This is a genomic window from Variovorax paradoxus (assembly GCA_016806145.1).
Taxonomy (GTDB): domain Bacteria; phylum Pseudomonadota; class Gammaproteobacteria; order Burkholderiales; family Burkholderiaceae_C; genus Variovorax.
In genome coordinates, this window is sequence record CP063168.1 from 57,672 (window position 1) to 115,342 (window position 57,671).

Genomic DNA, 57,671 nt, shown 5'->3' on the forward strand with positions numbered 1-57,671 from the left:
GCGAGCTGTCAAAGGTCGAGCAGGTCGTGACCGAACCGAGCCGAGAGGACTGGAGGCGTGCGCACCAGGAGCGATCACGCAAGGGGACTGATGCGCTGCACCAATGGCTAACCGCCGAGCGGCAGAAGGTGTTTGAGGGATCGGCTACAGCCAAGGCCATTGGCTACAGCTTGAAGCACTGGCGTGCGCTCACGCGCTACATCGACGACGGCGATTTCCCGGGCGACAACAATCCGGCGGAGAACCAGATCCGGCGCGATTGCGCTCGGGCGCACGAGCTGGCTGTTTGGCGGTAGCTGCGAGCTGGCTAGCGCGCCGCGGCCGACATGAGCCTGGTGCAGCGAGCCTGAACGGCCATGAGCCACACGCGGACCGCAAGGACGCCCTCTAGCGTTTGCCGACGCAACCCGCAAATCGAATTTCAGAACTGCCGCCGCATCATTGGGCGCAAGCGGCGGCTCGCTGAGCTCTTCCTGCAGGCGCTTGACTATACGATTTTCAGTGATGGCGCCCGCCGCCAGATAGCAATGAAATCACGACTGCCGTTGATGGCGCGCGAGTAGAGCCATGACGGCGTGAGCTTCTCATGCGGGATGGCCCAGATGGGCTTGTTCGCATGGACCTGCTCGTTGCCAACGAAAACATATTCGCCGCAGGATGCAATGAGCCTTTTTTCGTCCACGCCGAACATATTCCCTCCGGCGTCCGGCCGGTCCGCATCGAACAGATGCGTCACCCAGCACGCGATGACAACGTTTGGCCTGTACCTCTGCACGGCCGCTAAAGCGTCCAGCTTCTCGACATGCTCCCCGTAGGGCACGGTCGGTTGCCCAAGCCGCCGGTAATGGGCCTTGACCGCCGCGTCTTCTTGCTGGCGGTTGTCTGTAGCAGGAAGGAGAGGGCTCCTGCAAGAGCGCCGTGCCCCGCGCTGATCTCGATGGCCGTCTTGCCCTGAATATGGGTACGAAGGAAATCACACAACTCTTCGGTAGGGAAGCTGTACAGGCCATGACGCACGCCGAACACAAGCCGTTCTTGCGCCGTAGTGCCTTCAAGAACTCGAGCGGGGACCACACGAAGCCGCCCGTGGCTATCCAGCAGCAGGCTCAATATGTCCCGCACGCTTGCGGCATCGGTCAAATACACATCCATGGGGCTCATTGCTACCGATCGACAAAACCGGCATGCCGCGGTTACGACGATGAATTCCCCGCCGCATCGACGGGGTGGCAGGCAGCGCTGCCACCTGCCGTCAAGATGTGCTCTCCGCGCGCTTACGGTGCGGTGCAGGAAGATCTTGTGCAGCCCCACGGCCGAACAGGGCCACCCTTGGTTGGTGCATGGACGCTAGCCGTTCCGGGTACCGGCGTCAAAACACCAAGATCGCATTCATATTGAGATTGAGAGCGCTGGATCGCTTGGGCGAGAACGTAGGGTTGTCCGTATAGATCAGTGCGGATTGGACGTAAACCCCTCTGCTCACTCGATAAGCGTAGGAGACCGAGAAGCTTGTGGATGCCTTTGCCGCACTCTGGCCCGCCGCTACAGCAGTGTCTCTTGCCCACGTGCTGTACTTGTTCTTGGAAATTCCGAAAGCTAGCAAATCATAAGGGCGCGATTCAAAAGGCGCCAAGCTATAGATCGAGCCTCCGAAGGAGTCGGGCAGGTAATTGACGTTTCCTCTTCCCTTGTTGAGGTACGCGTTGACGTACCATCCCTTGTAGGGAAGATTCGAATCTGGCTGCGTCAATTGAACATCGCCGACAAGATAAGACCCATAGTTGTTGCTTTTCTTCGTCGGGTCATCCAGTCTCGTGTATTCCGAGTTGTTGTATGCGACACCCGCACGCACCCAGACTTTTCGTTGTTCGGGTGCTGCTTCGATTCGATAGCCAACCTCGTTGATGAAGATGGACTTTGCATCTTTCGTTCTGAATTTGAGGCCCGATCTATTCTCTTCCGAGTCGGCAAAAAGGCCATCCGGGCTGATGCTTCGGGCCACTCCAAAGTGGTTGTACCAACGTTTATCCTGGGAGTAGAACCGGACGTCGAAGGCTGGAGACGGCTTGAATCCAAGGGCTCCGACTTGAGCAAGAAGTCCGCTGCTCGGGCCCAGTGTCGATGCGGCAATATTGTTTCCCAACAAAGTGCCGTAGAACTGACCCGCCAGGCTAAAGTAGCCAATCTGGAGTATCAGCCTATCATTCATCATTGGAATTCGCGCGGAAAGCTGACTCAAGAATGCTTCCCGAATTCCGTCTCCTCGAAAACTGCTGTACGCAAAGGACCCGCCCAGGGTAAGCAGGGATCCCGCAGGAAGTCCGTGCCGTTCTAGGTCGTGCGTGAGCAGGAGGCTGCCAGTGCTTGTGGAAGAGGGTTTTTGCCCGCTGTAGACCTGCGTGCCGCGGTTGCGATTCCTCAGATCGTAGGTAAGGCCAGTGGTCAGGATCGCCTGTGCGTTCCACCCCTTGTCGTACATGGTCTGGCGAAGACCACCCAGTTCTGGAGAAATGGACTCGCAGTTGGACGGAAATGGCGATTCAGACCCTTTGTGGTTAAACCGATCATATTTCAGGCACGCGGGTAGCTCAGGCGTCGCTCCATTGTTGTTCGCGACCTCCTCGCCAGCACTTGCGCTTTGCGCGAATAGAAAAACGTGCATCAGCGAAAAAGCGGCAATGCGCAGGCCCGAAGATGGGGTTAAATCGCAGAGGATCGCTCTCTTCGTTGAGTTGTGTGTTATTTTGCCCTGCCTTTTCGATTGAGAAGGTAGCTGCGGGAAGACGTTTTTCATCCGATTGCCTCTTTATTCTGAAATGAATTTGGGTGTGTATTGAACAGAGCGCCCTTGAATAGGGAGGTTGATCTGTATGCGCAGTCGAGGCACCACGTATATCCTCGCGCCGTTGGAGCGAGGACCATCGCCTCTGACCTTCCGCTTCAGCCGCCGTTACGAACAGATGGGTTCTCAGATCAGAGGGCTGGCACAGCCGCCGTCACGACGATCTCTACCTTGAGTGCGGGCATTGCTAAGCGAGCCTCCACAGTTGCGCGCGGCGGTGCATTGCCGGCAGGTACCCAGTCGTCCCACGCCGCGTTCATCGCCGCAAAGTCGGCAATGTCGGCTAGGAAGATCTCAGCCCTCAGGATTTGGGTCTTGTCCGTGCCTGCCCGAGCAAGCAGCGCATCGATCTCTTCAAGGACCTGAGTGGTCTGGCCCCGCGCGTCCGCAGACACGTCGATGGGAATCTGACCGGCAAGGTAGGCGACGCCGTTGTGGAGGGCGATCTGGGAGATACGGGGGCCGACGTCGAAGCGTTGGAGGGTGGTCATAGTCAGTCTCGTAAAGAAATGAAGGTCGAATCTCTAAAGTGCTCACGGCGTAGCCTGCCTTGCCCGTGCGGACCGGCGCCTCGGATGCGGGTATCCGTGTTGGGCTGGCTACTCGCGCCAGATCTGCTCGGCGACTCGTAGCCAGTTGCCTCCGAACACGGCTGCTATCTCGACGTCGTTCATCCCTCGCATGCCGAGTTCTGCCGCCAAGGTCGGGAGTTCCTGGGGCGCCATCATCTTCAGATCGGATGCGTAGCCGAGGTGCGGTGGAAACTTGTCTGGATTCGCGGCAAGGAGATCGTCGATCTCGCGACGGTCGTGAATGAAGTCCAGCCCGATGCCAACGTGTTGAACGCCGACCAGTTCGGCCACGTGCATCACGTGTCGCGCCAGGTTGGCCGGCGAGGCATCGTTGTTTCCGAGAAACGTGCCGATGCCATTGATACCGATGACGCCGCCGCGTGCAGCGCAGGCGCGGATCAGCTCGTCGGGAATGTTGCGCGGGTGGTCGTGCAGCGCCCGCGGGTTGGAATGCGAGAAGATCAACGGAGCGGGCGATGCGTCGATCGCCTCGCGTGCGGTGCGGTAGCCCGTGTGCGAGCAGCAGGCGATCATGCCGACGCGCGCCATTTCCTCCAGCATCGCGCGTCCGAAGGGGGTTAGACCGGTGTCCTCGTCCTGGCATCCGCCGCCCGCTCGATTGTTCTGGTTATATGCCAACAGCATCCAGCACACTCCTAGCTCCCGGTAGAGCCCGATCAGGCTGAGCTGATCGCCGATGGCGTTTGCACCCTCGATATCGAAGCCAACAGCAAGTTGTCCGGCATCCTTGGCTGCGTGGATGTCGGCGACCGTTCGGATCAACCGGTACTGTGCAGGGCGCGCAGCCAGCCATGCGCGGAACGTGGCAAGCATACGCATGTGTGCCTCGATCGAGTCGTCGCCGAAGCCGACGTTGAGCATCACCACGTCTGTGCCGCTATGGTGGTGCCATTCGAGCTGGTCCATGAAGCTAACGTCCTGCGGGCGCACGGGCATGCACACATGGTTGTCCCATACCAGCATCGTGGAAATGGGCGGGGGTGCCTCTTGAACAAGAGTTGTCATCTCAGTCCCGTCGCTCGAAGTGCAGGTGCCGCGTGCGCAGCGTGTCTAGGATGAAGCCCGTCACCTGGCCATCCTTGTGCTCCACGTTGAGGACTCCGCGCAACGACAGCGCCATGATGGTCGAAGCCAGGCCGAAGACTTCGGGACTAAAGGCTTCGAGTGACATCGTCGAGACCGCATGCGCGCCGTACACATGCAGACGCAGGTCCTTGCCATCAAAGCGGATCTCGGCATCCGCGCCGAGGTCGTCGGCACGGTAGCGCCCGACCAGTGCGGCGCCCGCTTCCGTCAAGGATGGGGCGTCCGCCGACAGACGCTGGAATGTCGACGCGTTGCCTGCTTCGCTGAACTCAAGCGACGCTGGTGCCTCCTGCAAGTCCATCAACTGTGAAATGGGAAGGTTCAACGGGCCGACGGCGATCTCCTGGAAACCGATGCGCAGCGCGTCGCCGCCGTCCGTCAGCGGCATTGCCTGACTGTTCAGGAAGGCCAAGCACAACTTGCCGCCCACGTCGCCGAATCCGATGACGTGGCCAGTGCGCTTCGAGTGGTAGCGTGAACCCACCAGTGGAAGAAATCGTTGCGTTGAGACCTTCTCTGCGCGCGTGCCGAGCACGTCGCCGAGCATGACATCCACGACCTTGTTGGCGAGCTCGATGGGGTTCGCTGCCGCGCCATTGGTCATGATGACGATGTCGAGTGCATGACTGGGTACCGTCAACATCTGCGAAGCACCGCCGATCACGCCGCCGGCATGGTGGATCACGTCGAGGCCGCGGTACTCGTGCAGCATCAGCCCAAGGGCGTAAGGGTTGATGGTGCCGTTGTTTAGCCTCGAGAGCGTCGTCATCTGCGTCCACGTGGCGTCGCTGCCGACCGTCTTCGGGCCGCGCAGATGGACGAGCCAGCGCAACATGTCGTCAATCGTCGAGATCATCGCGCCTTCTCCAAGCACCTCCTCGCTGGGGAAGATGCCGCGCTTCCAGCCGCCGCCTGGCTGCGGCAGATGCAGCGTCGCCATGCCACGGTGGATCTCCATGTCGCTCGGTACCGAGGCGGTGTCCACCATGCGCAGTGGCATAAAGATGCGCTCGTGCAGGAACTGCTCGAAGGGCATGCCACTCACCCGCGCGATCACATGCGACAGGAGGTGGTATCCGCTGTTGCAGTAGAGGCTTGACTCGCCCGGCGCGAAGTTCACCGCAGTCTGGCGCAGCAACGCCTTGAGCGCACCGCCTTCTGGCCGGATCGCCATGCCGTCGGCAATGAAGCCCAGGTCGAGATAGCAGCGGTAGCCGCCGGTGTGCGACATCAATTGTCGCAGGCTAGGCTCTGCCTCGAGCGTTGGTAGCTCGGGGATGTAGCGTCGCACGCTTGCATCGGGATCGACCTTCCCCTCCTCGGCGAGTAGCAGCAGGGCCAGGCAGGTAAAGTGCTTGCTGGTGGACCCGATGCGCATGCGCGTCCAAGGCGTGTTGGCGACACCCAGTTCTACGCTTGCCAGCCCGAAACCGCGACGATAGAGCGTTTTGCCGTGCTGCGCGACGCCCACAACCAGGCCCGGCGCATCGCTGCGGTTGAACGCCTGAAACAAATCATCCAGTGCAGCGACGCTGGCCTCGACTGTGGCGGCCGAGGATATTGATTCGCTCATGCGAAATCGCGGGAGCGCACGAAACGGGCGGCGGTTGCCACGTCGACAGCTGCGGCATGGAAGACGCTGAGCCGTCGCAGCCCGTATCTCGTGAGTTCATCCGGGTGTGTAAAGCTGCAAAGGTTCATGAGGGTCCTTGGGGGCGGTCGCCGATCTCTTACAAGTGCGCCGCATAGTAGCAATAATATTTCCCCAACAGAAAAAAAAGTTCCATTTCGGATAGGTGTTGCCCATATTGCATTTTATTTGGAATGATGGAAGGCGCCTGCTACAGTGCGCGCCATGAACATGACTGCTCCCATCCCTGGCAACCGCAGCAACAACCCGGGTGCAACGATCCGCGCCTTGCGCCGCAGTGCGGACATGACACTTGCCGAACTAAGCACAAAGACGGGCTTGGCCGCCTCGACCCTTTCGAAGTTGGAGGCTGGGCACATATCTCCATCGTTCGACAAGCTCGCGGCAATCAGCCGTGGGCTGGGCGTCGACATGGCTGAGTTGCTAGGCAATCCGGTTCAGCCTGCCGCCCCGGTTCCCAGCGGGAGCGGGGGCCGTCGGGTGATGTTGCGCGCTGGTGAGGGCAAACGGGTGGAAACCCGGTGCTACAGCCAGACCTATCTCGCCACGGAGTTGCTGCACAAAAAGATGACGCCGATGATCGTGGAAGTGCGCGCACGCACGATGGACGAGTTCCGCGCGGAGTTTGGCGATTTCATCCGCCATCCGGGCGAGGAGTTCGTATACATCATCGAGGGCGAGGTGGAGTTTTGCACCGATCTCTATGAGCCGATGCTTCTGCGCGCGGGTGACACGCTTTACTTCGACAGCGAAATGGGTCATGCCTATCTCAAGGCGAGTGACTCACCCTGTCGCATCGTAGCGGCGGCTTCACCTCGTGGGAGCGCTGATCCGATGGTCGAGGCCTTTGTCTTGGCTTCGGAAAAGCGGGCTGCGGCTGGCTAGAGAAGCATCTGAACTAAACACAGCGGGGGGTGCTTGCCGCGAGCAGCTGATCCCTGATGGAAAAAATATTTCCATTAAGGCAAGTTTATTTCGTATAGTCCGTTCATCGCAATCGATGGATGGCTGTCATGAGTCAGGTCAAGCAAGTTGATTTCCTGGGGGATGGGCCCCATTGCCGCAGCGTTGGTAGCGGCTCTCTTGGCCTCCTGGGGCCCGGTGCTGCTTTTCAGGGCCGAGGAGCATCCCGGCGCCGACTCCATCGTCGGCTCGGCGGTCCTCATTCAGGAGCGCCTATGGCTTTTCATCGCCATTGCCTACCTGAACTCCGATTCGGGCTTGCCAAAGGAAGGCTGGGTGGGTTCGTCCGCGGGTGGTGGGCCGCAGCACTGCCGCGCCCAGGTCTCGACCGCCATCGACTCGCAGGTTCTTGCGGATGTCCGCCTCTGGCTGGGGCGCTGGACGGCCTCGGTTCACAAGGACTGAATCATGCGTGAAAAGCTGGGATATCCAAGCCTCGGGCGGGCGCGCTATGCCCAATACGTTCTTGGGGCGATCGCGCTGCTTTCGACAATGGATATTGGGATCGTTGCGCTTCTGCTGGAGCCGATCAAACATGATCTAGCTCTCACAGACGTGCAAGCGGGTATCGCGAATTCCACGAGCTACGCGGCGGCTTACGGTCTCTTGAGCTTGCCAATGGGCTTGCTGGTTGACCGGATGAATCGGGTCAGACTGGTGTTCGTGGCCATGCTAATCTGGTGCGTCTCGCTGGGGCTTGCAGCATCGGCGACGGGGTTCTGGACCTTGGCACTGGCCAAGGCCACCATGGGCACCGCCACGGCCGTATTGCTTCCTGCGGCTCTTTCGCTCTTCGGGGACTATTTCGCCCCCGATCGACGCGCCTCCGCGACAGCAACTTATCCGCTTGGCCAGATATTGGGCTCGGCAGCGGCGGTACTGATCGGTGGATTGGGCTTCGATGCGCTCAGCAGGATCCATGCTGCGGATTCGCACGCGCTGGGTGGTATGACGCCTTGGCGTGCCGTCTTCGCGCTAGCGGCGATCATGGCGACGCCGATCATGGGATTGATCCTCTTCATGCGCGAGCCAAAACGTATGGAGGTCCGCGAACAGGGCAGGGCCACTTGGCATGAGCTCTGGGCTTACCGGGATTTTCTCTGTCCGTTATTGATCAGCGTGGTGTTCCTGAGCGGTTTGTCCAGCAGTGTGGCGACTTGGGGGGCGCCTGCCCTTATGCGCCTGTATGGTCAGCAGCCGGGCGATTTTGCAGGTTGGTTTGCCGCCGTGACACTCGGCGCCGGCATCGTGGGAGTGACAGCTTCTGGACGTCTGGTGGATTGGGCGCGGCGCAATGGCGACTACTCGGCCGTCATGCTGCCTGCAGCCGTCGCTGCATTGGTATGCGCGCCAGCTTCCACCATGGCGCTCGCTTCCAACGTCAAACTGTTCGCGGTTGGAATGACCATCTTTCAATTGGCGGCTGCGGTAGCTATCGTCGTACCGGTGATCGCCATCAACTTTCGTATTCCTAATGAACTCCGCGGGCGAACGTTCGGCCTTTACGTCATTGCCGCAGCGATCGGCGGCAGCTTGGCCGCACCAACCGTCGCGACGCTGAGCAAGTTTCTAGGCGGCGAAGCTATGTTGGGTCGTGCTATGGCTGGCGTAGGTGTGCCACTCGCCCTGCTTGCGGCCCTTTGCCTGGCAATGACGCTCCGCTCTAGCCGAAAGGGTCCCGCCCAGGCGGTTTCTGCGATGTCGTAACAGAGCTTGGTGTCTGCGACCGCAAGAGAGGCTGCTAGCTCCATTGTGGACAGCGCAAGTAGCAGGCAACGAATTACCCATGCCTGGCTCGAGAGGCCCGACGGGCGCTGCAGCGGTGTGGCGCCGGCAGCGCCTTCCAGGTAAGGAGCCAATAGTGAGCGCCCTCGAACGGAGCAAAACAGGGGCGACAGACACCCGAAAAGTCGCGTCGGAAAGATAATTGCCAGATCGGAATATTTATTTCATATAGTCCAAGTATTGCAATCGATGGGATAGTGATGAGTCAAGTCAGAGAAGTAGATTTCATTGTGATTGGCGCTGGCATCGCAGGGGCCTCGGCGGCCGCTCATCTGGCCGCACAGGGAGCGGTGCTACTGGTGGAGGCCGAGGACCATCCCGGCTATCACTCCACTGGCCGTTCGGCGGCACTCATTTCGGAGACCTACGGTAGCGCAGCCGTGCGGCGTCTCACCAGTGCCAGCCGCAGCTTCCTATTCGAGCCACCTGCCGGGTTTGCGGCGAACCCGTTGGTGACCCCGCGGGAGACGCTGTATTTCGGCACGGTCGACCAATTGGATTTGCTGGAGCGCTTTCGCCAGGATCCCGATGTTGCGGGCAGAACGGTGATGCTGTCGGCCTCGCAGGCGCACGAGCGCGTGCCCGCGTTTCGCGGCGACTACCTGGGCGGGGCGGTGCTGGAAACCGGTTCGGCCGATATCGACGTCGACGCGCTGCATCAAGGTTTTCTGCGCCAGGCACGCGCTCAGGGCGCGGAGATGTTGACGGGCGCAAGGATCGAAGAACTTTCTCACGTCGACGGTCGCTGGCAGCTTATTACGCGACAGGGGCGTTTCAGCGCGCCGGTGGTCGTCAATGCCGCAGGCGCATGGGGCGATGAAGTGGCGCGCAGTGCCGGCGTCGCACCGCTTGGCTTGCAACCCAAGCGCCGCACCGCTGCGCTCATCGAGGTGCCGGGCGGTCTGGATGCCGCGCGCTGGCCTGCGGCCATCGCGATCGACGAAAGCTTCTATTTCAAGCCGGATGCCGGCCTGCTGCTGATCTCACCGGCGGATGAGACCGATTCACCACCCTGCGACGCGCAGCCGGAGGAGCTCGACGTGGCCATTGCCGTGGACCGGTTCGAACAGGCAACGAGCGCACAGGTTCGCCGGGTCTCACACAGTTGGGCAGGGCTGCGCGTCTTCAGTCAGGACCGCACGCCGGTGGCGGGCTTCGATTCCGTCGCGGAAGGCTTCTTCTGGCTGGTCGGGCAAGGTGGCTACGGCATTCAAACCGCTGTGGCGCTTGGCCGATTGACCGCAACGCTTTGCGCCAGCGGCAAGCTGCCGTCAGATCTCATAGACATCGGACTGGAAGAGCAAATGCTTTCGCCCGCCCGCTTCAGCACCGCCCGCTGAATTCCAGGATCCACCAGGCTGTTCAGACTGCGGCTCTGATACTCGCGAATCGACCGCTCCTCAACCCGCTCTGGACACTGATTGCAAACGACTTGAAAGGACATTGAAATGAGCACCGATTTCGCCGCCGTTATCGCAGACATCACGGGAAGTGGAGAAGTGACTGGCGCATCCTTCGCCCTATGGGATGGCGGTCAGATGCACCAAGCTGTTGGCGGCCTGCGCAACAGCGTGACCGGTGATCCGGTAACGCTCGACACGCTGATGCACATCGGGTCCATCACCAAGGTGCTGAACGCTACCCTTTTCATGCAGTTGGTCGATGATGGGCTGATTGAGCTCGACGATCTCGTGAGCAAGCATCTGCCCGAATTGCGACTGGGCGAGCCGGAAGCTCTTTCTAAGATTACCTGCCGGATGCTCATCAACCACACCAATGGCATCGACTATGACTGCCCAGCCTACCGAGGTTTCGACGAACAGCGCATCGACGATGCGATCGAGGATTGCGCGTCCAAGCAGCAGCTTCACCCGCCGGGCGAAGCGACGGCCTATTCGAATATCGGCACGGTCATCGCCGGCCACATCGCACAGAAGCTTCGGGGCGAGGGCTGGTACAGTCTGATCAAGTCGCGCGTTTTCGAGCCGCTCGGTCTTCATCATTCGTTGGCCGACATTACCGAACTTCCGCGGTTCCGCGTCAGCGTTGGTGATCAGGTCAATGAAGAGGGCAAGCTCGTTCAGAGCACCAAGCCGTTCCTGCCGTTGAGCTTTGCCCCGGCTGGGGCCACGGTCATGATGACGGCGACCGATCTCGTGACGTTCGCTCGCGCATTGATCAACGGCGGCGTTGGTCCCAACGGGGTTCGTATCCTGTCGGAAGCTAGCGCATCTCTCATGGCCGAGGAGACGACTGGGTTCATCTCCCCTCACACGTGGCGCGTGGGCCTGGGCTGGATGATACTGTCTGGGGGCGTGCTTTTTCACGGTGGGGGCGGCCCCGGCGTCTGTTCCTCGCTCTACGCCCATCCTGAAAGTGGTAAGGCGTTCGCTCTTCTCACCAACTGTTCGAAGTATGGAGTCTTCGATACCCGGCTCATTGATCCGATCCTTGAGGGCTGGGGTTCGACGGTGGAACCTCTGGCACCGGTCGAAGGGGAGGTGGAACTCGCGCCTTACGAGGGAAGTTTCGAGAACCAGCTTTTTCGGTTCGATATCTATCGCGAAGGCAGCGAGCTGCTGGCCAGGATGGTTGCGAGGCAAGACGTCTATGAAGTCGACAACGCACAGGCGCCGGTCTTCCAGCTGAAGCGTGTTGGCGACCACCTCTTCCAGATGAAGCTCAACGGTGTGGCGCATCCGTTTCCCATGGCCTTTGTCAACCCTGACGCAACGGGGAAGATGCAGCGTCTGGGATCGATGGTTCGAATCTTCAACCGCGTGTCCTGAGGCGGCGAGTGCAGGGCGATTTTCGTGATCATCGGCTTTACATCGAAGCCGAGCGGCTGACAAACGCATGGTTGCGACCTGGCAGCGGAGAGGCATCCAGCCTGATCCAACTGTCGGCGAGCCCTGACGGCTCCAGAGCCGCCGCCGCCGCTGTGGTTTGCGAGGCACTCGAAGGGCTACCGTCGACTCGGATCGCGCTGATCGAACTCGACTCCGGTGCCATCGAGATTGTCACGTATGGTCCGCACTCGGACAGTTGCCCTCAGTGGTCGCCCGATGGCCGCTCTATCGCATTCCTGTCGGATCGAGAGCAGGCGCATGTGAACAGGTTGCGCATCCTCGATGTGGGGAGCCGCACTGATCGTGCCTGCCCGGAGGTCGACGGTTTCGTCGAATCGGCGCAATGGTCTGCCGACGGCAGGTTTGTACTGCTGTGTGTTGCCGGCTTCGGATCCGATCTTGCTGGGGCGCAGGGCGCTGTCGCGCTTAACCAACATCGTGAGGACCAAACACAAGCCGACTGGGCGCCTGTGGTCGAAGGCGCGCCAGAGGCGTCACCCTGGCGCAGCGCATGGATCTATGACGTCGCGGCGGAGCGTATGCGTCGAATCACTTGGCCTGGCGTCAATGTCTGGCAGGCGAGTTGGGCCGGTCCCGACCACATCGTCGCGCTCTGCTCAGATCAGCCGGAAGAAACTTGGTGGTATTCGGCCGACGTTCGCCTGGTAGGGGTCGTAGACGGTCACGTCCAAACCTTGTTCAAGCCCAAGGACCAGCTCAATTGCGTTGTTGCGGCGCCGTCTGGCCGTACGGTCGCAGTGATCGAGGCTGTCTGCAGCGACCGAAACCTCGTTGCCGGTGATCTGCGACTGATCGACGTCGCGAGCGCATCGGTCACGCGGCCAGCGACGCTCGGTGCCGATGTCACTCAGCTGATCTGGCGTGACGAGGACACCCTGCTTCTCGGTGCTTCTCAAGGACCCGACCATGTCGTCGGTCTGTACGAGCGACGTACTGGCGCGGTACGCGAGTTGTGGCGCGACAGCCTGCGCCAGCCGTGCGGCTCGATTTTTCCGGAGATAGCGCCGCTCGGGCGCAAGCACGAGGATTTTCTGTTTCTCGTCGAATCCTTCTTCGATGCGCCAATGTTGATTGCCTTCGAAGATGGTAGCGAACGCTCGATCCGCGACTTCGGAACGCCCGAACTCGATACGCTCGTCAAGGCGCTCGAGGTTGGCGCGCAAGACTTCGTCTGGACGGCGCCTGACGGGCTGGCACTGCACGGCTGGCTACTCACTCCCAGGGGCGTCGGGCCTCATCCCCTCGTCATGCAGGTCCACGGCGGTCCTGTCTGGCATGTCCGTCCCCAATATCTGGGTCGCTCGGCGCTCCAGCAGCTCGCCCTCGCAGCGGGATATGCACTGTTCCTTCCAAATCCGCGCGGATCCAGCGGGCGCGGTCAGAACTTCGCTCGTCTAGTGTTCGGCGACATGGGAGGAGCCGATACCTACGACTATCTGTCGGCCCTCGATGCGCTCGAATCTCAGGGCGTGATCGATCCCGAGAGGATTGGCGTCATGGGCAACAGCTATGGCGGGTACATCACATCCTGGCTCATCACCCAAGACCAGCGCTTCGCCGCGGCCGTGCCGATGGCACCGGTCACCCACTGGGTCAGCCAGCACTTGACCTGCAACGTGCCAACTTTCTGCCAACTCTTTCTCAGAGACAAGCTTGATGACCCGCAAGGCCAGTACTTCACGCGCAGCCCGATCCACTACGCCGAGCGCGTGAGAACGCCGACGTTGCACATCTGCGGCGCGCTTGACAAGATCACTCCCGCTGGCCAAGCGCTGGAGTTTCATCGAGCGTTGCAACTGGGCGCCACTGTGGAGAGCGTGCTGCTTACTTACCCGAAGGAAGGCCATGGCATCCGTCACATGCCGGCAATTTTCGACTTTACTGCGCGGGTCGTGTCCTGGTTCCAAAAGCACATGCCGGGGAATTCGAACCGGCCGAACGACCTGGATACTTTCTAGAACGCAGCCGGCTGCCGATGGCGAATGATCCAGTTGCAGAGGATCTATGCCGCTCCGTGGGATCTTTGTTCGGACAATATGACCGATGGGCCGCTCGGTGAAGGCCTGAGGGCGATCGCTTCTTTCCAAGTCCCACCCCCGTCAGGGCGCGATCCGTATGTGGTCCGTTGGAAGTAGCGCTCTCGTAGTGTCGAGCCAATCGGATCAAACTTGCGACGCAACTGAAAATCGTCCGACCTCATCTCCTTGGTAAGCGCATTCTCATAACCCTTTCGACGGGGCGGCTCAGACGTCCACGACATGGCGCAATAGGCCGAAGGCCGCGCCAGTTCGTGCCATCGCCCGGATCGATGGTTGCAGTGCGATGCTTGATAAGCACGACGACACTCACCACGTCGTTGAGGTACTTGTCCTCAAAGGCCACCTTCTCACTACATCGAGATCGATGCGGCTGGCTTCCGGCGTAGATGGCGGGGCGGGTTATGACGCCAATGGTAGATGAGCATTGGCTGTCATCAATCCGAATATTGTCTCAGTCACGAGCGAGTCGTGACCGAGCGTGGTTCGCCACAATTTTTCTCAGAGCTTCGGAATCAATGCCTGGTCGCCACGGCTGACCCATCAGGGATGCAATGTTCCCGCCGACCAGGCATCGCAGGATTTCGAGAACTATGTTTGGTGACACCGCTTGCATATGCCGTGCGCCGCCCACCTTCAGATTCTCTAGAACGACGTATCCGTCGCAACAGATGGAGATGCACCACTCGCAAGCGTGTGTTACTGAGACACAAGGTGGGTCGGACGTGAGGGAAGCTTGTTCCAATTCTTGCAGCAAGGAGAGGAAGTCTGCGCTGGATTTCCCTATGCTGGAGCCACCATCGAGGTGAGTGAGGCGATATCTGGGTGTTGACGGATTCGAGTAGCTCGGTAGCGACCGCGGAGGGAGTGCCTTTCCGCCATGCAAGGAAGGTAGGTGAAGTGGTTCGGCGGTCATTTCAGATTAATGAAAACTTCACGCCACCGGTCGACCTTCTGCAATCTACGTCGTACCTGATACGCCGCCTCTCGCGCATCTTGACGCGAGATTCGTGGCAGCACGGGGCAGCACGGGGCAGCACGAGGCAGCACGGGGTAGCACGAGGCAGCACGGGGTAGCAGGCACGACACCATGCAGCTTGAGTGGTTCACTTTCGCCGTGCGTCCGAGATCGCAAGGGAGATCGCCGAGATCAGAAAGTAGAACGCACCGAAGGCGGCATAAGGGGCAACATCAGCAATGGAGGGTGACTTCGTCCCATCGGCCTGATAGATGAGGAAGCCGCCTGCAAGCATGGATTGCGCGCCACTAAGAATCATGGGCCACTGGGCGCCATACGACTTCCATCGATGCGCTGCGGTGGCTAGTTGAAGAGCCCCGGAGAATATAGCCCAAGCACCGAATACGCCGAGGACGGCATACATGCTCCATCCGAGGGTGATCGCGACGGCCACAGTCGCAAGGGCACTGACGGCAACATTGGTCTTTTGGGTGGGATTGTTCCGCAGCCCGCCGCTGCGCTGAGCATCAGCCAAGGTGGCGACCGCGTCCCATGCCGGATAAATCACGAGGAGCAGCGCGGCAGCCATCGAGGATTGCTTGCCGATGGTGAACGCAGCTGCAACCCAAGCCACAGAGAATGCGGCCCTTGCAAAATAGTAGCGCTTCAGCCAGTGGTTTTGTGGTGTGGACGTCAAGGATTGGAATGCGGTTGGGTTCATTTCGATAGTGCTTTCAATGGAGAGATTAGATGAGCGCCTTAGGCTTCATCGTGTTGAGCTTGGATAGGGTAGTGCGGCGGCAGGATCTCGAATACGAGCAATCGCCGATGCGTGTTATTGAAGGGGACTGAAAGTCAAATTCCAGCGTACCATTCATAGCCGCGGTCCTCCCAAAATCCTCCTTTGCCACCATACAGAGCTCCGTACGAGTCCACAACCTCGATGCGCATCAGGTACTTCGCATGCTTGTAGCCCAGTTGGCGTTCTACCCTTAACCTGAGGGGCGCGCCATGCGCAACAGGTAGATTTTCGCCGTTCATGCCATAGGCCAAGATCGTCTGAGGGTGATAGGCATCGATCAGGTCAATGCTTTCGTAATATCGACCGCTGCCGTCAAGCGCTTTTTCCAGGTCGTCCGCACAGTGGAGCACCACATAGCGAGCTCCCGGTTTTAGGCCTGCGGCGTCCAGGACGTACGCAAGAGGTACGCCCTCCCACTTGCCAATGGCGCTCCATCCTTCGACGCAGTCGTGGCGCGTGATCTGAGTTCGTGAGGGCAAACGTTTCAACTCGGCGAGAGACAGGCTTCCAGGGCGTCGAACCAAGCCGTCTACCTGAAGCCGCCAGTCCTTGAACTCTCCTTCGAGGAGGCGGGCGTACTCAGTCGAGTCTGGCATCTGAGTGCCGTTGGCGCGAAACACAGGCGAGATGTCTGCTTCCGCATATTCTCGTGCCAGTGCTTTTCTGGAAACAAGAACTCTCTGGCTCGCCAGCGTCAGCTTTTCGGTATGACGAAGCACAGCGTCCACACCTGTGTCTTCAGCCAGGCGGTCGCAGCCGCTCAATGCAAAAGCACCTGCTCCGGAGGCCAACCCCATCAGGAAATTTCGGCGCGAAGGGAGTCGTGTCATTTTTTCAATCCATCCTCGGCAATGGCGTACCGACCAGTCAACATGGAGCGCAGGTTGTTCCAGAGACCCGAAGCGATCACCATTGCGACATGCACGGCGACAAAAGACACTAGCAAGAATGCAGTAATGAAGTGAATGGTTCGAGCGGAGGGGCGCCCGCCAAATGAGTCGGGTAGGACGTGGAAGGCGGCATCGAGGCCGGGTGACATCGTCAGCCCCGTCAGCACCATCAGTGGAAGCAAGCCAAACACCACCGCGATGTAGCTGAGCTTTTGGAGCGCGTTGTATCGCCGTGCCGTTTCACCGCGTGCGAAGCGTAGAGCGGCATGGTCGAGAATCTCCTGCCACAAGTGGCGTGGGGCAAGCTGGGCTTTGCTCGGCAGAAGATCACGGCGGAAATGCCCGCGCCATAGACCATGGGCCAGGTAGATCAAGCCGTTGAGTACAAGCAGCCACGCGAAGAAGAAATGCCAGCGCCTGCCGGCTCCGAGATCGTGGTAGGAGGGAATGGTGAGCCAAGCGGGAAAGGCTCTTGCGGTGTTACTCCCGTTTTCGTTCGAAACGCCTAGGAAGCCGGTGGTGTCAAGTTGCATCGGGCCGACCTGGAGAAATCCTCGAGGCGCGCTTACCGTCTGCCTACTATCGATTGCGATGAAGGCGGCATCGGAATCCGCGCCGTACTTTCCCCAATACAGCCGCGGATGCGCATTGAAGATTTGCAATCCGCTCAGCAGCAGAAACGAGAGGCACAACGCGTTAAGCCAATGCGTCATGCGAACAGTCGCGGAATGGCGGTGCATGAAGCGTCGAGGCTCACGGCTCTGCGTCGCCGCGGGAGAGGGGAGGGGAGATGAATCGGTCATAAGAGATCTGCTGGCCACCCAACAAGGTCGGCCAGCGCGGGGCTCCTTACATCGGCGGAACGACGCCGTCCTTGCCCACGATCAACTGGCCGGCCGACAGCCCCGCATCGGGGCCTTTTTCCGAGGGGACGAAGACGACCGCACCTGGCTTGACATCCTCGGGCGTAGCCGGGATCAAGGTAACGATCGGCGTTCCTTCAGGAATCGAGATCTTCTTTTCTTTGCCGTGATAGTTCACCGTCACGGTGCTTCCGTTGACGGATTTGACGGCATCGGCGACGGTGGCATTCGTCATGGTGCTGTTGGGCTTGAGGTCCCACCCATAGCTGCCTTCGCCCATGCCCTTGAGCTGGGGCGGCAGGATCAGAACTTCCAAGGCGCCATCTCCACCCTCCGATTTCGGAAGCGAGGCGATGCCCACGAAGTCTCCCGGCTTGATGTCACTGATGCTGGCCTTCGCTACCGCCGACGCTTTCCAGCCAGCCTTGAGCGTGATGGTCACCGCTTTTCCTTCGCGAGAATTGACCTGCAGGCGATCGCCGGTCAGGGAGACCACGGTGCCGCGTACGCGTACCTGGTCTGCGGGACCTGCGGCAAGGGCCGTCGTCAATGCACTCACGGCGATCAACACACTGGTTGCGCCGACGGCGAGAAGCTTGAAAGTCTTTGGGAATTGCATGTGGATCTCCATTGCGACAAGGCGTTGCGTTTAAGGGCGCGTCATTGAAGGTATCGGAGGCTGCGCCGCAGAGGCTTCCGGACCAGGTGAAACCTATCTACTAGTTGATAGTCGGGTTGTACAAAAAAAGGGGGAACCCCTGGCAGCGCGTGCTGATCAGTGTTGAGCGGCCGGCGCCAGCAACTGCTTCACGCCTTGCTGCACCACGGTTGCGAACGCATCGGCGTCGCCGTACACCCGGGCCGCCAACATCCCCCCGTGCACCGTGGCCATGAGGGCCATGGCCTCGGACTCCGCGTCACTTCGAAGTTTGAAAATCCCGCGGGCGGCACCTTCCTTCAAGACGTCCGCCAACCACCCTGTGAGGTCGAAAAAATGCCCCCTGACCTCATCGGCAACTTCTTGGGGGATCGCAGGGAGCTCCGAACCGAGCATCGCACAGATGCAAAAAGGGGCACTTCCGTCGCGGATGCACGTCTCCCAGTAGCCGGTGTACGCATGAATTCGAGCAAGTGGGTCGGGGACCTGCTTGGTCAAAGCTGCCAAGCCAACGCGGCCCTGCTTACGATACCGCCGTAGTACCGTTTGTACGAGCTCGGACTTGCTGGGGAAATGATGATGAATGCTCGCCTTGCTGATGTGCACTGCCTCCGAAATGTCGGCATAGCTGAAGCCGTTGTACCCCTTGGTTGCCAAGAGCGCCTGCGCGCACGCAGCGATTTCGGCTGCCTTGGGGGAGAGTTCGGGTACGTCCATATTTTTAGTCTATCTACTAGTTGGTCGATATGTCAAGTCGTCTAGCAGATTGCGATTGCAGCTGGTGTAGGGACCAGTTTCAGCTCCACGGCGCCAGACCGCCTCTCCGACAGTCACTGCTGGAACGAGCGGCTCGCGTTAAACGGCCCGTTGTTTCAGCCCCCCCGGGGCTCGGGTGTCTGAATTTCAGATCAGCTCTGCAACCAACTCAATCTCGACACACGCTCCCATGGGGAGTTGCTGCACGCCGAAAGTGCTGCATGTATGCGGACCCTTGCAGGCCAAGATTTCTTCGAGGATTTCGCTTGCGCCATTGATCACGACTTGGTGTTCCAGGAAATCTGGAGCCGAGTTGACATAGCCCGCGATCTTGACGATGCGTGCTATTCTATTGAGGTCTCCTGTAGCCTCATGCAGTGTGTAGACCAAGTCGACTGCAACCGAGCGTGCGGCCAAGTCCCCTTCGGCGGTGTCCAAGTCCGAGCCGATTTGGCCGGTCCAGGGAGCTCCTTTCCTCTTCGCAAAATGTCCGGATAAAAATATCAGGCTTCCGGCCAGTACGAAGGGAACAAATGCGGGCATGGGAGATGGTGGAGGAGGCGGGACAATACCGAGCCTCCTCATTCGTTCGTAGGCATTCATGTGACTGTCAAGGGACCTGGAAATAGCTGAGTTTTGCGGGGCTATCGCTGGCTGGTTCAATTCCCCGTCGCTCGGTTGACAGGATGTCGTCAGCGATCGGCACCGCAAGAACCTGGCTTCAGGTGCGTTCCAGTCATTCGGAATGTTCGGGTCGCTTGCGTGTCATATTGGATGCGACGCAGGCAAGTGCAATCGAATTGCGCATCTATCATTCACCCAGGTACGCCGCACGCACCTTCGGATCGCTCAGCAGCCCCTTGGCATCGCCCGACATGGTGATCAGGCCCGACTCCATCACGTAGCCGCGGTCGGCCAGCTGCAGCGCGCGATTGGCGTTCTGCTCGACCAGCAGGATGGTCACGCCCTGCGCGGCCACGGCCTGCACCACCTCGAAGATCTTGTCGCACATGATCGGCGACAGGCCCATGGTGGGTTCGTCCAGCAGCAGCACCTTGGGACGCGCCATCAGCGCGCGGCCCATGGCCAGCATCTGCTGCTCGCCGCCCGACATGGTGCCGGCCAACTGGTCCTTGCGCTCGCGCAGCCGCGGGAAGGTCACGAACACGCGCTCCATGTCGCTCGCGATGCCGGCCTTGTCCTTGCGGATGTAGGCGCCGATCTGCAGGTTCTCGGTGATCGTCATGCGCGTGAACACGCCGCGGCCCTCGGGCACCATCACCAGGCCCTCGCCCACCAGGTCCCAGGCGCCGCGGCCCTTGATGCTGCGGCCCAGGAACTCGATGTCGCCCGCGCCCGCGGGCAGCGTGCCGGTGATTGCCTTCATGGTGGTGGTCTTGCCGGCGCCGTTGGAGCCGATCAGCGAGACCAGCTCGCCCTCGCGCACCTCGAAGTCCACGCCCTTGACGGCCTGGATGCCGCCGTAGCCCACCTTCAGGCCGCTGACCTTGAGCAACACCTTGCCAGCGGCCTTGCGCTGCGAAGCGCCCGCCGCGACTTCCTCTTGGGTTTGCACTGCTGCGCTCATCTCAATGTCCTCCGGTGCCGAGGTAAGCCTCGATCACCTTTTCGTTCTTCTGTACGTCCGCCGGCGTGCCTTCGGCGATCTGCTTGCCGTAGTCGAGCACCGTGACGCGATCGCACAGGCCCATGATCAGCTTCACGTCGTGCTCGATGATCAGGATCGTGCGGTCGTCGCGGCGGATGCGGTCGATCAGCTCGCGCAGCTGGACCTTCTCGGTCATGTTCATGCCGGCCGCGGGCTCGTCCAGCGCGATGAGCTGCGGGTCGGTGGCCAGGGCGCGCGCGATCTCCAGGCGGCGCTGGTCGCCGTAGCTCAGGGTGCGCGCCTTGTAGTCGGCGAACTTGCCGATGCCCACGTAGTCGAGCAGTTCCTGCGCGCGTTGCGCAATGGCTTTCTCTTCGGCCTTGAAGGAACTGGTGCGCAGCATCGCGCCGACCACGCCGGAGCGGGTGCGGATGTGGCGACCGACCATCACGTTCTCGAGCGCCGTCATCTCGGCGAACAGGCGGATGTTCTGGAAGGTGCGCGCGATGCCGGCCTTGGCCACCTCGTGCACGGCCGTGGGCTGGTAGGGCTTGCCGGCGAGCTCGAAGCTGCCGCTGTCGGGCGTGTAGAGCCCGGTGATGACGTTGAAGAAGGTGGTCTTGCCGGCGCCGTTAGGGCCGATCAGGCCATAGACCTGGCCGCGCTGGATGGTGATGCCGACGTCGGACAGGGCCTGCAGGCCGCCGAAGCGCTTGGAGATGCCGCGAACGTCGAGGATGGTGTCTGCCTTGCTCATGGGATGCGTCTCCTCGCTCACGGATTGATCGACATGGGACGCGAGGCCGCACCGGGCAGCTCGTCGGCCGGGGTGTCGACGCCCGGTGCGTGGGTCTGCAGCGAGCCCGGCGCCACGGCGGCATGGGCCGGATCGACCGGCACGCCGCCCTTGCGCTGGAGCGTCTTGCCGTGCTCGGGCGAGGGCCACAGGCCGCGCGGGCGCACCAGCATGATGACGATCATGGCCAGCGCGATGAACAGCTGGCGCAGGATGGAAGCGTCGAGGCGCCCGTCGGTCAGCGCCTGCAGCGGGCCGGCGACATAGCGCAGCACCTCGGGCAGGGCCGCCAGCAGCACGGCACCCAGGATCACGCCGGGCAGGTGGCCGATGCCGCCGAGCACGACCATGGCGACGATCATCACCGACTCCATGAGGCTGAACGACTCGGGCGAGACGAAGCCCTGGAAGGCCGCGAACATGGAACCCGACACGCCGCCGAAGCTCGCGCCCATGCCGAAGGCCAGCAGCTTCATGTTGCGGGTGTTGATGCCCATCGCCTTGGCGGCGATCTCGTCCTCGCGGATCGCCATCCAGGCGCGGCCGATGCGCGAGACCTGCAGGCGGTGCGAGATCACGATGGTGACCACCACCAGTGCGAGGAACAGGTAGTAGTACAGCGTGACCGAGGAGATGGTGAAGCCGTCGAACTTCCAGGCCTTGCCCAGGTCCAGGCCCCAGAACTTGATCGAGTCGATCGAGGTGATGCCCTTGGGACCGTTCGTGATGTTGATCGGCTGGTCGAGGTTGTTCAGGAACACGCGGATGATTTCACCGAAGCCCAGCGTGACGATCGCGAGGTAGTCGCCGCGCAGCTTCAGCGTGGGCGCCCCCAGCAGCACGCCGAGCAGCGCCGCGAACACGAAGGCCAGCGGTATCACGATCAGCAGCGAGGTGTGCAGGCCGTTCGGGAAGGTGGCCTTGAACCACTCGAAGGTCTCCGACAGGTGGCCCGAGCCCATGAGGGCGTAGAGGTAGGCGCCGACCGCGAAGAAGGCGACGTAGCCCAGGTCGAGCAGGCCGGCGTAGCCGACCACGATGTTCAGGCCCAGTGCGAGCAGCACGTAGAGCAGTGCGATGTCGGCGATGCGCACCCAGGCGTTGCCCTGGCTTTGCAGCAGCAGCGGCAGCGCGAGCACGGCGATGACGCCGACCAGGTAGAGCGCGAGGTTCTTGCTGTTCTTCATGATGGCAAGCTCCTTCAGGCGCGATCGGCCACGCGTTCGCCGAGCAGGCCGGCCGGGCGCAGCGTGAGCATCACGATCAGCACGATGAACGCGAAGATGTCGCTGTAGTTGCTGCCGAGCACGCCACCGGTGAGGGTGCCGATGTAGCCCGAGCCGATGGCTTCGATGAGCCCCAGCAGCAGGCCGCCGACGACCGCGCCCGCGAGGTTGCCGATGCCGCCGAACACGGCCGCGGTGAAGGCCTTGAGGCCGGGCAAAAAGCCCATGGCGTGCTGCGCGATGCCGTAGTTGGAGGCGTACATGACGCCCGCGATGGCCGCGAGCACGGCACCGATGATGAAGGTGGCCGAGATGACCATGTCGGGGCGGATGCCCATCAGCGCGGCCACGCGCGGGTTCTCGGCGGTGGCGCGCATCGCGCGGCCGAGCTTCGTGTAATTGACCAGCCACATGAGGATGGCCAGCGAGACCGCGGTGACGCCGAGGATCATCACCTGCGTCGGCGAGATGACGGCGCCGGCGATGTGGATGGGGTCCGAGGGCAGCAGGGTCGGGTAGGCCTTGTTGGTGGGCTTCCAGATGATCATCGCCAGCGTCTGCAGCAGGATCGACATGCCGATGGCGGTGATCAGCGGTGCGAGCTTGGGCGAGTTGCGCAGCGGCCGGTAGGCGACCTTCTCGATCACGAAGTTCAGCGTGGCGGCGACGACGCACGCGATGACCAGCGCGATGATCAATATCAGCCAGCCCGGCGTGCCGGGCATCGACGACTGCATGAGCCCGATGATGGACCAGCTCGTGAGCGCCCCCACCATGAGCACTTCACCGTGCGCGAAATTGATCAGATTGATGATGCCGTACACCATGGTGTAGCCCAAGGCTATCAAGGCGTACATGCTGCCGAGAACCAGACCGTTGATGATCTGCTGTAAAAAATGATCCATATGTCTCCGACACATTTAGAGTGGGCTATTCCTGATGGCGCCCATTGCTGAGGAATCTTCTCTCCTTGCGCTCCGGGGAATGCTCCTCCACTGCGATGCGTTGACTACCCTGCCACGGAAGACGGAGCGACATTTGCGCCGCAAATGATCAGGCAGACATGCGCGCCAGGTGTCAGCCCCAGTCGGCCGCTTCGCACAGCTGCCAGTGGTACTGCTGCAGCGGGCTCCACCACCATTCGTAGCTCCTCCCACAGTGAACGTTGTGCGTCGAGGATCGCGGCCTCTGAAACGAGCAAACTTGTTGCGGCACTTTCGCTCACCACGCGATAGGGCTCGAGGCCTAGTTCCCGACACCCAAGCGCATCGGCCGCTATGCCGCCCGTGGATACCGTTACAGGGCGTCCTGCAGCCATAGCCGCATTGAAAGTCGCACACAACTCTGGTTCTGCTCCCACAACTGCCGTATCGCGCCCGAACCAGCCGGAAATACCACCCAGAAGCCCGCCACCGCCGACTGCCAGGACCACAGCGTCAGGTACGCCAATTTGTTCCTCGATTTCCTTGGCAATAGTTCCCTGCCCAGCCAAAGTCTGCACGTGGTCAAAGGCGTGTATTGACATCGCGCCAGTCTGTTCGCGCCGACGCTCCGACGCCTGCAACGCCTCGACAAATACATCTCCTTCCTCGATCACCCTGGCGCCGTACGAAAGCAATCGGTCTCGTTTGAACTGCGACGTCACCTTAGGCACGAATACTTCGCACGGAACTCGCAATGTCCGCGCGGCGTATGCAAGTGCAGCGCCGTGATTTCCCCCGGAGGCACATATCAATCCAGCTGGGGGGATTTCAGCCCCACTGAGTCTATTGAATACTCCTCGTGGCTTGAAGGATCCGGTGTACTGCAAATGCTCCAGCTTCAAGGTCAAACGATAGGGAGAGCCCAAGAAGCCGAGTGGTAGGTCAATGCATGGCGTGCAGAGGATAAATTTCTCGATCTGCGAATGCGCTTCGCTGATCCTCTTTTTCCATCCGATCGAGAGGGCGCTCATGCGAAAGGCCCTCGATTGGTAGTGACGACTTCCTGCGCGCGTTCATTGACAAAGAGCTGAAACACGTCCGGTCGCGCGTAGTGACCCGTGACATCAAGGTCGTACTTTCCCCGAACGGTATCGTTGAGGTCGATGTTCGCAAGAAGTACGGTTTCATCCTCGAAATTTGGACCTGCAAGGAAATTTCCAAACGGGTCAACGATGCAACTTCCCCCTCGGCTCAACGGCTGGGCAGGATCCGCCGATGCGGCGTTCAGGTAGCCTTCGGGATAGTCGGTTGCGGTTGCATACTGATTTGCACTAAATACGAAGCAGCGACCTTCGATGGCGATGTGCTGCATGGACGCCGGCCATGAATCGCGTCCGTCTAGAGTCGGGGCGCAATAGAGTTCGATCCCCTTCGAGTACATCGCCGTACGCAGTAAGGGCATGTAGTTCTCCCAACAAATCACAGCCCCTAGCTTGCCAATGGGTGTGGGATAGACAGGCATCGTAGAACCGTCCCCGAACCCCCAGATTGTCCGCTCGCTGCCGGTGGGCATCAGTTTTCTGTGCTTTCCAAGGAAAATCCCTTGATTGTCGAAAGAGACGACTGTGCAGTACAGCGTCCCGCCGGATCTTTCGATGACGCCTGTAACTAGAAAGATGCCCAAATCGCGTGCCAGTGCTGCCAGTTCCTCGACGTACGGACCGGGAACGTCAATGGCATTTTGGTGATAGCGAAGGAACTCGTCTCTTCCCGCTTGGGTTCTTCCTCCCACGTAGGCGCCGAAGGTGCTTCCTTTCGGGTAGGTACCAAGCATCGCCTCAGGGAAGACCACAAGGGTGGCGCCCTTGCTCTTGGCATGCTCCGCCTGGCTCCTCATCCGGCGCATCGTTTTTTCATTGTCGAACGCTATCGCTGCCGATTGGACAACGGCGGCTTGAAACTGTTTGAGCATGGTATCTATATTGAACTTGTGGTATCATTGTTGGACTTGAGGAGCGCGATTATGCCTAATGAAACCGAAACAGCAATGGGGGAAGATGGCAAGGTGTTGGTGCACACCGTCAGTCAGGCGGTTCGCATGCTCGAGGCGTTCAGCGCCCAGCCGGTGCAAGGCCTCAATGAACTGAGCAGAAGTGTCGGGATCCCGAGGGCCAGTGCCTTGCGCATTCTGCGCACGTTGATTGCCCATGGAATCGTTGGTAGGGCCGAGACGAAGTACCGTCTCACGAGACGCCTTATGGAGCTCGGTGCGGCCGCAGGGTCGCCGCAGGGGATGCAAATAGCGATGGCTGGTGCACTTCAAGAGCTTGTCACGAAAACCGGCGAAACGACGCACTTCGCAGAACTTGAAGGTACCAAGGTTGTGTATGTTGCAAAGCTGGATTCACCGCATCCGATCCGGATGAACAGCTACGTAGGCTGGCGTGGCCCGGCGCACGCCACAGCCGTAGGAAAGGTGATGCTGGCCCTCAAGTCGAGAGAAGAGGTGCGCAACCTTCTACCTTCCAAGCTCGAGCAGTTCACGTCCAAGACCATTGTTTCGAGAGCGAAACTGCTAGATGAATTGGCCGTAGTTGCGCACCAGGGTTTTGCGGTGGATGATGAAGAGCTAGTTGCTGGTCTGAGGTGCATCGCGGTCGTATCGCCTCAAACGATCGGGGCCATCTCGGTGTCGGGCCCCGTCACACGCATGAGTGATAGCCGCACTGCTGATATCTTGCAGCTGCTACGGAGCTTTCTCCAAGACTGGCAGCCCTGAAGGCTCTGTGAGGCGTTCCTGCGTGTCCAGGTATGGACGCCGAGGTTGTTTCCTGCGCTGAAAATAGTGAATGTGCTCAGCAGTACGCGGCATTTCTTACGTGGAGGACACGCGAGAAGCGGAACATCGTGCCGGCCGAGTTCTTCGTGCACCCCCACGTCTACGGCAAGTGGGCCTGCCGCTGCTGCCAACGCTTGGCGCAGGAAGCTGTCGAGCCGCAGGTCATCGACGGTGGCATACCCGCCGCAGGCGCTGGTAGCGCACACCCTGCTCAGCCGCTTCGTGGATCACCTGCTTTGCTACCGCCAAGAGGTCAACAACGTGCGTTCGGGCCTGCACACCCCGCGCTCGACGCTGGTAGCGTGGTCCGGCCCGGGTGGGTGCGGCACTGGAGCCGCTCCGCGACGCGCACAAGCGCTTCGTGTTCTCCGCCCGTGTGCTGCATGCCGACGAGACGCCAGCGGCTCTGCTCGACCCGGGTCGGGGCAAGACCAGAAGGCCTACGTTTGGGCCTACGCTCGGGGAGCCCTCGAGCGGGTGCCGGGCGTGATCTATGATTTCTGCCTGGAGCGCACGCGGAGTCCCCGATCGCGTTCCTTGTAAGGCGCAGGGCGGCCAGCATGAACGAAGTTGGCGCGGTACGTTGGTGCGCGACAAGACAAGGCCCTCGACAGGGGAATGAGCGCCGGGCCGGGACGCAGCGCTCGCCGGCAAGCGAGCCGCGATCGTTGTGAGTTCGATCTAGTCAGCAAAGCTTCAAGGGCATGATCCTTGGGCTTACCTCAACGATGTCCTGACCAGGCTGCCAGCGCCATCGAACAGCCGCATTGACGATCTGCTTCCACACAACTGTTATCCGGTTTGCTGAGCACGCCGGCTTCGGGCGCATACTGTCCGGCTATTCGTGAGCGTCCAGTCATCCCATCTTGACCGGCCGCACGCGTGTCACTTGGACTGTAGCTGCGCTCCGACGTAGGCAACGCACTGCACGAGATTGAGGCAGGCCAGCAGCAGGTATTTCTCGGCGTCGGTTCTCACGGCCAGCAGGTCGTGCTCGCTGAGGTAGCCGTACACGAACGCCAGCAGGTAGCGCTCGGGGTGTTCGACGCAGGACTTCGTGATCATCTGCTCGACGAGGTCTGGCGGCACGCCCTCGGTGAACCTCATCGTCGCAGTCAGCCGCTGCAAACAGGTTTCCTGGACGTCTTCAGAGATTGTCGGCAAGGCGTGCCCGCAGTGCTTCATGGCCTGGAAGGCGACCAGCAGAACATAGATCGGGACCTCAAGCTGCAGCATGTCGACTCCGTAGCGAGGCAACACGAGGATGGAGGCCAGCAGGTTCGGTTGCTGGACGTAGATTTCGTCAGCCAGCTCAACCCTCTGCTGCGCGCTCATGCGGTCGACGTCGATGTTCGCCCGAACCATCACAGCCTGTGTGAGCAAGGTCATGGTGCCGCGCTGGATTCTGGCTGCCATCGGTGTGGCAGCAGTTCCTCGATCCGACTGCTGCGCTGCGTCGGCAGGCGCTGCAGCACGTCGCGCAGGTAGGCCCAGGGATCGCGCCCGTTCATGCGCGCCGACTGCACCAGGCTCATCACGATGGCCGCGCGCTGGCCAGCCAGTTCGCTGCCCACGAACATCCATGCCTTGCGTCCCATCGCCCACGGCTTGATTTGGCGCTCCAGGTGGTTGTTGTCGATGGCGACCGCGCCGTCGTCCAAGTGCCGCGTCAGCGCGGCCCAATGCCCCAGCGCGTAGTCGATGGCCTTGGCCGTCGGGCCGCCGTCGGCTACCAGCCGGCGCTCCAGTTGTAGCCAGTGTTTGAGCTCTTCCCACAGCGGCTTGGCAAGCCGCTGGCGCTGCGCCCGGCGCTCGTCATCGCTGAGCTCTTTGAGCTGTGCCTCGACCCCGTAGATGCGCGCGAAGCGACGCACCGCCTCCAGGCCCACCACGCTGGTGCCGTCGTGCGTCAGCTCTTCGAAGTTGCGGCGCGCGTGCGCGGCGCAGGCTGCGCCCAAGCGGTCCGGATACAGCCGCGGATCGACCACAGTCTCGTAGGCGCTGTAGCGGTCGGTCAGCAACGTGCCCGACCATCGCTTGCCGTATCGATCCTGGCCTCCCAGGAATTCCAACGGGTACTGCGCTCCGCGTCCCGGGCAGAACTGGTAGATCACACCAGGCACCTTGTCGTGCCAGCTTCTGGCGTAGGCCCAGATGTAGGCTCGGCGCGTCTTGCCCGCACCCGGGTCCAGCAGGGCCACTGGGGTCTCATCGGCGTGCAGCACTGCACAGCTGAGGATGAAGCGCCTGTGCGCCTCGTGCAGCGGCTCCAGCGCCGCACCGGCCTGGCCGGTGATGGATGCCAGCGTGGAGCGCGGTGTGTGCACGCCGCTGCGGGCGTTGATGGTCGCTTGCCGGTAGTAGGGCATGTGGTCCACGAAGCGACTGATCAGCGTGTGTGCGACGAAGCCACTGGCAGCGATACCGCCTTCGATGACCTCTGCCACGCTGGGCGCCTGGCGCAGCACCTGGCAGCAGCGGCAGGCCCACTTGCCGTAGATGTGGCGATGTACGAAGAACTCGGCAGGCACGATGTCCAGGCGCTCGCTGACCTCCTGGCCGATGCGCGTCATTGGGCGCCCGCAGCCGGGCTCCAGGCAGTCGGTGCGCTCGGGCTCATGGTGGTGTTCCACACGGCGCAAGTGATCGGGGAACGGGTTGCGGCGCGGCCGGCGCGGGGGCGCCTTGGTCGCCGTGTCCGAGGCAGCTGCGCCGGCTGCGGCCGTGGCGGCTTCACGCCGCAGCCGCTCGAGCTGCTCACGCAGGCCCGCCTCGTCCTCGGCCAGCGTCTCCTCGAACAGGCGGCGCTGCTCGGCATTCATGGCCTCGGACTTGGCGCCGAACTTCCAGCGCTTGAGCCTGGCCAGCTCGAAGGTGATCTTCTCGATCTTGGCCTCGCGCAGCGCGATCTCACGGTCCTTGCGCTGTAGCAGCGCGTCGCGCTCGGCAAGCTGCTTGTCCTGGTCTTGCAGGCGCTGGCGTAGCTGGGCAATCAGCGCGGCTGTCTCTGCGGACAGCTCGGATGGAATCGCAGAAGGAAGAGCGCGCGCGCCAAGCATGCTGTGCATGGTGCCAGAGCGTGCCGATGGAGCCATCGGCACATGCACTGTCAACGCGGGGCACGCGGCCTGGGCGTTAAGCCCTCAGGCCCGCGTGATGGCGCTCAGTTCGGGCAGACGCTGCCACGGCAGGCCCAGGACCAAGGCATCGAACTGCGCAGGTGTGAGCGACAGCAAGGGCGCTGCGTCGCTCGTGCCCGGCCAGACGAAGCGCCCCGCGTTGAGCCGGCGCGCCGCGCACCACACGCCGAAGCCGTCGTGCACCAGCAGCTTGACGCGCGTGCCGCGGGCGTTCGCGAACAGATAGCCATGGTGCGCCTGCGCTGCGCCGAAGACTTGCACGACGCGCGCCAACAGGCGCTCGGCGCCAGCGCGCATATCGATGGGTTCGGCCGCCAGCCACATCGCGTCGATGCGGATCATCGAAGCAACTCGCGCATCCAGGCCGCGCACTCGCTGGCCGCGCCGCCCGGCCAGGTCACCGTGACCGTCGTCGGTCCACGTCGCAGTTCGATGCGAATGTCTGGGGCCTGCGCAGATGGCGTCGGTGCCGACGTCGGTAAGCTAACCGGGACGAAGACGGTCTTGGGCTCTTGCGCCTTGGCTCCATCATCGACCTGCGCGCGCACGGCGTCGCTCGCTGGCTTCATCTCCGCCTCGTGCACCCATCGCCGGAGCAGATTGGCGTTGATGCCATGGGCCATCGCCACTGCGGCCATCGACATGCCAGGCTGCATGCAGGCAGCCACCGCATCCGCCTTGAACTCTTCGCTGTGGCGGCGCCGACGGCGGCCCCCCTCAAAAGCTGCAGGCATAGTGTTCACGAATCCACCTAGAGTTAAGTGGATTCGAGACTCCTATACCTCTTTCCGAAACTCAAGATGGGATGACTGGACGCTCACCACGAATCCACCTAGAGTTAAGTGGATTCGAGACTCCTATACCTCTTTCCGAAACTCAAGATGGGATGACTGGACGCTCACGGCTATTCCGTTCGGAGGGAACAATGCCTGAAACTGAAACACCCTTGCAGCTCGCCCGACGCCACGTCGTGGACGGTTCTCGCCTCGTTGACGAGCAGGCCGCACGGGTTGCTCGAATGGACCCCGATGGGGACCAAGTAGGCCCCGCTACAGCCTTACTGGACACGATGAAACAGACGCTCGCCGTATTTGTCGCCGACTTGGCACGCTTGGAGGCCAAGGCCCTCTGAGGCTCTCGCACGAGCTCAGGACGGGTTTCGTACGGATTGCTCAGCCAGTCGTACCTTGAGCAATTCGCCAGATCTGAACGACATGGTTGCTGGCTGCGGATACCACCGTCCAAGTTTCCATATTCAGAGGACGATTGGCACAATGCCCACTTCCTGACCCTTACAGCTGCGTCCAACGCGGCTTACCGTCTTCAAGTCTCTGCGGTAAGTTGGTGCGGCGAGAGCAAAAGCATTTGATGGCTATAGGCGCCAAGATTCAAGGCCGAGTAGTTTTTACCCGATACCGTGTCATACTTTCCGGGTCGTGGCGCGTATTGTCAAGTAATCCGAGTTCTAGGATCCCCGTGCCATCTGACGCTGTACCACCCGCTCGGAACTACACCGCTGCTCTGTGCCCTTGTTCGGCATGTACGGTTGGGAAGGTGCCCTGCGTGAGCTGCAACGGGAGCGGCCTCTACCTTACCTATCGAGGCGAAGAGATTCCTTGCCCTTCGTGCTTCGCGGACGGCCTTGTGGCCTGCAGTGCCTGCCGGGGCACCGGCTTCCAAACATTGATCGCGTCTCGGACATCCGTCGCTGCGCCGGGGCAGGCAGCCGAGACGCCGGACCCGTCTCCCGAAAATACCAGTCGTCGCACATGTCGCGCGGGCGGTGACAAAGCGCGACTTCGCTCGCCTATGGCAGCAATCCTTGTCGTGATTGCGCTCCTGGTGCTGCTTGGCACCTTGATCTGACCTACTTTCGCGGCCGTAGGCGCGGGCTCGAGACCCTCTGATCTGCCCGGCTTGATGCGCCGGCCAGAAGCCCTGCACGGACGAGCATGAAATCTTACATTTCGCGTGGCGCTTCTTCTCTCGAGATGAGGGCGAGCGGCGAGTCAACCCACCTTCAGCGAAAGCCGTCGCCGGGGGACTAGACTCCGCAAACGTTGGCGGGAGTCTAGCCGCGTGCGCCTGCCCTCGGTCAAGATGGGATGACCTATCGCTTACAGCCTGGTCTTCCTGCGCGGCGATGCGATCACTCGTCGACGTCAGGCCACTGAGCGGTAGGCCATTCGCCGCTATGGCCGCCCATAGTTTCCTTGTGACGAAAATTGGGCAAACAGGCCGGCTTCGCCTGGATCTGGGACTGCGGCTTCGCGCTGTCGTCAGCTACGCCGTCCCCGACGCCAACATCCTGTCAATGTCCACGCACGTCGAGATGATGCGGGCCATCGCTTCCACTGACATCCCGTTGATCGCGGACATCGACACCGGCTTCGGCACTGCGGTGAACGTCCACTATGTCGTGCCGCAGTAGGAAGCGGCTGGTGCCTCGGCCGTCGTGACGGAGGACAAGACCTTTCCGAAGGACACCAGCCCGAGGACCGATTGCCGGCACGAGCTGGTCCGCGTGGAGGAGATCCAGGGCAAGATCGCGGAGACAGCCGCCGCGCGTGCCTAGAGAGCTTCGCTGATCGCCGGCCTGGGCCAGCAGTGAGCCGTGCGGCACGGCCACGCTTACGAGGAGGCCGGCGCCAACGCGACACTGATCCGTTCCAGGCAGAAGACGCCCGACGAGATCCTGGCCTTCCTAAAGTCCTGGCCCGGCAAGGTGTCGCTGGTGCTGATGCCGACCCCGTACGCTCAACTGACCGAGGCCGACATCGCCGCGCTGCCCAGGGTCGGCATCGTCATCAACGGCAACCACGCCATCCGCGCGGCGTCGGCGCCGTGCGCACGCTTTTCGCCGAGACCCGCAGAAACGGCGGCATTCGCGAGGTAGATGCGGCGCTGCCGTCCGTCATGGAGATTATCGAAATGCAGGGCGACGAACGCATGCTAGTCTTGCGCGCCGATTCGCCAGCGCATCACGGCAGCGACTATCGCACACGAAGCATCCGAAGCGCCGGCGTGACGAGGTTGACTATCGTCCTTGAAGACCGCTCGCAAATAACATCGTCGTCATGCCGATTTGAGAAGGCTGAAGCCTGATACCGCCAGTAGAAAAACCGACGGGCCCATCTCATTTCTGCCTCGACGAATTCCCGCGCGTTAACATCCGTCCCCTGCTAGCGAGTATTTTTCCTCCCTCTTCGTACGTAAGCTGCCCGTTTACGTATACCGCCACGACACCGACACTTAGTCGCTCCGGGTCGGCATAAGTCGCGATATCGGCTATGCGTGAGGAGTCGAATATGCAGATGTCGGCATAAGCGCCGCCACGAAGAACGCCGCGCTCTTCGATGCGAAAGTTGCGGGCGGTTAGCCCTGTCATCTTGTGCACTGCTTGCTCTAGAGAAAACAGCTTCCGCTCACGCCAATAGTGCGAAAAAACCCGTGGAAAAGTACCCCATAGACGGGGATGAGGATGTCTGTCGTGTGGCAGACCATCGCTGCCGATCATCGCGCGTGGGTGCGAGACAATTCTCGCCACGTCTTCCTCATTCATCTGGAAGTAGCTTGCCCCCCCGGGTTGCAGTCTCAGGCAGGCAGTTTTCTGATCGACGTTCCAATCGGCTGCGATATCCGACAACAAGCGTCCCGCGCATTCAGGATGTGGATCGCTCCAAGTAAGCATCACATCGATGACACCGTCGACCAAATCCTCTCGTAGCACTGTCGAGCCAGCGACGTAAGGATATACGTCGAACGCTAGTTGCTGACGCTCTGCCAAACGATCGATTAGTGGCAATGTCTCCTTGGACCTACCCCACTGCGATGGGCCCGCGCACTTATGATGGGAGATGATTAGCGGAATTCCTGCTTCAAACGCACAGTCGCTCGCTTCGTGCATCGCCTCGAGAATTGCGTCCATCTCAGTTCGCATATGGGTGGCATAGACGCCGCCGTGGCGTGCTACCACATGCGCGAGAGCGGTGACTTCGGAGGCTGGTGCAGGCATCGCCTCGGCATAGAAAAGCCCAGATGACAAACCATGTGCGCCATCCGCAAGACATTCGTCAAGAAGTTGGGCCATGCGGATGCGCTCTTCAGCCGTTGCGGCACGCTCGAGGTCATCCATCACGGCGTATCGCAACGTCGTGTGACCCACAAGCGCTGCTACGTTCAATGAGGGCTTCGCTTCGGTCACCGCTTCTCTGTATGCCGCCATGGTGGGGTATGCAAATGATCCCGGACCAAGCAGCGTCAGAGAAGCCTGAGCCACTTCGGTCTTATAAGGGACAAGCGATATCCCACAATTGCCGGTGATCACTGTAGTTATACCTTGAGAAACCTTCGCAAGATACGCCGGGTGGTGCAGAACAATCGCATCGTCATGGGTATGGGCGTCGATAAATCCCGGCGCGACAACCAATCCTTCGCAGTTGACAAAACCGACCCTATCTTTTTTCACGCCTGACGGTAGCTCATTGCGTAAATCAAGTCCGACCGCCTGTATGCGATCACCGACGATGAGGACGTCACCAATCCAAGATTCCTCGCCGCTGCCATCGACAATTCGACCTTTTTCAAGCAATATGGCCTCGGTTTCTCTTGATGCTTCTGATGCCATACTATCCATTGCAGGATGCTTCATATTTCTCTTACGTGCGTTGAGTTTTGATTCTAGAAACTGTTTTACCTATCTTGATCTCAAGACTCTGTTTCGCCGTTCTCCCAACTCTGCAATGGATGGGATCGCGTATCTACGCCTTGGCGCCGGAGTGCTTCACGCACTCCGCGTAGGCGCTGAACTGCGGGCTCGCCAACGAACTGGGCAACGAGAACAGTAAGAATTTCGATGACCGTGAGGTGAACAAGGTACACGTCAATGCCGACATGCATGACTGAATCGTCCGGCACTGTTAACCCCAACAGCCAATCTGCTCGCTTCGCAAGCGCAGTGTTGGGTCGTGTAAGTGCGACGAGGCGGGCTCCCTGAGCGCGGGCGATGTCGACAGCATCAATCAACGTCGGCATGCCGCCGACGTACGATATGGCGATGACCACTCCTCCTCGTTGTTGAGCTCCTGCTGCTACCTGCTGCAAATGGTAGTCTGCCCATGCGGATGCAGACAAGCCGAGACGGAACAATCGCGCCTGGAGATCGCTTGCCATGAACCATGACGTGTTTCCCACGCCGACGATGTCGATGTGGGGCGAAACGGCAATAGCTTGCGCGGCCGCTGCGAGCGTATCCAGATCTATTTGATTGCGGACCCCCGCAACCGATGCGGATGCGCTTCTAACAACGTTATTGACAACATCGGTGGCGCTGTCGTCGATGCTAACGCGTCGGTGTAAAGGCGAAGCCCCAATTGCCAATTCCTGTGCAAGCGCCAATTTGAACTCACGCAGACCCGCAAAACCGAGATCCCGGCATATTCGCATGATTGTTGGGACCGAGCTTCCCGTGTATTCCGCCAGTTGCTTGAAGTTTTCCCTCAAGACGCGATCTGGATCCTCTACGATCGCAGCTAGGATCGTGCGGCGCGACGGAGACGCCGTATCACGCGCGGCCGCCACCCGTTGTAGCAAGCTAATATTGCGGTTCATTTCCTCGAGCTTATGTTTGTCTATCGCTAACTATTTGCTGATCCGGCTGTTCCAGAAGAACGGCCACACCGCTGGTTTGTAGTTCTCCAATGCGGCACCCCGCGCAGAGAGACTGTTGAATCTGCCGATATTGATATATGGCACTTCCTCATAAACCGCCTCCTGCACTTTTCCCCACAACGGGCCGCGCTTTGCGGGGTCGACTTCCCGATTGAATGCTGCAAGTACGGATTGTTTGGAGGAGGTGTTCCACCAGCCCGGAGCGCCGTCCCCAAGCTGAGGGGGTGACAGCATCGGCTCAGGGAACTGTGGGCTATGACTGAGAAACAGATCCCAGAGCTTTGAATCATTGCGTCTTTGTACAAGAGTAGCCCAGTCGACGACACTTATTTCAACTTTGAAGCCAGCGCGCTTCAATTGTTCCCCCATTACAACGATCATGTTGTAATGAAAGTCGTACTGCCGGCTCGTGAGTATCCTTATCGGTTCGCCTTTATATCCGGCTTTTTGCGCAGCTTCTTTCGCCGCCTTGGGATTTTGTGTGTTGTAGCGTTCAGTGCCTGCGGTGGAGAAAAAAGGTGATCCTTGGGGGAAGTGATTTCCGCCGGCATTGAAGAATCGCGGATCACCAAAGCCTGCGGCCAGCATTTCATTTTCTCCAATTGCAAGCTGGAGCGACTGCCGTAATGCTTGACTCGAGGTGACGCCCTCTTTCGTGTTGAATACGAGATACGGGAAGCCGAATGATTTCGTAAGAATGGGAAAGGTCTTGCCGCCACTTCTTTCTATGCGACCCAATGCCTCGATCGGGAGCGAATCCGCATAGTCGTATTGTCCGGCAAGCGCCCCTTCAACTCGAGTATTTGCGTTTGGAATCGGCACGAAGCGGAGCTCTTGAATTAGGGCCTCTCGCTTGCCACCATAGCCGCTCGGCTCTTCCCTGCGTGCGCTGTAGCGGTCGAATCGTGCAAGGAGCACATAGGCATCCGGTTTACGCTCTTTCAAGACATAAGGGCCGGTTCCTACAAATTCCCTTAGTGGCATCGCAATGGACTCTTTCGCCATTATTGCGGCCATGCCACTCGGCAATGCAAGCTGTGAAAGCAACGGCGCATAGGGCTGCTTGAGGGCAATCTCGACGGTGAGCGGTCCTTTGGTAAATATCTGAGCCACCTCTTTTCCGACCGCCCTGCCGCGGGGCGAGTGCTCTATCCACCGCTGAAGGCTAGCGACAACGTCATTCGCGTTCAACTCACGACCGTTATGCAGCGCCACGTTTTTTCTTAGCGTGATGCTATAGCTCCGACCATCAGGGCTAATTGCCGGCTCTCCCTCAGCCAGCATCGGCACAACCTTCAAGTTCTCGTCGAAGGTATAGAGCGTTTCATAGACGTGTTGGATGATGGTTCCAACAAGGTCGGCCGTGGACACCGCAGGGTCCAGCGTCTGCGGTTCACCAATCATTGCCAACGTTGCGAAGCTGCGCGGTTCGGCCTTCGCGCTCAATGCACCTAGTCCAGCGGCGGCAAGGGCGACTGCGGAAGCTACAAAAGTGCGTCGCTGGAGTTTGTTAGTGAGGACAAACATGTAGGTCTCCGTTTTTGATTGAAACAAAATTTCTGCCGGAGTGAGTTTTGCAGTAAGCGCCGGCAGTGAAGGTAAGGGTAAACCCTTGACTTCTCATGAAAGCTGAAAAAACATTTCATGACTGGTCGTTTGCACCGCTCCCGCGGGTGCTACCCAGACGAGCAGGATTCGGGTTCAGGGCCCGTTCTCTCTTGAGGCTCCGTGCATCGGGCGAGGGCGTCTGAAGCGGGCTACCCAGCCTAGAGAGCGACGTTGTGGTAGTGACGGCCGGCTGATCCCCGCGAGCGTCCGCTGGGGGCACGTTGCCTGAGGTCAACCAGCGTAAGGCGCGACCCGGCAGGCCTTCGGCCGCCGCATTGCATGCTCTTTTCCCATCCCACCGAGCTGAGGCATCTGCTCAGAAGATTGATCGTCAGGTCTGATCAATCAAGAAGAATATTTAACTTGTCGCGTGTAATCACCACTCCTAACATCTGCCTCCGATCACGCTGCAAGAGAAGGATGTTGGCTCATGGGACGAGAACTAAACCTGCATTGGCTGCTGTGGGCCCCGGTGGCTGTCATCACGTCCCGGAAGGACGAATTAGAGGTACTCGAGGCATCCCCCCCGTAGCCGCTGGCAGCACAAAAGCCTAAAGCTGCGAACGGTGCATGCACGCTCGTGCCTACGCAGTGATCGACTATCGCGTAGCTGTCGGATCCCTCATTTCGAACTCTGATGGCGCGGTCCTGCTTCCGGCATTGAGCCACGCTGATCGAGTTGGCGAGTTTGACTGCTGACAAGTCAGAGGCTGACGAAAGTAGCTTGGGTCCCGTTTGTCTGGATTGACTAAAAAGGTGTTTCGATGAAAACCATTCCGCTGCGCGAGGTTGCGCACTCCCGTTCGGGGGAGAAAGGCAACAGCTCAACCATATCGGTAATAGCATATGAGATGGAGGACTATTCGACATTGCTGGAGCAGGTCACCGTCGATGCCGTGCGAAAAATCTTTGATCCGATTGCCAAGGGTGAGATTCAACGCTACGAAGTGCCTCGCATAGGTGCGCTCAATTTCGTGCTCGATGAGGTTTTGGAAGGCGGCCGCTCTCGTACCCTCGGCTTCGAGGAGTCCGGAAAGGCTTTGTCCTCGTTGATGCTGCAGGTGCCTATCACAGTAGCCGACGGCTACCAGGGCCGCGCAAGCAAGGCTGAAGGTGTGCGATGAGGGAGTCTATGTCTTCCTCCAAGATCGTGCGGCTTGGCTCCGCAACAGGTTGGTCCCGCGATCGCTTCGAGCCAGCCGTGGACTTGGTCGCGCTTGGTGCTCTGAACTATCTCTGTTTTGATTCAATGTCCGAAGTGACCATGAGCGCGGCGCAAGTTGCCCACATGGAAAACCCAGCTACCCCGCCGTACGACCCGTACCTGGTCGAGCGACTTCAGCCGATCCTTCGTGACTGCAAGCGCAAAGGTATTCGCATCATCACTAACCAGGGGTGGCTGGATCCTGCCGCGGCGGCAAAGAGGGTCGTTGAGCTTGCGGAGGAACTCGGCGTCAAGAACCTCAAGGTAGCCGCCATCGGGGGAGCGATCCTGACCGATCGAATTGCCGACCTAGATACAAGATTCATCGAAGGGGGCGACGCCGTTGCCAGCTCCCGCCATCGAATCGTTTCTGCCGAAGCCTACCTTGGTGCAGAGCCAGTGGTGCGCGCCTTGGCCGCAGGTGCCGACGTAGTTATCACGTCGCGCATAGCGGACGCCTGCGTCTACCTGGCGCCACTCGCGCATGAATTCGGCTGGGACTTCGAAGACCACCATAGCATGGCGCGCGGCATGATCATCGGTCACCTAATGGAGTGCGGTGGGCAGGTAAGCGGTGGGTACTTCGCCGATCCCGGCTACAAACATGTCCCGGAGCTTGCTGAGGTCGGCAATCCTATTGCCGAGGTGACGGCCGACAGTGTGGTGCTGACAAAGCTGCCCGGCTCGGGCGGCTTGATTTCGGAAGCCACTTGCAAGGAGCAGTTGCTGTACGAAGTGCACGATCCCGCCAACTACACGTGCCCGGACTGCGTGGCCGATATGACCAAGGTGTCCTTCCGCCAGCTAAGCCCAGATCGCGTCGAGGTTCAAATCGTCGAGGCTGGCCGGCCCCGCACCCCGACGCTGAAGGCGCTAGTGGGGCTGCGCGAGGGTTATATGACGGAGGAGATGGTCATCTTTGCCGGCCCTTCAGCGCTGGAACGGGCACGCATGACTGAGGAGTTGCTGCGTCGGCGCTTTGTCAAGGTGAATTTGCAGGCGCAGGAAATTCGTTTCGACTACCTCGGTGTGAACGCGGTGCATCGTGAGGCTACGCCCTCCACGGCGCCGGAGCCCTACGAAGTGGTACTTCGCATCGCTCTCAAGGCCTTCGACCGCCGTGAAGCAGAGAAGCTGCGTCGCGAAGTCGATCCGCTTGCTGTCAATGGCGTTTCCGGAACAGGCAAATGGGCCACGAGCGCGCCAGGGTCTCGAGTACGGCCTGTGGTCGGCCTCAGTTCTTGCCTTGTCCCACGTGAGTGCGTCCAGCCCACGCTCGAATTCTTCCAAAGTTCCTGTGAGCCACTCCAAGCACTGCGGAAATAGATTTATTTCGTCCACTGGCAACCTATACCAACCGCTTTGACAGCGAATCCAACGGAGACAAAAATGTTCAAGAGAATCGCCAGAATTACTGCCGCTTTGATGGGAGCTGCAGTCATGGCCTTGATGGCCGCTGGTACAGCGCACGCACAAGACATCCGTATCGGCTACAACGCCGATCAATCTGGCACTGGAGCTGCCGAGCTTGGTGTAGCGGGGCGCTATGGACTGGAAGCCGCGGTCGAGGACATCAACAAGGCTGGCGGCCTTCTGGGGCGAAAGGTCACGGCGGTACTGCGCGACGATCAAGGGCAGCCTCCGAAGTCGATCCAGAATGTGACTGAGCTGATCGACAGCGAAAAGGTGGTGGGTGTCTTGGGGCCAGTGAACTCGGGCAATGCTCTTGCGTGGTTGCATATTCCACAACAGAAGAAGATTCCAGTAATCGTTCCGATCGCCACGGCCACAGAGATCACGAGACGCTACCAGAACGATGCACGGAACTTCATCTATCGTGTGTCGATGGTGGACCGCGAGCAGGCCGCGCTGTTGGTTGCGTACGCTGTAAAAGTTACCAGGAACAAGAAGGTCGCCTTCATCGCCGACTCCACCGGTTTCGGGCAGCAGGGCACAAAGGATCTCGAGGAAATCCTGAATCTGCATGGCATGAAGCCGGCTGCTGTCGAGAAGTTCGGACCCAAAGATACCGATATGACTTCTCAGTTGGCGAAAATCCGAGACTCTGGTGCGGATACGGTGATCCTCTACGGACTTGCAGATGCAAATGCGCAAATCCTTCGCAGCATGGAGAAGATCAACTACTTCCCGACGACCGTCGGAACATGGGGCAACATGAGCACCCCTCTGCTCAATATTGCCGGTAAGAAGCTTGCTGAGCACGTCATCTTCGCAACCTCGACCGCTGAGGACAGCAACCCCAAGGCTATCGAGTTGGCAGGGCGTGTGCGAACAAAGTACCCGGCGCTAGCCACTTTCGTGACGGCTGCGCAGACCTATGACTCGACCATGCTCCTTGCAGCGGCTATCACTCAAGCTGGAACCACGGATGGCGCCAAGGTGCAAATCGCCCTCGACGATTTGAATTCGCCTGTCGCGGGAGTCGTCAAGACCTACCAAAAGCCTTTCACAAAGACGAATCATGAGGCGCTGGACGTGAGCGACTTCCGATTGGGGCGTTGGAAGGATGGGCGCGTGGTCACACTCCAAGACGACATCACGAAGTCGCTGACCCCGGGCGATCTGAAGAAGTAAACCAGCCTCTTAGACGCAGCGAGGGTGTGACAGGGCGGTAGCCGGCAACCGACGAAGCGGGAGAAGACATTGATTTCCATCTTTCAAGCGACCCTGAGCGGGCTGGCCCTGGGCAGCATCTATGCGTTGGTGGCGCTGGGTTTTAGCATCACCAGCACCACCACCAAAACCTTCAACTTCGGTCAGGGCGAATTTCTGGTGGCCGGCGCCTTCGTCGGCGTGTCCACAGTCTTGCTGCTGGCGGGCAAGGGGATTACGGGCACATTGCTGCCGGCTGACGTGACCATGACGCGGTACCTTGTCGCTGTGCTGGCCAGCGTTGCAGTCCTTGGCCTACTAGGTGCTTTGCTCTATTTCACCGCAGTTCGGCCGTTCTTCGGACACGCTGGGTTGGCGTGGGTGATGAGCACGATCGGCTTCGGCATCATCATCCAGAACACCGCATTGGCGATCTGGGGGCCAACCTCCATGGCCATCCCGTCGCCGCTGGGCGATGAGGTGATCCGCCTCGGCGGCGCTGGCGTCTTGCCCCAGGAGATTTTCATTCTCGGAGTCACGTCGGTAATCATGCTTGGGCTCGATTGGACGCTACGGAGCACCAAGATCGGCAAGGCTGTTCGTGCTGTCGCGCAGAACAAGACTACGGCGACGCTGATGGGCATCAATGTGCCTGCGATCGTCGTCCTTGCCTTCGTCATCAGCTCCAGCCTCGCCGGATTGGGCGGACTGTTGGTGGCTCCGATAACCACAGCGTCGGTGTTCATGGGCATGACGTTGGCTCTGAAGGCATTCTCCGCGGCGATCCTGGGTGGCTTGAATAATCCGCGCGGCTGCATGCTCGGCGGATTCATCCTTGGAATCTTGGAAGCCCTGGTAGGGCTCTGGCAGGCCGGACTTCGGGAGATTAGCGTCTTTCTGATCATCATCCTGGTGCTGGTGTTCAAGCCCGAGGGGCTATTGGGTCAACGGCAAGTGGAGAAGGTGTGATGACTAGTCGTCTTCATCTCGCCGGATTGGCCGTGCTGCTGTTGCTGTTGTTCGCGGTACCTCTAGTCGTTGGCAACGAGTTCTATCTGCGAATCCTCTTCATGATCGGCGTCTACTACCTGGCAGCGGCGGGTCTCAACGTACTGGTAGGTTGGACCGGGCAGAAGTCACTGGGCCATGCGGGTCTGTTCGCCGTCGGCGCGTACGCAGCAGCCCTGCTGACGGCTAAGGCTGGCTGGAATCCCTGGCTGGCCCTGGCTGCGAGCGCAGTGTTTGGGGGCATCTTTGGCATCGTCATCGCGCTGCCTTCGTTGCGCGTTAAGGGGCCCTCCCTTGCTATGGTCACCATTGGCTTCGGCGTGGTGGTCGAGAAAATCGTCACGGAATGGCAGGACGTGTTCGGCGGACAGGGCGGAATCTATGGTGTGGTACCACCGTCGCTGGGCGGCGATTCGTTCACAGCCCGCGAGTGGGTGTGGTTCGCTGGTGTTCTAGGCGTGGGGGTTCACCTGGCCATCCGTTCGCTGCTCCACGGAAAGTACGGACGAGCCTTTCTGGCCGTGCAAACGGCGGAGGTCGCGGCCGAGAGCTCGGGCATCAGTGTCTATCGCTTCAAGGTCCTGGCGTTCGTCATCAGCGCCGTGACCTGCGCTGTGTCGGGCGCGTTGCTGGCTCAGCAGAACCAGTACATCAATTCGGACTTCATCACCTTCAATCTATCGGTCTTCTTTTTGCTGATCGTGCTGTTCGGCGGGGCATCGATCTATGGGCCGCTTGTGGGTGCCATCGTCCTCGCTCTCCTCGACGCGTTCCTTGCGCAGTGGCCCTCGCTACAGCACTTTACCTATGGCTCGCTGCTTCTGTTTGCGCTGTATGCGATGCCGCGTGGGTTGGCTGGATCGTTACAAGGCATTGGGCGACGTCTGTGGCCACGACTATATATTCCTGCTGCACTCCCGAACGTGGTGGGAGAGTGGCGGCTTGTGCGTGACGAAGTGCTGCACGGTGAGGGGCCACTTCTCGAAGCAAAAGGATTGCGCAAGACCTATGGCGGCGTTGTGCCGACCGACAATGTCGACATCAAGCTGCAGACGGGCCATGTCCATTCGCTGATTGGCCCCAACGGGGCAGGCAAGACCACGCTGTTGAACGTACTATCGGGCATCATCACGCCAGACGCGGGTTCGATCCATTTCAATGGCGTCGACATCACCAAGCGGAAGGCCAGCGAGGTGTGTGAGTTGGGCATCGCGCGGACATTTCAGAACCTCAAGCTCTTTACCGACATGAGCGTGCTAGACAACGTGCTTGTGGGTCTGCATCCGCGCTTGCACGTTGGATTCTGGAATTGCCTGTTCGGACGCTCCACAGCCGCACAGGAGGAACGTCGAGCACGCGAAGAGTCACTGCGCATCCTGGACTTCCTGGGATTGCGCGACAACGCCAACGAGCGGGCCGGAAGCCTTCCCTATGGTCTTCAGCGGCGCCTTGAACTAGCGCGCGCGCTCGCGTCCCACCCAAAGTTGCTGTTGCTGGATGAACCTGCCGCGGGCCTCAATCCGCAGGAGACCGATGAACTGACCCACGTGATTGCCAGGATCCGGGACAAAGGCGTCACGGTGCTTCTGATCGAGCATCACATGGATCTGGTGATGGCGATCTCCGATCACGTCATAGTGCTGGACTATGGCCAAAAGATTGCCGAAGGGCTGCCCGCACATGTCCAGGAAGATCCCCGGGTGCTGGCGGCCTACCTTGGGGAACCTGAGCCGGAAGAAGAACTTGTCGTTCCTAGTGTATTCCTCCAGCCGCTGGCCGCAGTATGAGGAGCGCTATGTTGAAGATTGACAAGCTGAAGGTCAACTACGGCGCCGTCGAGGCTCTGAAAGATGTATCTCTGGAGGTCAATACCGGTGAGGTGGTGACCATCATCGGCGGTAATGGCGCGGGCAAGAGCACACTCATGAAAGCGATTTCAGGCCTCGAACCCGTGATATCTGGATCCGTCGCGTTCTGCGGGAAGGACATCACTCGGATGCCGGGTCACTTTCGTGTGCCCCTGGGAATCGCCCAGTCTCCGGAGGGCCGCCAGGTGTTTCCTGACCAATCTGTGTATGACAATCTGATGCTGGGCGCCTATCACCGCGACATCGCCGAGGGCGAGTTGGCGACGGAGATCGCCGAGCAATTCCGCATCTTTCCCCGGCTAAAGGAGCGGCGCGGTCAACTGGCGGGCACTATGTCGGGCGGCGAGCAGCAGATGCTTGCAATCGCACGAGCGTTGATGGCCCGGCCAAAGCTGCTGCTGCTTGATGAGCCCTCGCTTGGACTCGCACCTCTAATTGTCAAGGAAATCTTCTCGGTGATCTCTGCGCTCAAAGGCCAGGGGGTGACGATTCTCTTGGTCGAGCAGATGGCCAACCAGGCGCTGGCAGTAGCCGACCGCGCCTACATCCTCGACACCGGAAAAGTGACCCATTCGGGGCGCGCCAAAGCGTTGCTCAGTGATCCCCGGGTACGCGACGCCTATCTGGGCAAGAAGAAGCCAGCGACCGAATCAAGTGGACTCAGCTACGTGAAGGATGCGCAGCGCTCCACGCAACTTCAGTGACGGAGCCCGTAGCGCTCTCCAACACATATGTAAGTCATATGGATCCAAACGAATGAAGGACATCATGAACGCAAGCACAATGAAGACGAACGATCTTTACCGGCAAGACAAACTTTTCATCGCGGGGGAATGGGTTGCTCCGCTCGATGGCCGTATGGCCGATTCGATCGACCCGTCTACCGGTCAGGTGTGGGCACAAGTCGTCTTCGCGGGAACTCGCGACATGGATCGTGCCGTGGACGCCGCTAACAGCGCACTGCGCGGTCCGTGGAGCAAGTGGAGCCCGGCACAACGCGCGGCCCTGCTGCGCAAGATCGGCGAGGTGATCGAGGCCAACATCGAGCACCTTGCGCAGATCGAGACGCGCGACAACGGCATGCTGCTGAGCGATGCACGCAAGAACGTCCAGAGCCTGGCGCAGTATTGGTATTACTTTTCCGGCCTGGCGGACAAGCTGGAGGGGCGGAACATTCCCGTGGACGATGGCTACTTCGCGTACACGACGCGAGTGCCGGTTGGCGTGGTCGGGGCAATTTTGCCTTGGAACGCCCCGCTGCAGATGGTCACATGGAAACTTGCCCCCGCGCTGGCCGCTGGCTGCACGATGGTCATTAAATCAGCCGAGCAGACGCCGGTGTCCGCCTACGAGTTCGCCAAGCTGATCCAGGATCTAGGCATTCCGCCCGGCGTGGTCAGCATCGTCAGCGGCATTGGCGCGGAAGTCGGGCGACATCTTTCCGCGCACCCGGGCGTCAACAAGATCTCGTTCACCGGTGAGCACCGGACGGCGATGGACATCATGCGGACGGGCGCTGTGAACCTCAAACGCTACTCTTTCGAGTGTGGCGGCAAGGCGCCGCACATCATTTTCGATGATGCCAATGTGGATCAGGCGATCAACGCGGCTACCCACAGTGCCTTCGCGTTGTGCGGGCAGAGTTGCGCACTGGGGTCGCGCCTTCTGGTGCAGCGTGGAGCCTATGACCGGGTAGTCGAGGAGATCGCCCGGCGAGCAAGCAAGCTGCGCGTGGGCCGGCCTCAGGACTCTGCGACTCACATGGGGCCGCAGGCCCACCAGGCCCAGCTCAGCAAGACCTTGGAATACATCGGGATCGGCCAGGCAGAGGGTGCACAACTGCTGGCGGGCGGACAGCGCGTATCTTCGTCTGACCTGGAAGGTGGCTACTACGTGACGCCGACGGTGTTCGGCAACGTGAACAACTCGATGCGGATCGCGCGCGAGGAAATCTTCGGCCCGGTGGTGTCGGCGATTCCTTTCGACAGCGAGGAGGAGGCGGTGGCGATCGCGAACGATACCGAGTATGGGTTGACCGCAGGCCTTTGGACCAACGATCTCGGCCGTGCTCACCGCGTGTCTTCACAGATCCAGGCGGGGACCGTCTGGGTGAACACGTACCGCTTCCTGCGCTGGTCAATCCCCTATGGCGGCTTCAAGGTCAGTGGCCTGGGCCGCGAAAACGGCATGGAGGCGCTGGACGCCTACCTCCAGACCCGCGCGACCATCGTCGGTACAAACGCGACCTATCCCGACGTGTTCTCGGTCTGACCCTTAGTTTTGTTTCTCATCCAATCGGAGACAGCAGTGCAATCAAACGTTCATCCGCCGCGACTGGGCGGCAAGCGCATCGTCATCACAGCAGGGGCCTCGGGCATGGGGCGCGCCGGCGCCGAACTCTTTACCCGCCATGGTGCCACCGTGTGTGTGGTCGACTACCACGCCGAGAATGCAGTAAAAACCGTCGCTGCGATCGAAGCCGCAGGCGGAAAGGCCAGCGCCATCGTGGCAGACCTGACCAGTGCATCGGAATCGCGCCGCATCGTCCACGAAGCGGCGCAACAAATGGGCGGTATCGATGGATTCTGGGCCCATGCAGGCATGCCGGGACCGCACGGTATCGAAGGGCTGGACGAGGAGGCCTATCGGCGCTGCATGGATCTGAACGTGACTTCGGCCTTGGCGTCGATCGGCGAGGCCGTGCCTTTCCTGCGCAAGGGAAGCAATGGCGTCGTGCTGGTGACAAGTTCAACGTCTGGCCTGGTTGGCTCGCGCTTCAGTCCTATCTACTCGATCGCCAAGTTCGGCGTGATCGGAATGGTCAAGTCCCTGGCCCAGGGATTGGGCCCGGAGGGTATCCGCGTCAACGCGTTGTGCCCCGGCATTACCGAGACGCCCATGATGGGGGACTTCATGAACGACAGCGCGCGCTCGAAGTTCCTGGAGTCCATCCCTCTGCGGCGCATCGCACAGTCATCGGAGATGGCGACGGCCGCGCTCTGGCTGATGTCCGACGAAGCGTCCTTCGTGTCGGGAATCGCATTGCCGGTGGACGGCGGATTCACCGCGGGCTGACCGAATTGTCGAAAAAAATGCCCAATGGGAGGGACATAAATGACCGACAGTTCACGCGCCGTAAGCTCATCGCAAGCGCAGGTGCAGCGATGGTCTCGACGGTTGCGTTCCCGACGCTGGCGCAGGAAGGCGTGTACCCAAACCGACCCATCAGGATCATCGTGCCCTGGGCGGCTGGCGGAGGCGGGGATGCGATCGTACGTCTCATGGGACCAAGCCTCCAAAAGCGACTCGGGCAGCCCATCGTCGTCGACAACCGCCCCGGCGCCATTGGGACCATCGGTAGCGTTGCTGCCGCGCGTAGTTCGCCGGATGGCTACACGATCGTCTATGGAGGAATGGAGTCGCACACCATTGCCCCCCATGCATTGAAGAGAGCGCCGTACGATTCCAGGAAGGACTTCGTTGCAGTCGCGCCGCTTGGCTATTTTCCTGTTGCTTTGGTGGTGGCCGCCTCGCACCCGGCCAAGAATCTGACTCAGTTCCTGCAGATGGCGAAGGACACAAAGCTCCCCATGACTTTTGGTTCATGGAGTATTGCAACTTCCGGACACCTCATGATGGAAGCACTCAAGCAGGCGAAAGGAGTCGAGCTCGTGCATGTTCCTTACAACGGCACCGCTCCCCTTCTACAGGCACAACTGTCGCAGCAAGTGGACTCCTCGATCAACGTGCTGCCCACCGTCGAACCGCATATCCGTAGCGGCGCGCTTCGACTGCTAACGGTATCGGTACCGCAACGGCTGCCGGAGTTTCCGGACACTCCGACTCTGAAGGAGGCGGGCATCAACGTGGACAAAGGGCCATGGGTCGGCATCTTCGGCCCTGCGGGCATGTCGAGGAATGTCATCGCGCGCATACATGACGCCGTCGAGGACACCCTTAGGGAGCCCGCGATCGTCGAGCAAACCACGAACATGCACTTCATCGTCGAACACATGAGCCAGCGTGCTTACCAAGACTTCTACTTGGGCGAGATTAATCGCTGGGGCCAGTATGTCCGAACAGCCAAAATCACCATCGAGTGACTGCAGTATGTCAGTGAAAAAGACAACGAAATCGGCCGCTTTGCCGGTCACGATGCGTGCCTTGCAGGCACAGGCATTTTCCTTGGATGGGCTGCAGCTCGTGCAGCGTCCTGTGCCCCAGCCGCGCCGTGGCGAAATCCTGCTGCGTATCCGCGCCGCCAGTCTGAACTATCGAGATCTGGCCGTGCTGACGCAGAACTACTATCCCACGCTGGCGACGCCGTTTGTTCCGGGCTCCGATGCCTGTGGCGAAGTGGTCGAGCTCGGCGAGGGCGTAGATCGGTGGAAAATCGGCGACAGGGTGACGCCAACTTACACGCAGGGTTGGCACGATGGCTTGCCAACGCCAGAGATGCGGGCCAAAAGAACCCTCGGCGCGCCGCTCGAAGGCGTGTTGCAGGACTATCTGGTTGTACCGTCGGAGGACGTCGTCGCCGCACCGGCAGGCTTGACCGATGCGGAGGCGAGCACCTTGCCCATCGCCGGCCTCACCGCATGGAATGCGCTTTCCGAAGGTGGCCTCAAGGTCGGTGACACGGTGTTGGTGCAGGGTACAGGCGGTGTAGCGCTATTTGCGTTGCAATTCGCCAAGGCCGCCGGGGCAACGGTCATCATCACCTCATCAAGCGATGAGAAGCTGGCTCGTGCCAAGGCGCTCGGAGCGGATATCGGTATCAACTATCGTACCAGCGCAGATTGGCCGCAGGCGGTCAAGCACGTAACCGGAGGACGGGGAGTCGACATCGTCGTGGAAACCGGTGGGTCGACGTTGCCGCAATCCCTTGCGACCGTGGCCTTCGGGGGTTTTGTCGCCGTGGTGGGATTTGTGGCTGGCTACGAGGCAAAAATCGGGATTCGTCAACTGTTGGCGCCCATGGCGCGTGTTCAAGGCATTGCGGTTGGGTCGCGAGCGCGGTTCGAGCGCATGAATCATGCTATCCAGATCCACGGTATCAAGCCGATCCTGGACAGGGTCTTCCCGTTGGAACACGGCGCTGCAGCTTTCAACTATCTTGAGGGCGGCGCAGGCCACTTCGGCAAGGTCGTGGTCGCGCTGTGAAGTCACTGCTGTCCCATGATGTCAAAAGCCTGGCCCCCGCAAGGGTCAAGTCGCATTTCACTTTCCGTGAGTTGAGAGATGGCTGCGCACGATTCTGAACCATTTGACACGATGTACGCACGCTCCCTGGCGGACCCTTCGGGCTTCTGGGATGATGCTGCGCAAGGCATTAGCTGGTACAAGCCCTGTAGCAGGGTGCTTGACGATGACAACACACCGTTCTATCGCTGGTTTGTGAATGGGGAGCTCAACACTTGTTACAACGCGGTAGATCGGCACGTGGAAGCAGGCCTCGGCGGGCAGCCCGCCATCATCTACGATAGCCCCGTCACTGATGTAGTCCAGACCATCACCTACGCCGAACTGCAGGACCTCGTCGCGCGGTTCGCCGGCGCGCTGCGGGCTCGCGGAGTGGGAAAGGGTGACCGGGTGTTGCTCTATATGCCGATGATCCCGCAGTCGGTCATTGCGATGCTTGCCTGTGCCAGACTGGGCGCGGTCCACTCAGTGGTGTTTGGTGGCTTCGCGCCACAGGAACTCGCAGTTCGGATCGATGATGCAAAGCCAAAGGCCATCGTTTCCGCCTCCTGCGGCATTGAACCGAACCGCGTCGTCAAGTACAAGCCGATGCTGGACGCCGCGATCGAACAATCCGCACACAAACCGGACTTTGTCATTGTCTACCAGCGCCCGCAGGAGCGAGCGGCCTTGGTGGATCGCCGAGACATCGACTGGCGAGAAGCTGTAGCCGCGGCGGAGCCCGCGGCCTGTGTGCCGGTGAAGGCGACCGACCCTCTTTATATCCTCTACACCTCGGGCACCACCGGTCAGCCCAAGGGCGTGGTGCGAGACAACGGCGGTCACGCGGTTGCTCTTCGCTGGTCCATGGAATGCTTCTACGGCGTGCAATCAGGCGAAGTCTTCTGGGCGGCGTCGGATGTAGGCTGGGTCGTGGGGCACTCCTACATCGTCTATGGTCCATTGCTGGCTGGCTGCACCACAGTGGTCTTTGAAGGCAAGCCCGTGGGCACGCCCGATGCAGGGACGTTTTGGCGGGTTATCGCACAGCACAAGGTCACGACGCTCTTCACGGCCCCTACAGCAGTGCGTGCCATCAAGCGCGAGGACCCTCATGGCAGCCAGCTCACCAAATATGATCTGTCGCACTTGCGCGCCTTGTTCCTAGCGGGCGAGCGCTCTGATCCCGAAACGCTGCATTGGGCCGAGGATCACTTGAAAGTGCCTGTGATCGATCACTGGTGGCAGACCGAAACCGGCTGGGCCATAGCCGGAAATCCATTCGGCGTGTACCTGTTTCCCGTCAAGCATGGCTCGGCGACGCGTGCCATGCCCGGTTGGGACGTCCGCGTGCTGAACAGAGAGCAGAAGGAAGTGCCGCGTGGCGACATTGGTACCTTGTGCGTGAAGCTTCCGCTGCCGCCGGGAGCTTTTCCGACTCTGTGGAACGCGGACGAGCGCTTCAAGAAGTCCTACCTCTACGAGTATCCGGGCTTCTACCAGACTGGAGATGCCGGCTTCATCGACGAGGACGGCTATGTCCACGTCATGGCGCGGACCGACGACATCATCAACGTTGCTGGCCATCGTTTGTCCACGGGTGCCATGGAAGAAGTACTGGCCAGCCACAAGGATGTCGCCGAATGCGCAGTTATCGGCGTGGCAGACGGATTAAAGGGTCAAGTACCGCTGGGGTTCCTTTGTCTAAATGCCGGGGTGGACCGGCCGCACGAGGATATCTTGAACGAAGTGGTGCAACTGGTGCGCGAGCGGATTGGCCCGGTGGCGGACTTTAAGCGCGCCCTGGTCGTGCAGCGCCTCCCGAAAACCCGGTCCGGTAAGATTCTGCGCGGCACGATGCAGAAGATCGCCGACGGCCAGGTCTACAAGGCGCCCGCTACTATCGAAGACCCTGCCGTTCTACCGGAGATCGGCAGAGCGCTGCACGGCATGGGCTACTCGAAGAGCCTAACCGGAACCTAGGGCAACGCTGAACAAGGCTCCGATTTCAGCGCTTCTGTCCGATCGATATCGCAATGCGCAAGCAAGGTCGGCTTTCGAATGGAACCGCTGCGAGGTCGGGCCTTATCGCGGCGCCGCGGCACGCGTCGTGTGCGCTGCAGGCGCACTCATGCCGTGAGGCTCTGACGTGCCAAGTAAATGTTCGCCAGCCCCGTGACCATAAACGCCCGCGTGGCGTTTTTCGCCAGCCCCCGGTAGCGCACCTTGTCGGTGAGCGTCTGGCCATTCCACCTTGCGTCTGACGCACTCGCTCCCGAGGATGGCGTCCACCTATTTTTGGCGGACGCCTATGCATCCCAATACCTCCGGTCGCCGGGTCCACAGTGCCGAGTTCAAGGCACGAATCCTGGCCGAGTGTCGACAGCCCAGCGCGTCGGTCTCGGCCGTAGCCATCGCGCACGGCCTGAACACCAACGTCGTGCGCAAGTGGCTGTCGGGCCGCGGCCTCAAGCGCATGGGCGCCGCGGCGCCTGTGGCCAGTGGCACTGCGCCTGCCCTGCAGTTCGTCCCTGTCGAGTTGCCGCGGTCTGAGCCAGTGGTCGCCGCCCCTAAACCCATGCCGGATATCCGCATCGAACTTCAGCGTGGCGGCCTGCACGTGAAGCTCCAGTGCGCTGCCAGCGCAGGGGCGCTGTACGCAGCGCAGTTGCGTGCCCTGGCCGACGCGCTGTGCGCCGCCTGAGGGGCCTGCCCGTTGATCCGCATCGACACGCTGTGGCTATGCACCCAGCCGCAGGACATGCGCGCTGGTGCCGACCGGTTGCTCAACATCGTCGTCAACACCATCGGCGCGGCCCGTGCGCACCACGGCTACCTGTTTGCGAACCTGCGCGCCACGCGCATCAAGCTGCTCGTGCACGACGGCTTCGGTGTGTGGTGCGCCACGCGCCGCCTGCACGCGGGACGCTTCGTCTGGCTGGAGCGTGCGCCGGGGCAGGTCCCGGCGGCTGCAACGCTGCAGCTGACTGCACAGCAGTTCGAAGCCCTGGCGGTCGGATTGCCGTGGCAGCGCCTGGGCGAACTCAGCGTCATCAGCCGATCATGAGGGCGCTGGCGGCCCGGCGCTGTCGTTGACATCGCATCTGCCGATGCGCAGCGCGCCCCGAGTCGGGCAACATGCCGGGCATGCTCGGCGACACCGCTGCTTCCCGCATCGACATGGCACAACTGCCGCCGCAGGCGGCGGCGCTGATCACGCGGTTGCAGCAGCAAGTGCAGGCCCAGGCGCGCGAGATCGCCTGGCGCGACGCCAAACTCGAGAAGGTCAACTTCGAACTCGCCCGACTCAAGCGCTGGAAGTTCGGCGCCAAGACCGAATCCATGACGGCCCAGCAACGCGCCCTGTTCCAAGACACGCTGGCAGAGGACGAAGCCAGCCTGCAGGCGCAACTGGCCGAGTTGCAGCGTGGTCTGCCCGAGGCGCCCCAGACCCAGAAGGCACCGCCGCGGCGTCCACGCCGCCAGGCGCTGCCCGAGCACCTGGAGCGCGTCGAGCATCGCCACGAGCCTGAGGACACGACCTGCCCGAGCCCTGACTGCGGCCGGCCCATGCACCGCATCGGCGAGGACGTCAGTGAGAAGCTGGACATCGTCCCGGCCAAGTTCTTCGTGCACCGGCACATCTATGGCAAGTGGGCTTGCCGGTGCTGCCAGCAGATCCGCCAGGAGCCGGCCGAGCCGGCCGAGCCGGACGTGGTGGACGGCGGCATCCCGGCCAGCGGGTTGGTGGCGCACACGCTGATCAGCCGCTTCGTGGACCACCTGCCGTACTACCGGCATGAACCGATCAACGCCCGCTCGGGCGTGCACACGCCGCGCTCGACGCTGGCCGCCTGGGGCGGCGCCGGCGGCGCGAAGCTCGAGCCGCTGTACGAGGCGCACCGGCGCTTCATCCTCAGCTGCCGGGTGCTGCATGCCGACGAGACCCCGGTGCCGCTGCTGGACCCGGGGTCGGGCAAGACGAAGAAGGCCTACGTCTGGGCCTGGGCGCGCAGCCACCATGACCCGCACCCGGGCGTGATCTACGAGTTCTGCCTGGGCAGGGGATCGCAGTACCCGGTGGCCTTCCTCGGCGGCAAGGGACCACCGTGCCCAGAGCCGCCGTGGAACGGCACCTTGATCACCGACCAGTACGCGGGCTACAACGCCGTGCTGGATGCGAAGGTCTACCCGCAGCGCAGGTCGGCGGCGTGCGCTGCGCATGCCAGGCGGTACTTCGAGGAGCTCAGCCGCGGCGGCAGCAGCGCCAGTGCAGTGGCCACCGAAGCGTTGCAGCGCTGGGCGCGGATCTACCGTGCAGAGGCGGCCTTCGCCGAGATCGATCATGACCACCGTCTGCAGGCCCGGCAGCAGCTGAGCAAGCCGCTGTGGGACGAGTTCGAGGTGTGGCTGAAGCTGCAGCGCACGCAGGTGCTCGACGGCAGCAAGATCGCTGAGGCACTCGACTACAGCCTCAATGCCTGGAAGGCTCTGACGCTGCACCTGGATGACGGCGCGATAGTCATCGACAACAACCTGGTCGAGCGGCAGATCAAGCCTTGGAAGCTCGGCGCGAAGAACTGGCTGTTCGTGGGCAGCGAGTTGGCCGGCCAGCGTGCGGCAGTGGTGATGAGCCTAGTCCAGTCTGCCAAGCTCAATGGCCTGGATCCGTGGGCCTACCTGCGCGATGTGCTGGCGCGAATCCACTCGCATCCGAGCCATCGGCTCGACGAGCTGCTGCCGCATCGCTGGCGGCCGAGCTGACGAAGTTGGGCGTGATCACGCAGGCCGTGATGGTCCAGGCGGCCATCGACGTCAACGGTATGGGCCAGGAACAGAAGGTTCGCCTGGCCGACGAGATCTTCGCTCAGCAGCCCAACCTGCTCGCCTCGGTCCTTGCGCTGCCTCGCATGGGAGTGGGCATGGTGGAACTGGAGGTGCCGCTGCACATCCTGTTCGTGACGTTCCAGGCGATGAAGTGCAGCGGTCATGCGTGGCCGATGGTCACGGAGGCTGTGCAGGAGACGTGCATGCAACGCTTGACGGCCCGCGCGCGCTTCAACGAGGGATTGCCGGGCGAGCTGGCCGACCAAGTCGTCCAGCAGTTCTGCGACGAGCATCCCGAGCGCTACCTGCTCGCGTTCGTCTACGGATACCTCGGTGACCACGACTTGCTGCGGGTGCGCACCGACGCCGAGAAATACCTGCTGCTGGCTGCACTCAACCTCGTGGAGTGCGTCGCCTTCGTTGAAGGCCCGACCGCCGCTTGATGGCTCCGACCCGGGTCAAGGTGGAACGGCCGGACGCTCACCCTTGTCGAATCCCCACAGCCGCTTGATCACCGCGAACACGTGCTCGACCCGTGATCGCACACGAGACTTCACTCGGTTCAGGATGCGGTCGAGGTGCTCGGCTGCGCTGCCCTCGCGAACCCGCTGGTTCGTACAGTCCTTGGCCCCCGGTGCCTTCGATTTGATCAGCTCGTGCTGCGAAGCGTAGGCGCTGTCGCCGTAGACGTGTTCCTCACGACCATGCAGCAGGTCGGGCAGCGGGTGCTTGTCGTGCACGTTGGCCGAGGTCACGACCGCGCTGTGCGCCAGTCCGCACTCGCTGTCCACTCCAATGTGCAGCTTCATGCCGAAGTACCACTGCTTCCCCTTGCGGGCCTAGTGCATCTCGGGATCCCGCTTGCCTTGTTCGTTCTTGGTCGAGCTGGGCGCGCCAATGATCGTCGCGTCCACAATGGTGCCGGTGCCGACCTTCAGTCCATTGGCTTGCAGCACTTCGCCGACCTTGGCGAACAGGGCCGCGCCAAGGTCGTGCTTCTCTAGCAAGCGCCTGAACTTCAGCAGCGTGGTCCCGTCCGGCACCCGCTCTCGCCCCAAGTCGATGCCCACGAAGCGGCGCAGCGCCGTGCTGTCCAGCAATGCATCCTCGCAGGCCTCGTCGGCCAGATTGAACCAGTGCTGCACGAAGTACATGCGCAGCATGCGCTCCAGCCCGATCGGTGGACGACCGTTGCCCGCCTTCGGGTAGTGCGGCTCGATCACCTCGCACAGTGCCTGCCACGGAACGATCTTCTCCATCGTCTCCAGGAACGCGTCGCGCCTCGTCGGCCTGCGGTACCGCTCGTACTGCGCGTTCTGGTCGGCCGCCACTGCCAGGGTCTGTTGTTTCATGCCCTCTGCATTGCAGGTGCCGTGCCAGGTTCGAACTTGATCAGCGTTGCCCTAGTTGATCGTTCGATCAGGCGTTCCTGGATTAAGAGTCGAGGAGACGAGATATGGCAAGATGTTCACTGATTCCAGAATCAGCGGACTTTGCCTCGACTTGTATGCGACATGGAAATGCCGACCTCCAGTGATTCGCGGAAGTTGAGACTGAGCGTAGAGCCACTTCGACCGCGTCCGCCGGCGCCGTTGCGTCGAAATACTTCGGCCTATTCGCGCCACCGCCTATTAAGCTCGCGACGAGGGCGCCGCACCTCGAGCGATCAAGCAAGGGTAAAACGCTCTGCGAGGTTTCGCAGCCATCGCAACGAGGGACCCAGCTGGTGGCAAGACGAGATCTTGCCAGATCAATCGTTCGAGGCGCTGATTAGCTGTCTCGCGCAGGCATTGCAGCGTAAGCTTGCGCAGATCTCAATCATGCCATGCGAATTGACATTCGTCGTCAATGCGTACATACCGGCATCGGAATATTGCGATCTTCCCATCCTCCAAAAGCGACTGCGGCTAACGCGGCCCGGAGAGCGCTGGCCCCAAGATGGACCCGGCGAGTCGGGCGCATTCGCACAGTGCATCGAGGTCCGGCCCGCAGTCCTGTGCTGACTCCCTGACTCCCCGACTCCCATCGTCTCGCACATGAATGCGAGGTCTTCGGTGCAGATATCTTCCGGCGCATTGGGCGTGCCGCAACGGACGTCCTCCGAGACCGCCGCTGGACGCATCGACTTGTGTGACACCCGGTTGGAAACCGCAGGGGCTTCGGCAAGCACCACGCCGCGGCTGTCGTGCAGATGAAGCGCCATGGTCAAATCGGCTTAACGGCCACGCGCATTCCGATCGCGCACTCCACCTGTGCAGGGTCCGCCACATAGGCCGTATTGCAGAAACAGATTGCCTCCGGACTCAAGCCAACGGGATTCTCTGGAATTGCTCAGCAGCAGTTTTCTATACTCATTTGGATTGCAATGTGGCCGGAAGCGTGCTTCGGATGAAAGCACGTAGTGCTTCAGCTGCAGGCGAGATCGATCTTCTACGGTATAGCACCAAGCCTATGTCGCGTGCGCCGCCATCCTGAATTGTGAGTGTCCTGCACCCCAGCAAGTCTGCTCTTGCGACGGCCATACGCGGTAACACCGATACTCCCAGCCCTGCCCCGACCAACGCGACGAGTGCGTAGGTGCTGACCAACTCCTGTACCGGGGCAGGCTTTATGCCCACGCTTTGCAACTTGTGCTCGAGCATTTCGCGTAGTGCGACGCCGCGCGGGTTGAGCAGCAGCGGGTAGGGCTTCAGGTCCTGCATGACGATGCGTCGCCGCTGGCTCAGCGGATGGCCTTGGGCCGGTACGACAGCGAACAACTCGTCGGCAAACAAGGGAGTGAAGCTAAGGTCGCCCTGGTCCTCCCCTCTAGACAACAGGCCCATGTCCACCTCACCGCGAAGCACTAGATCAAAAGCGGTCTTCGAATCAGCATCTCGCAGTCGCACTTGGATACCGGGGTGCAATGCTCCAAACTCACGCAAGATCTGGGGCAAGAGCGTGGTGGCAAGCGAGGGCAATGCGACGAGAGTCGTGACTCCACGCTGCAGCTGGCCTTCCTCGCGCAGCTCTGTGGTGATCTGTGCGATGTCTTCCGTCAGACGTCGGACGACCGGCAGTAATCGCTTTCCTTCGCCCGTGAGGCTGAGCGAGCGCGTTGTTCGATGAAACACCGGGACGCCAAACACGTCCTCGAGTTGCCGCACCTGCATGCTAAGGGCGGACTGGGTGATGTACATCCTCGCGGCGGCAGAGCGGAAACTGCCTGCCTCTGCCACCGCCAAAAACGCGAGCAGATGGTTGAGGTTCAGATGCCGGAGTACTTCAAGCGGCGTAGGAGACATTAATCGTTCCAGATGAACAATGAACAAGAATATAGCGATTGTCTCGCATGACCTCGACTTCTAGCATCTCCAGCCATAACAACTTTTGCCCTGCAAGTCGGAAGGAGACATATGCACATTTACTCGAGAAAAGCTACTTTTCCCACCGTTCGCGCGATGGCTGCTGCAGCTACGCTTGCGACGGCGGCACTATGGGGCTTTCAGCCCTTTAACGCACGGGCTGACAGGGTGGACTCAGCACTTCACTACACCGCACGTAATCGTGGCGTCGTCCCCATTCCCGGGGCAGAGCAGACGTTACAGACTGTCGTCGCGGAACCGTACTTCAAGGTGTCCGACACCAGTCTTCAACTCGAGGGAGCGGTGTTCGATAAGCAAGGAAATCTTCTATTCGTCGAGGTGTTTGGCGGTCAGTTATTCAAATTGACGCCAGACAAAAAACTCAGCATATTGCTTCCAAAGAGCAAATTAGGTCCCGCTGGCCTTGCCGTACACAAGGACGGTCGTATCTTTATATCTGGCCTGGGTAACTTTGTGGACGCCGGTTCTGTCCTGGCGATCAGCCCTGACGGAAGCAGCGTGGAGACAATCGTTCCTGCAAGCGCGGGTTACACGCCCGATGATCTGGTGTTCGATTCCAGTGGTGGCTTCTATTTCACCGACTTCAAGGGTGCCTCATTTGACCCGCGAGGCGGGGTCTACTATGTTTCGCCGGATTTCAAAACTATCACGCCAGTGGTGAGAAACATGTCGGTGGCGAATGGCGTAGCGTTGAGTCCCGACGGGAAGGTGCTCTGGACTAACGAGTTCAGCGGCGGCAAGTTGCACCGTATTGAGCTCTCCGCGCCCGCCACGATCGCCCCGTTTGGGACAGCCACGCCCTACCATTTCAGTGGGCACGCGCCGGACTCGATGCGAACGGACAGAGACGGCAACGTTTATGTAGCCATGTATCAGCAAGGTCGCGTACTCGTTCTCAACGATAACGGTATCGCGATCGGACAAATACTATTGCCGGGCCGCGACAAGGGCCACAATCTCCGGTCTACAAGCCTTGCGTTTTTTCCGAATTCTAGCGAATTGGTTATTCTTTCCAATGATGCGGAAGCAGGGCAGGGTACG

51 protein-coding genes and 3 pseudogenes (2 of these 54 cut by a window edge) are annotated in these 57,671 nt (G+C 60.7%); 27 read left to right on the top strand and 27 right to left on the bottom strand.

Annotation, left to right across the window (positions count from 1 at the left end; all coding sequences use genetic code 11):
- Positions 1-296, top strand: partial view of a transposase gene (locus tag INQ48_42755; GenBank protein QRF63426.1) — the 3' portion only. The gene continues 43 nt to the left of window position 1, outside the view; only the last 296 of its 339 coding nucleotides appear in the window; the start codon falls outside the window, past its left edge; the stop codon is at positions 294-296.
- A 191-nt stretch (positions 297-487) separates the two neighbouring features.
- Here the strand turns inward: INQ48_42755 and INQ48_42760 are convergent, their stop codons facing one another.
- The 6 genes from INQ48_42760 to INQ48_42785 form a co-directional block, all read right to left on the bottom strand.
- Entirely contained in the window at positions 488-736 is a 249-nt protein-coding gene (locus INQ48_42760; GenBank protein ID QRF63360.1) for a hypothetical protein, read from the bottom strand.
- Positions 737-780: 44 nt separating this feature from the next.
- Positions 781-1,161: a hypothetical protein gene (locus tag INQ48_42765; protein ID QRF63361.1), complete on the bottom strand. Its 381-nt coding sequence runs from the start codon at positions 1,159-1,161 to the stop codon at positions 781-783.
- 208 nt (positions 1,162-1,369) lie between these two features.
- The gene (locus INQ48_42770) at positions 1,370-2,794 is read right to left on the bottom strand and encodes a carbohydrate porin (protein QRF63362.1); all 1,425 of its coding nucleotides are present in this window, start codon (positions 2,792-2,794) and stop codon (positions 1,370-1,372) included.
- 179 nt (positions 2,795-2,973) lie between these two features.
- Positions 2,974-3,333 carry a RidA family protein gene (locus tag INQ48_42775; protein QRF63363.1) on the bottom strand — a complete coding sequence of 120 codons (360 nt, stop codon included), beginning with the start codon at positions 3,331-3,333 and terminating at the stop codon, positions 2,974-2,976.
- 108 nt (positions 3,334-3,441) lie between these two features.
- Entirely contained in the window at positions 3,442-4,398 is a 957-nt protein-coding gene (locus tag INQ48_42780) for a membrane dipeptidase (GenBank protein QRF63364.1), read from the bottom strand.
- A gap of 43 nt (positions 4,399-4,441) precedes the next feature.
- The gene (locus INQ48_42785) at positions 4,442-6,094 is read right to left on the bottom strand and encodes a serine hydrolase (GenBank protein QRF63365.1); all 1,653 of its coding nucleotides are present in this window, start codon (positions 6,092-6,094) and stop codon (positions 4,442-4,444) included.
- 282 nt (positions 6,095-6,376) lie between these two features.
- Between INQ48_42785 and INQ48_42790 the strand changes: the two genes are divergently transcribed.
- The 6 genes from INQ48_42790 (at position 6,377) to INQ48_42815 (ending at position 13,748) form a co-directional block, all read left to right on the top strand.
- Positions 6,377-7,057, top strand: coding sequence for a helix-turn-helix transcriptional regulator (locus tag INQ48_42790; GenBank protein ID QRF63366.1), 681 nt, complete (start codon positions 6,377-6,379; stop codon positions 7,055-7,057).
- Positions 7,058-7,255: 198 nt separating this feature from the next.
- A complete protein-coding gene (locus INQ48_42795; protein ID QRF63367.1) occupies positions 7,256-7,540 on the top strand; it encodes a hypothetical protein in 285 nt (94 codons plus the stop codon).
- 3 nt (positions 7,541-7,543) lie between these two features.
- Entirely contained in the window at positions 7,544-8,842 is a 1,299-nt protein-coding gene (locus tag INQ48_42800) for an MFS transporter (GenBank protein QRF63368.1), read from the top strand.
- A gap of 278 nt (positions 8,843-9,120) precedes the next feature.
- Entirely contained in the window at positions 9,121-10,260 is a 1,140-nt protein-coding gene (locus tag INQ48_42805) for an FAD-binding oxidoreductase (protein ID QRF63369.1), read from the top strand.
- 108 nt (positions 10,261-10,368) lie between these two features.
- Entirely contained in the window at positions 10,369-11,709 is a 1,341-nt protein-coding gene (locus tag INQ48_42810) for a beta-lactamase family protein (protein ID QRF63370.1), read from the top strand.
- Positions 11,710-11,717: 8 nt separating this feature from the next.
- Positions 11,718-13,748, top strand: a complete 2,031-nt coding sequence (locus tag INQ48_42815; GenBank protein QRF63371.1) for a S9 family peptidase — start codon at positions 11,718-11,720, stop codon at positions 13,746-13,748.
- Positions 13,749-14,932: 1,184 nt separating this feature from the next.
- On the opposite strand, the gene INQ48_42820 is transcribed toward INQ48_42815, so the two are convergent.
- The 12 genes from INQ48_42820 to INQ48_42875 form a co-directional block, all read right to left on the bottom strand.
- On the bottom strand, positions 14,933-15,505 hold the full coding sequence (locus tag INQ48_42820) for a DUF308 domain-containing protein (protein QRF63372.1): 573 nt from the start codon (positions 15,503-15,505) through the stop codon (positions 14,933-14,935).
- A gap of 134 nt (positions 15,506-15,639) precedes the next feature.
- Positions 15,640-16,416 carry a molybdopterin-binding protein gene (locus tag INQ48_42825; protein ID QRF63373.1) on the bottom strand — a complete coding sequence of 259 codons (777 nt, stop codon included), beginning with the start codon at positions 16,414-16,416 and terminating at the stop codon, positions 15,640-15,642.
- Positions 16,413-17,279 carry a cytochrome b/b6 domain-containing protein gene (locus INQ48_42830; GenBank protein QRF63374.1) on the bottom strand — a complete coding sequence of 289 codons (867 nt, stop codon included), beginning with the start codon at positions 17,277-17,279 and terminating at the stop codon, positions 16,413-16,415. The genes INQ48_42825 and INQ48_42830 overlap by 4 nt, the downstream gene beginning before the upstream one ends.
- A gap of 46 nt (positions 17,280-17,325) precedes the next feature.
- Positions 17,326-17,958: a hypothetical protein gene (locus INQ48_42835; GenBank protein QRF63375.1), complete on the bottom strand. Its 633-nt coding sequence runs from the start codon at positions 17,956-17,958 to the stop codon at positions 17,326-17,328.
- 156 nt (positions 17,959-18,114) lie between these two features.
- Positions 18,115-18,714, bottom strand: coding sequence for a TetR/AcrR family transcriptional regulator (locus tag INQ48_42840; GenBank protein QRF63376.1), 600 nt, complete (start codon positions 18,712-18,714; stop codon positions 18,115-18,117).
- 186 nt (positions 18,715-18,900) lie between these two features.
- The gene (locus INQ48_42845) at positions 18,901-19,356 is read right to left on the bottom strand and encodes a RidA family protein (GenBank protein ID QRF63377.1); all 456 of its coding nucleotides are present in this window, start codon (positions 19,354-19,356) and stop codon (positions 18,901-18,903) included.
- A 208-nt stretch (positions 19,357-19,564) separates the two neighbouring features.
- Positions 19,565-20,329, bottom strand: coding sequence for an ABC transporter ATP-binding protein (locus INQ48_42850; GenBank protein ID QRF63427.1), 765 nt, complete (start codon positions 20,327-20,329; stop codon positions 19,565-19,567).
- Positions 20,330-20,342: 13 nt separating this feature from the next.
- Positions 20,343-21,119 carry an ABC transporter ATP-binding protein gene (locus INQ48_42855; protein QRF63378.1) on the bottom strand — a complete coding sequence of 259 codons (777 nt, stop codon included), beginning with the start codon at positions 21,117-21,119 and terminating at the stop codon, positions 20,343-20,345.
- A gap of 17 nt (positions 21,120-21,136) precedes the next feature.
- Positions 21,137-22,345 (bottom strand): ABC transporter ATP-binding protein, encoded by a 1,209-nt coding sequence (locus tag INQ48_42860; GenBank protein QRF63379.1) that lies wholly within the window; start codon positions 22,343-22,345, stop codon positions 21,137-21,139.
- Positions 22,346-22,359: 14 nt separating this feature from the next.
- Complete coding sequence (locus INQ48_42865; protein QRF63380.1) at positions 22,360-23,289, bottom strand: branched-chain amino acid ABC transporter permease; 930 nt, start codon at positions 23,287-23,289, stop codon at positions 22,360-22,362.
- Between the two features lie 104 nt (positions 23,290-23,393).
- Positions 23,394-24,338, bottom strand: coding sequence for a serine/threonine dehydratase (locus INQ48_42870; GenBank protein ID QRF63381.1), 945 nt, complete (start codon positions 24,336-24,338; stop codon positions 23,394-23,396).
- Complete coding sequence (locus tag INQ48_42875; GenBank protein ID QRF63382.1) at positions 24,335-25,279, bottom strand: nitrilase; 945 nt, start codon at positions 25,277-25,279, stop codon at positions 24,335-24,337. The genes INQ48_42870 and INQ48_42875 overlap by 4 nt, the downstream gene beginning before the upstream one ends.
- Between INQ48_42875 and INQ48_42880 the strand changes: the two genes are divergently transcribed.
- From INQ48_42880 to INQ48_42890, 3 genes and pseudogenes are all read left to right on the top strand, one after another.
- On the top strand, positions 25,247-26,086 hold the full coding sequence (locus INQ48_42880; GenBank protein QRF63383.1) for an IclR family transcriptional regulator: 840 nt from the start codon (positions 25,247-25,249) through the stop codon (positions 26,084-26,086). The genes INQ48_42875 and INQ48_42880 overlap by 33 nt on opposite strands.
- 231 nt (positions 26,087-26,317) lie before the next feature.
- Entirely contained in the window at positions 26,318-26,689 is a 372-nt protein-coding gene (locus INQ48_42885) for a transposase (GenBank protein ID QRF63384.1), read from the top strand.
- A 100-nt stretch (positions 26,690-26,789) separates the two neighbouring features.
- Positions 26,790-26,954: pseudogene (locus INQ48_42890) on the top strand (transposase domain-containing protein).
- Between the two features lie 77 nt (positions 26,955-27,031).
- Here the strand turns inward: INQ48_42890 and INQ48_42895 are convergent.
- From INQ48_42895 to INQ48_42910, 4 genes are all read right to left on the bottom strand, one after another.
- The gene (locus INQ48_42895) at positions 27,032-27,535 is read right to left on the bottom strand and encodes a hypothetical protein (protein QRF63428.1); all 504 of its coding nucleotides are present in this window, start codon (positions 27,533-27,535) and stop codon (positions 27,032-27,034) included.
- Positions 27,532-29,205 carry an IS66 family transposase gene (locus tag INQ48_42900; GenBank protein QRF63429.1) on the bottom strand — a complete coding sequence of 558 codons (1,674 nt, stop codon included), beginning with the start codon at positions 29,203-29,205 and terminating at the stop codon, positions 27,532-27,534. Before INQ48_42900 ends, INQ48_42895 begins: the two co-directional genes overlap by 4 nt.
- 84 nt (positions 29,206-29,289) lie before the next feature.
- Positions 29,290-29,628 carry an IS66 family insertion sequence element accessory protein TnpB gene (gene tnpB / locus INQ48_42905; protein QRF63385.1) on the bottom strand — a complete coding sequence of 113 codons (339 nt, stop codon included), beginning with the start codon at positions 29,626-29,628 and terminating at the stop codon, positions 29,290-29,292.
- Positions 29,625-30,020, bottom strand: a complete 396-nt coding sequence (locus INQ48_42910; protein QRF63430.1) for a transposase — start codon at positions 30,018-30,020, stop codon at positions 29,625-29,627. The genes tnpB (INQ48_42905) and INQ48_42910 overlap by 4 nt, the downstream gene beginning before the upstream one ends.
- A gap of 1,580 nt (positions 30,021-31,600) precedes the next feature.
- Between INQ48_42910 and INQ48_42915 the strand changes: the two are divergent.
- Positions 31,601-32,391, top strand: a pseudogene (locus INQ48_42915) (isocitrate lyase/phosphoenolpyruvate mutase family protein).
- A 31-nt stretch (positions 32,392-32,422) separates the two neighbouring features.
- Here the strand turns inward: INQ48_42915 and INQ48_42920 are convergent.
- The 3 genes from INQ48_42920 to INQ48_42930 all read right to left on the bottom strand — a co-directional run bounded on the left by INQ48_42920 (position 32,423) and on the right by INQ48_42930 (position 36,483).
- Positions 32,423-33,913: a D-aminoacylase gene (locus tag INQ48_42920; GenBank protein QRF63431.1), complete on the bottom strand. Its 1,491-nt coding sequence runs from the start codon at positions 33,911-33,913 to the stop codon at positions 32,423-32,425.
- 80 nt (positions 33,914-33,993) lie between these two features.
- Positions 33,994-34,896: a MurR/RpiR family transcriptional regulator gene (locus tag INQ48_42925; GenBank protein ID QRF63386.1), complete on the bottom strand. Its 903-nt coding sequence runs from the start codon at positions 34,894-34,896 to the stop codon at positions 33,994-33,996.
- 30 nt (positions 34,897-34,926) lie between these two features.
- Complete coding sequence (locus INQ48_42930; GenBank protein QRF63387.1) at positions 34,927-36,483, bottom strand: ABC transporter substrate-binding protein; 1,557 nt, start codon at positions 36,481-36,483, stop codon at positions 34,927-34,929.
- 854 nt (positions 36,484-37,337) lie between these two features.
- Between INQ48_42930 and INQ48_42935 the strand changes: the two genes are divergently transcribed.
- From INQ48_42935 to INQ48_43005, 15 genes are all read left to right on the top strand, one after another.
- Complete coding sequence (locus tag INQ48_42935; protein QRF63432.1) at positions 37,338-37,688, top strand: hypothetical protein; 351 nt, start codon at positions 37,338-37,340, stop codon at positions 37,686-37,688.
- Positions 37,689-37,696: 8 nt separating this feature from the next.
- The gene (locus INQ48_42940) at positions 37,697-39,094 is read left to right on the top strand and encodes a DUF1446 domain-containing protein (GenBank protein ID QRF63388.1); all 1,398 of its coding nucleotides are present in this window, start codon (positions 37,697-37,699) and stop codon (positions 39,092-39,094) included.
- Between the two features lie 63 nt (positions 39,095-39,157).
- On the top strand, positions 39,158-40,363 hold the full coding sequence (locus INQ48_42945) for an ABC transporter substrate-binding protein (protein QRF63389.1): 1,206 nt from the start codon (positions 39,158-39,160) through the stop codon (positions 40,361-40,363).
- Between the two features lie 108 nt (positions 40,364-40,471).
- Positions 40,472-41,350: a branched-chain amino acid ABC transporter permease gene (locus INQ48_42950; GenBank protein QRF63433.1), complete on the top strand. Its 879-nt coding sequence runs from the start codon at positions 40,472-40,474 to the stop codon at positions 41,348-41,350.
- Positions 41,350-43,176 carry a branched-chain amino acid ABC transporter ATP-binding protein/permease gene (locus INQ48_42955; protein ID QRF63390.1) on the top strand — a complete coding sequence of 609 codons (1,827 nt, stop codon included), beginning with the start codon at positions 41,350-41,352 and terminating at the stop codon, positions 43,174-43,176. The genes INQ48_42950 and INQ48_42955 overlap by 1 nt, the downstream gene beginning before the upstream one ends.
- Positions 43,177-43,184: 8 nt before the next feature.
- Positions 43,185-43,961 carry an ABC transporter ATP-binding protein gene (locus tag INQ48_42960; protein QRF63391.1) on the top strand — a complete coding sequence of 259 codons (777 nt, stop codon included), beginning with the start codon at positions 43,185-43,187 and terminating at the stop codon, positions 43,959-43,961.
- Positions 43,962-44,040: 79 nt separating this feature from the next.
- On the top strand, positions 44,041-45,528 hold the full coding sequence (locus INQ48_42965; GenBank protein QRF63434.1) for an aldehyde dehydrogenase: 1,488 nt from the start codon (positions 44,041-44,043) through the stop codon (positions 45,526-45,528).
- A gap of 105 nt (positions 45,529-45,633) precedes the next feature.
- Positions 45,634-46,332, top strand: coding sequence for an SDR family oxidoreductase (locus INQ48_42970; GenBank protein QRF63435.1), 699 nt, complete (start codon positions 45,634-45,636; stop codon positions 46,330-46,332).
- Between the two features lie 17 nt (positions 46,333-46,349).
- The gene (locus INQ48_42975) at positions 46,350-47,360 is read left to right on the top strand and encodes a tripartite tricarboxylate transporter substrate binding protein (protein ID QRF63436.1); all 1,011 of its coding nucleotides are present in this window, start codon (positions 46,350-46,352) and stop codon (positions 47,358-47,360) included.
- A 52-nt stretch (positions 47,361-47,412) separates the two neighbouring features.
- Complete coding sequence (locus tag INQ48_42980; protein QRF63437.1) at positions 47,413-48,420, top strand: NAD(P)-dependent alcohol dehydrogenase; 1,008 nt, start codon at positions 47,413-47,415, stop codon at positions 48,418-48,420.
- 78 nt (positions 48,421-48,498) lie between these two features.
- Complete coding sequence (locus INQ48_42985; GenBank protein ID QRF63392.1) at positions 48,499-50,421, top strand: propionyl-CoA synthetase; 1,923 nt, start codon at positions 48,499-48,501, stop codon at positions 50,419-50,421.
- Positions 50,422-50,749: 328 nt separating this feature from the next.
- Positions 50,750-51,142 carry a transposase gene (locus INQ48_42990; protein QRF63393.1) on the top strand — a complete coding sequence of 131 codons (393 nt, stop codon included), beginning with the start codon at positions 50,750-50,752 and terminating at the stop codon, positions 51,140-51,142.
- A 12-nt stretch (positions 51,143-51,154) separates the two neighbouring features.
- Positions 51,155-51,505, top strand: a complete 351-nt coding sequence (tnpB, locus tag INQ48_42995; GenBank protein QRF63394.1) for an IS66 family insertion sequence element accessory protein TnpB — start codon at positions 51,155-51,157, stop codon at positions 51,503-51,505.
- A gap of 71 nt (positions 51,506-51,576) precedes the next feature.
- On the top strand, positions 51,577-53,202 hold the full coding sequence (locus INQ48_43000; protein ID QRF63395.1) for an IS66 family transposase: 1,626 nt from the start codon (positions 51,577-51,579) through the stop codon (positions 53,200-53,202).
- A 5-nt stretch (positions 53,203-53,207) separates the two neighbouring features.
- Entirely contained in the window at positions 53,208-53,708 is a 501-nt protein-coding gene (locus tag INQ48_43005) for a hypothetical protein (GenBank protein ID QRF63396.1), read from the top strand.
- 42 nt (positions 53,709-53,750) lie between these two features.
- On the opposite strand, the pseudogene INQ48_43010 reads toward INQ48_43005, so the two are convergent.
- Both INQ48_43010 and INQ48_43015 read right to left on the bottom strand, forming a co-directional pair.
- Positions 53,751-54,617: pseudogene (locus INQ48_43010) on the bottom strand (IS5 family transposase).
- A gap of 999 nt (positions 54,618-55,616) precedes the next feature.
- The gene (locus tag INQ48_43015; GenBank protein QRF63397.1) at positions 55,617-56,576 is read right to left on the bottom strand and encodes a LysR family transcriptional regulator; all 960 of its coding nucleotides are present in this window, start codon (positions 56,574-56,576) and stop codon (positions 55,617-55,619) included.
- A gap of 129 nt (positions 56,577-56,705) precedes the next feature.
- On the opposite strand from INQ48_43015, the gene INQ48_43020 reads away from it, so the two are divergent.
- Positions 56,706-57,671, top strand: partial view of an SMP-30/gluconolactonase/LRE family protein gene (locus tag INQ48_43020; protein QRF63398.1) — the 5' portion only. Its footprint extends 57 nt past the window's final position; 966 of the gene's 1,023 nt are visible here — the first part of the coding sequence; its start codon is at positions 56,706-56,708; its stop codon lies beyond the right edge, outside the window.

Excerpts from the sequence above, each read along its gene's own strand:
- INQ48_42765 (QRF63361.1), bottom strand. The coding sequence starts at position 1,161 with ATGAGCCCCATGGATGTGTATTTGACCGATGCCGCAAGCGTGCGGGAC.
- INQ48_42770 (QRF63362.1), bottom strand. The coding sequence starts at position 2,794 with ATGAAAAACGTCTTCCCGCAGCTACCTTCTCAATCGAAAAGGCAGGGC.
- INQ48_42775 (QRF63363.1), bottom strand. The coding sequence starts at position 3,333 with ATGACCACCCTCCAACGCTTCGACGTCGGCCCCCGTATCTCCCAGATC.
- INQ48_42780 (QRF63364.1), bottom strand. The coding sequence starts at position 4,398 with ATGCTGGTATGGGACAACCATGTGTGCATGCCCGTGCGCCCGCAGGAC.
- INQ48_42785 (QRF63365.1), bottom strand. The coding sequence starts at position 6,094 with ATGAGCGAATCAATATCCTCGGCCGCCACAGTCGAGGCCAGCGTCGCT.
- INQ48_42790 (QRF63366.1), top strand. The coding sequence starts at position 6,377 with ATGAACATGACTGCTCCCATCCCTGGCAACCGCAGCAACAACCCGGGT.
- INQ48_42800 (QRF63368.1), top strand. The coding sequence starts at position 7,544 with ATGCGTGAAAAGCTGGGATATCCAAGCCTCGGGCGGGCGCGCTATGCC.
- INQ48_42805 (QRF63369.1), top strand. The coding sequence starts at position 9,121 with ATGAGTCAAGTCAGAGAAGTAGATTTCATTGTGATTGGCGCTGGCATC.
- INQ48_42810 (QRF63370.1), top strand. The coding sequence starts at position 10,369 with ATGAGCACCGATTTCGCCGCCGTTATCGCAGACATCACGGGAAGTGGA.
- INQ48_42820 (QRF63372.1), bottom strand. The coding sequence starts at position 15,505 with ATGAACCCAACCGCATTCCAATCCTTGACGTCCACACCACAAAACCAC.
- INQ48_42825 (QRF63373.1), bottom strand. The coding sequence starts at position 16,416 with ATGACACGACTCCCTTCGCGCCGAAATTTCCTGATGGGGTTGGCCTCC.
- INQ48_42830 (QRF63374.1), bottom strand. The coding sequence starts at position 17,279 with ATGACCGATTCATCTCCCCTCCCCTCTCCCGCGGCGACGCAGAGCCGT.
- INQ48_42835 (QRF63375.1), bottom strand. The coding sequence starts at position 17,958 with ATGCAATTCCCAAAGACTTTCAAGCTTCTCGCCGTCGGCGCAACCAGT.
- INQ48_42840 (QRF63376.1), bottom strand. The coding sequence starts at position 18,714 with ATGGACGTACCCGAACTCTCCCCCAAGGCAGCCGAAATCGCTGCGTGC.
- INQ48_42845 (QRF63377.1), bottom strand. The coding sequence starts at position 19,356 with ATGAATGCCTACGAACGAATGAGGAGGCTCGGTATTGTCCCGCCTCCT.
- INQ48_42855 (QRF63378.1), bottom strand. The coding sequence starts at position 21,119 with ATGAGCAAGGCAGACACCATCCTCGACGTTCGCGGCATCTCCAAGCGC.
- INQ48_42860 (QRF63379.1), bottom strand. The coding sequence starts at position 22,345 with ATGAAGAACAGCAAGAACCTCGCGCTCTACCTGGTCGGCGTCATCGCC.
- INQ48_42865 (QRF63380.1), bottom strand. The coding sequence starts at position 23,289 with ATGGATCATTTTTTACAGCAGATCATCAACGGTCTGGTTCTCGGCAGC.
- INQ48_42870 (QRF63381.1), bottom strand. The coding sequence starts at position 24,338 with ATGAGCGCCCTCTCGATCGGATGGAAAAAGAGGATCAGCGAAGCGCAT.
- INQ48_42875 (QRF63382.1), bottom strand. The coding sequence starts at position 25,279 with ATGCTCAAACAGTTTCAAGCCGCCGTTGTCCAATCGGCAGCGATAGCG.
- INQ48_42895 (QRF63428.1), bottom strand. The coding sequence starts at position 27,535 with ATGACCTTGCTCACACAGGCTGTGATGGTTCGGGCGAACATCGACGTC.
- INQ48_42900 (QRF63429.1), bottom strand. The coding sequence starts at position 29,205 with ATGCTTGGCGCGCGCGCTCTTCCTTCTGCGATTCCATCCGAGCTGTCC.
- tnpB (QRF63385.1), bottom strand. The coding sequence starts at position 29,628 with ATGATCCGCATCGACGCGATGTGGCTGGCGGCCGAACCCATCGATATG.
- INQ48_42910 (QRF63430.1), bottom strand. The coding sequence starts at position 30,020 with ATGCCTGCAGCTTTTGAGGGGGGCCGCCGTCGGCGCCGCCACAGCGAA.
- INQ48_42920 (QRF63431.1), bottom strand. The coding sequence starts at position 33,913 with ATGGCATCAGAAGCATCAAGAGAAACCGAGGCCATATTGCTTGAAAAA.
- INQ48_42925 (QRF63386.1), bottom strand. The coding sequence starts at position 34,896 with ATGAACCGCAATATTAGCTTGCTACAACGGGTGGCGGCCGCGCGTGAT.
- INQ48_42930 (QRF63387.1), bottom strand. The coding sequence starts at position 36,483 with ATGTTTGTCCTCACTAACAAACTCCAGCGACGCACTTTTGTAGCTTCC.
- INQ48_42940 (QRF63388.1), top strand. The coding sequence starts at position 37,697 with ATGTCTTCCTCCAAGATCGTGCGGCTTGGCTCCGCAACAGGTTGGTCC.
- INQ48_42945 (QRF63389.1), top strand. The coding sequence starts at position 39,158 with ATGTTCAAGAGAATCGCCAGAATTACTGCCGCTTTGATGGGAGCTGCA.
- INQ48_42955 (QRF63390.1), top strand. The coding sequence starts at position 41,350 with ATGACTAGTCGTCTTCATCTCGCCGGATTGGCCGTGCTGCTGTTGCTG.
- INQ48_42960 (QRF63391.1), top strand. The coding sequence starts at position 43,185 with ATGTTGAAGATTGACAAGCTGAAGGTCAACTACGGCGCCGTCGAGGCT.
- INQ48_42965 (QRF63434.1), top strand. The coding sequence starts at position 44,041 with ATGAAGACGAACGATCTTTACCGGCAAGACAAACTTTTCATCGCGGGG.
- INQ48_42970 (QRF63435.1), top strand. The coding sequence starts at position 45,634 with ATGGGGCGCGCCGGCGCCGAACTCTTTACCCGCCATGGTGCCACCGTG.
- INQ48_42975 (QRF63436.1), top strand. The coding sequence starts at position 46,350 with ATGCCCAATGGGAGGGACATAAATGACCGACAGTTCACGCGCCGTAAG.
- INQ48_42980 (QRF63437.1), top strand. The coding sequence starts at position 47,413 with ATGCGTGCCTTGCAGGCACAGGCATTTTCCTTGGATGGGCTGCAGCTC.
- INQ48_42985 (QRF63392.1), top strand. The coding sequence starts at position 48,499 with ATGGCTGCGCACGATTCTGAACCATTTGACACGATGTACGCACGCTCC.
- INQ48_42990 (QRF63393.1), top strand. The coding sequence starts at position 50,750 with ATGCATCCCAATACCTCCGGTCGCCGGGTCCACAGTGCCGAGTTCAAG.
- INQ48_43000 (QRF63395.1), top strand. The coding sequence starts at position 51,577 with ATGCCGGGCATGCTCGGCGACACCGCTGCTTCCCGCATCGACATGGCA.